Annotated in this window: 41 protein-coding genes, 6 tRNA genes and 3 pseudogenes; 22 read left to right on the forward strand and 28 right to left on the reverse strand. The window is 50.4% G+C overall.

From position 1 onward, the window contains the following. Window positions 1-140 precede the first annotated feature (140 nt). From srlD to srlA, 4 genes are read right to left on the reverse strand one after another with little or no spacing between them, the layout of a single operon-like run. Window positions 141-920 carry a sorbitol-6-phosphate dehydrogenase gene (gene srlD / locus K0778_RS17880; RefSeq protein ID WP_001077358.1) on the reverse strand — a complete coding sequence of 260 codons (780 nt, stop codon included), beginning with the start codon at window positions 918-920 and terminating at the stop codon, window positions 141-143. A gap of 3 nt (window positions 921-923) precedes the next feature. Beyond that, window positions 924-1295 carry a PTS glucitol/sorbitol transporter subunit IIA gene (gene srlB / locus K0778_RS17885; RefSeq protein WP_000216194.1) on the reverse strand — a complete coding sequence of 124 codons (372 nt, stop codon included), beginning with the start codon at window positions 1293-1295 and terminating at the stop codon, window positions 924-926. Window positions 1296-1305: 10 nt separating this feature from the next. Beyond that, window positions 1306-2265, reverse strand: a complete 960-nt coding sequence (gene srlE / locus K0778_RS17890) for a PTS glucitol/sorbitol transporter subunit IIB (protein ID WP_000148878.1) — start codon at window positions 2263-2265, stop codon at window positions 1306-1308. Then, window positions 2262-2825 carry a PTS glucitol/sorbitol transporter subunit IIC gene (gene srlA, locus K0778_RS17895; RefSeq protein WP_000573321.1) on the reverse strand — a complete coding sequence of 188 codons (564 nt, stop codon included), beginning with the start codon at window positions 2823-2825 and terminating at the stop codon, window positions 2262-2264. The genes srlE and srlA overlap by 4 nt, the downstream gene beginning before the upstream one ends. A gap of 255 nt (window positions 2826-3080) precedes the next feature. Between srlA and mltB the strand changes: the two genes are divergently transcribed. The 15 genes from mltB (at window position 3081) to luxS (ending at window position 14439) form a co-directional block, all read left to right on the forward strand. Further along, window positions 3081-4166, forward strand: coding sequence for a lytic murein transglycosylase B (gene mltB / locus K0778_RS17900; RefSeq protein ID WP_063084632.1), 1086 nt, complete (start codon window positions 3081-3083; stop codon window positions 4164-4166). Between the two features lie 144 nt (window positions 4167-4310). Continuing rightward, on the forward strand, window positions 4311-4808 hold the full coding sequence (gene pncC / locus K0778_RS17905) for a nicotinamide-nucleotide amidase (protein WP_000132231.1): 498 nt from the start codon (window positions 4311-4313) through the stop codon (window positions 4806-4808). Window positions 4809-4887: 79 nt separating this feature from the next. Then, window positions 4888-5949 carry a recombinase RecA gene (gene recA / locus K0778_RS17910; RefSeq protein ID WP_000963143.1) on the forward strand — a complete coding sequence of 354 codons (1062 nt, stop codon included), beginning with the start codon at window positions 4888-4890 and terminating at the stop codon, window positions 5947-5949. Between the two features lie 68 nt (window positions 5950-6017). Then, entirely contained in the window at window positions 6018-6518 is a 501-nt protein-coding gene (gene recX / locus K0778_RS17915) for a recombination regulator RecX (RefSeq protein ID WP_000140508.1), read from the forward strand. A 127-nt stretch (window positions 6519-6645) separates the two neighbouring features. Then, window positions 6646-9276: an alanine--tRNA ligase gene (gene alaS, locus K0778_RS17920; RefSeq protein WP_000047184.1), complete on the forward strand. Its 2631-nt coding sequence runs from the start codon at window positions 6646-6648 to the stop codon at window positions 9274-9276. A 234-nt stretch (window positions 9277-9510) separates the two neighbouring features. After that, on the forward strand, window positions 9511-9696 hold the full coding sequence (csrA, locus tag K0778_RS17925; RefSeq protein ID WP_000906486.1) for a carbon storage regulator CsrA: 186 nt from the start codon (window positions 9511-9513) through the stop codon (window positions 9694-9696). A gap of 315 nt (window positions 9697-10011) precedes the next feature. After that, window positions 10012-10104: transfer RNA gene (locus K0778_RS17930), tRNA-Ser, on the forward strand. Between the two features lie 3 nt (window positions 10105-10107). After that, a tRNA-Arg gene (locus K0778_RS17935) sits at window positions 10108-10184 on the forward strand. 198 nt (window positions 10185-10382) lie between these two features. Continuing rightward, window positions 10383-10459 (forward strand) — tRNA-Arg (locus K0778_RS17940). A 62-nt stretch (window positions 10460-10521) separates the two neighbouring features. Further along, a tRNA-Arg gene (locus tag K0778_RS17945) sits at window positions 10522-10598 on the forward strand. Between the two features lie 198 nt (window positions 10599-10796). Next, a tRNA-Arg gene (locus K0778_RS17950) sits at window positions 10797-10873 on the forward strand. Between the two features lie 280 nt (window positions 10874-11153). Continuing rightward, on the forward strand, window positions 11154-11720 hold the full coding sequence (yqaB, locus tag K0778_RS17955) for a fructose-1-phosphate/6-phosphogluconate phosphatase (protein ID WP_000273290.1): 567 nt from the start codon (window positions 11154-11156) through the stop codon (window positions 11718-11720). Next, complete coding sequence (locus K0778_RS17960) at window positions 11717-12145, forward strand: YqaA family protein (protein ID WP_001287454.1); 429 nt, start codon at window positions 11717-11719, stop codon at window positions 12143-12145. The genes yqaB and K0778_RS17960 overlap by 4 nt, the downstream gene beginning before the upstream one ends. Window positions 12146-12217: 72 nt before the next feature. Next, complete coding sequence (gene gshA, locus K0778_RS17965) at window positions 12218-13774, forward strand: glutamate--cysteine ligase (protein WP_000611804.1); 1557 nt, start codon at window positions 12218-12220, stop codon at window positions 13772-13774. Window positions 13775-13923: 149 nt separating this feature from the next. After that, complete coding sequence (luxS, locus tag K0778_RS17970; RefSeq protein ID WP_001130211.1) at window positions 13924-14439, forward strand: S-ribosylhomocysteine lyase; 516 nt, start codon at window positions 13924-13926, stop codon at window positions 14437-14439. A gap of 63 nt (window positions 14440-14502) precedes the next feature. On the opposite strand, the gene emrB is transcribed toward luxS, so the two are convergent. The 14 genes and pseudogenes from emrB to K0778_RS18040 all read right to left on the reverse strand — a co-directional run bounded on the left by emrB (window position 14503) and on the right by K0778_RS18040 (window position 28517). Then, window positions 14503-16041, reverse strand: coding sequence for a multidrug efflux MFS transporter permease subunit EmrB (gene emrB / locus K0778_RS17975; protein WP_063084630.1), 1539 nt, complete (start codon window positions 16039-16041; stop codon window positions 14503-14505). A 16-nt stretch (window positions 16042-16057) separates the two neighbouring features. After that, a complete protein-coding gene (emrA, locus tag K0778_RS17980; RefSeq protein WP_001326681.1) occupies window positions 16058-17230 on the reverse strand; it encodes a multidrug efflux MFS transporter periplasmic adaptor subunit EmrA in 1173 nt (390 codons plus the stop codon). Between the two features lie 126 nt (window positions 17231-17356). Next, the gene (emrR, locus tag K0778_RS17985) at window positions 17357-17887 is read right to left on the reverse strand and encodes a multidrug efflux transporter EmrAB transcriptional repressor EmrR (protein WP_063084629.1); all 531 of its coding nucleotides are present in this window, start codon (window positions 17885-17887) and stop codon (window positions 17357-17359) included. 90 nt (window positions 17888-17977) lie between these two features. Beyond that, window positions 17978-18313 carry an L-valine transporter subunit YgaH gene (gene ygaH / locus K0778_RS17990; RefSeq protein ID WP_000119763.1) on the reverse strand — a complete coding sequence of 112 codons (336 nt, stop codon included), beginning with the start codon at window positions 18311-18313 and terminating at the stop codon, window positions 17978-17980. Further along, window positions 18303-19040: an L-valine exporter subunit YgaZ gene (gene ygaZ / locus K0778_RS17995; RefSeq protein WP_000445651.1), complete on the reverse strand. Its 738-nt coding sequence runs from the start codon at window positions 19038-19040 to the stop codon at window positions 18303-18305. Before ygaZ ends, ygaH begins: the two co-directional genes overlap by 11 nt. A gap of 123 nt (window positions 19041-19163) precedes the next feature. After that, complete coding sequence (locus K0778_RS18000; protein WP_000165680.1) at window positions 19164-20348, reverse strand: MFS transporter; 1185 nt, start codon at window positions 20346-20348, stop codon at window positions 19164-19166. A 191-nt stretch (window positions 20349-20539) separates the two neighbouring features. Then, window positions 20540-21532: a glycine betaine/L-proline ABC transporter substrate-binding protein ProX gene (gene proX / locus K0778_RS18005; protein ID WP_001216525.1), complete on the reverse strand. Its 993-nt coding sequence runs from the start codon at window positions 21530-21532 to the stop codon at window positions 20540-20542. Between the two features lie 57 nt (window positions 21533-21589). Then, on the reverse strand, window positions 21590-22654 hold the full coding sequence (gene proW / locus K0778_RS18010) for a glycine betaine/L-proline ABC transporter permease ProW (RefSeq protein WP_000774988.1): 1065 nt from the start codon (window positions 22652-22654) through the stop codon (window positions 21590-21592). Further along, on the reverse strand, window positions 22647-23849 hold the full coding sequence (proV, locus tag K0778_RS18015; protein ID WP_000985494.1) for a glycine betaine/L-proline ABC transporter ATP-binding protein ProV: 1203 nt from the start codon (window positions 23847-23849) through the stop codon (window positions 22647-22649). Before proV ends, proW begins: the two co-directional genes overlap by 8 nt. A gap of 353 nt (window positions 23850-24202) precedes the next feature. Then, complete coding sequence (nrdF, locus tag K0778_RS18020) at window positions 24203-25162, reverse strand: class 1b ribonucleoside-diphosphate reductase subunit beta (protein ID WP_000777969.1); 960 nt, start codon at window positions 25160-25162, stop codon at window positions 24203-24205. A gap of 9 nt (window positions 25163-25171) precedes the next feature. Continuing rightward, a pseudogene (nrdE, locus tag K0778_RS18025) lies at window positions 25172-27315 on the reverse strand (class 1b ribonucleoside-diphosphate reductase subunit alpha). Further along, the gene (gene nrdI, locus K0778_RS18030) at window positions 27288-27698 is read right to left on the reverse strand and encodes a class Ib ribonucleoside-diphosphate reductase assembly flavoprotein NrdI (RefSeq protein WP_000080947.1); all 411 of its coding nucleotides are present in this window, start codon (window positions 27696-27698) and stop codon (window positions 27288-27290) included. Before nrdI ends, nrdE begins: the two are co-directional and overlap by 28 nt. Continuing rightward, complete coding sequence (nrdH, locus tag K0778_RS18035) at window positions 27695-27940, reverse strand: glutaredoxin-like protein NrdH (RefSeq protein WP_001223227.1); 246 nt, start codon at window positions 27938-27940, stop codon at window positions 27695-27697. The genes nrdI and nrdH overlap by 4 nt, the downstream gene beginning before the upstream one ends. A gap of 247 nt (window positions 27941-28187) precedes the next feature. Next, the gene (locus tag K0778_RS18040; RefSeq protein ID WP_052893725.1) at window positions 28188-28517 is read right to left on the reverse strand and encodes a DUF883 domain-containing protein; all 330 of its coding nucleotides are present in this window, start codon (window positions 28515-28517) and stop codon (window positions 28188-28190) included. A gap of 151 nt (window positions 28518-28668) precedes the next feature. Between K0778_RS18040 and K0778_RS18045 the strand changes: the two genes are divergently transcribed. Continuing rightward, window positions 28669-29013: a DUF2002 family protein gene (locus K0778_RS18045; protein ID WP_000281320.1), complete on the forward strand. Its 345-nt coding sequence runs from the start codon at window positions 28669-28671 to the stop codon at window positions 29011-29013. A 36-nt stretch (window positions 29014-29049) separates the two neighbouring features. Here K0778_RS18045 and alaE read toward each other — a convergent pair whose 3' ends face one another. Then, complete coding sequence (gene alaE, locus K0778_RS18050) at window positions 29050-29499, reverse strand: L-alanine exporter AlaE (protein ID WP_000492656.1); 450 nt, start codon at window positions 29497-29499, stop codon at window positions 29050-29052. A 668-nt stretch (window positions 29500-30167) separates the two neighbouring features. Between alaE and stpA the strand changes: the two genes are divergently transcribed. Further along, window positions 30168-30572 (forward strand): DNA-binding protein StpA, encoded by a 405-nt coding sequence (gene stpA / locus K0778_RS18055; RefSeq protein WP_000115383.1) that lies wholly within the window; start codon window positions 30168-30170, stop codon window positions 30570-30572. 46 nt (window positions 30573-30618) lie between these two features. Here stpA and ygaP read toward each other — a convergent pair whose 3' ends face one another. After that, the gene (gene ygaP / locus K0778_RS18060; RefSeq protein WP_001229442.1) at window positions 30619-31143 is read right to left on the reverse strand and encodes a thiosulfate sulfurtransferase YgaP; all 525 of its coding nucleotides are present in this window, start codon (window positions 31141-31143) and stop codon (window positions 30619-30621) included. A 9-nt stretch (window positions 31144-31152) separates the two neighbouring features. After that, entirely contained in the window at window positions 31153-31452 is a 300-nt protein-coding gene (locus K0778_RS18065) for a helix-turn-helix transcriptional regulator (protein ID WP_000137280.1), read from the reverse strand. Window positions 31453-31634: 182 nt separating this feature from the next. On the opposite strand from K0778_RS18065, the gene K0778_RS18070 reads away from it, so the two are divergent. After that, a complete protein-coding gene (locus K0778_RS18070; RefSeq protein ID WP_000508177.1) occupies window positions 31635-31793 on the forward strand; it encodes a YqaE/Pmp3 family membrane protein in 159 nt (52 codons plus the stop codon). A gap of 83 nt (window positions 31794-31876) precedes the next feature. After that, entirely contained in the window at window positions 31877-32326 is a 450-nt protein-coding gene (kbp, locus tag K0778_RS18075) for a potassium binding protein Kbp (RefSeq protein WP_000522415.1), read from the forward strand. Here kbp and csiR read toward each other — a convergent pair whose 3' ends face one another. The 7 genes and pseudogenes from csiR to K0778_RS18110 form a co-directional block, all read right to left on the reverse strand. Continuing rightward, the gene (gene csiR / locus K0778_RS18080) at window positions 32327-32989 is read right to left on the reverse strand and encodes a DNA-binding transcriptional regulator CsiR (protein ID WP_000156811.1); all 663 of its coding nucleotides are present in this window, start codon (window positions 32987-32989) and stop codon (window positions 32327-32329) included. 20 nt (window positions 32990-33009) lie between these two features. Next, window positions 33010-34410 carry a GABA permease gene (gabP, locus tag K0778_RS18085; protein ID WP_001295173.1) on the reverse strand — a complete coding sequence of 467 codons (1401 nt, stop codon included), beginning with the start codon at window positions 34408-34410 and terminating at the stop codon, window positions 33010-33012. A 237-nt stretch (window positions 34411-34647) separates the two neighbouring features. Then, a complete protein-coding gene (gene gabT, locus K0778_RS18090) occupies window positions 34648-35928 on the reverse strand; it encodes a 4-aminobutyrate--2-oxoglutarate transaminase (protein WP_000097662.1) in 1281 nt (426 codons plus the stop codon). A 13-nt stretch (window positions 35929-35941) separates the two neighbouring features. Next, complete coding sequence (gene gabD, locus K0778_RS18095; RefSeq protein ID WP_063084628.1) at window positions 35942-37390, reverse strand: NADP-dependent succinate-semialdehyde dehydrogenase; 1449 nt, start codon at window positions 37388-37390, stop codon at window positions 35942-35944. A 22-nt stretch (window positions 37391-37412) separates the two neighbouring features. Next, window positions 37413-38681, reverse strand: coding sequence for an L-2-hydroxyglutarate oxidase (gene lhgO / locus K0778_RS18100; protein ID WP_000271951.1), 1269 nt, complete (start codon window positions 38679-38681; stop codon window positions 37413-37415). Window positions 38682-38700: 19 nt separating this feature from the next. Continuing rightward, window positions 38701-39678 (reverse strand): glutarate dioxygenase GlaH, encoded by a 978-nt coding sequence (glaH, locus tag K0778_RS18105; RefSeq protein WP_000993126.1) that lies wholly within the window; start codon window positions 39676-39678, stop codon window positions 38701-38703. A gap of 335 nt (window positions 39679-40013) precedes the next feature. Next, window positions 40014-42266, reverse strand: a pseudogene (locus K0778_RS18110) (alpha amylase C-terminal domain-containing protein). Between the two features lie 559 nt (window positions 42267-42825). On the opposite strand from K0778_RS18110, the gene K0778_RS18115 reads away from it, so the two are divergent. The 3 genes and pseudogenes from K0778_RS18115 to K0778_RS18125 all read left to right on the forward strand — a co-directional run. Further along, window positions 42826-42901 (forward strand) — tRNA-Ile (locus K0778_RS18115). Between the two features lie 750 nt (window positions 42902-43651). Further along, a pseudogene (locus K0778_RS18120) lies at window positions 43652-43936 on the forward strand (DUF5507 domain-containing protein); the annotation flags it as partial. A gap of 55 nt (window positions 43937-43991) precedes the next feature. Beyond that, window positions 43992-44055, forward strand: a 64-nt coding sequence (locus K0778_RS18125; protein WP_001676991.1) for an IS1 family transposase, incomplete at its 3' end; no start/stop codon positions are given.

A 44055-nucleotide genomic window follows, 5' to 3' on the forward strand; every position in this document is an offset into this window, starting at 1 on the left:
GCGGCGTTTACTGGAAAACTCACTGTCGGCAAAAGTCAGTTGCTGGCTCATCCGGTTACTCATTCTGGGTTCAGGTTACAACACGATGATCTCACATCTCGGACTTATTCGCACCTTCCTTAATGGATCTCCGCTGTTGATCAGAACATCACCTGACCGCCGGTGACATTGATCGACTGTCCGGTGCAGTACGACGCCTTAGGACTGGCGTAGAACAGCAGCATATTCAACACATCTTGATAATCGCAGCCGCGTTTGAGCGGTACTTTGTCGATGTAATACTGCTCGACTTGATCCGGTTTGATACCCAGCTTGGTCGCGTATTGTGGCAACAGTGACTGGAACATCGGCGATTTCAGCAGGTTACCGAGCATCAGTGAATGCACCGTAATGCCGTACTCCGCCAGATCCAGCGCCAGTGATTGAGTCAGCCCGACGCCACCAAATTTCGCTGCGCTGTAGCCAGAGTTGTGTTTGCTGCCCACTTTGCCGGATTTCGAGTTGATCTGAATAATGCGCCCCTGAATCCCGTCGCGGATCATCAAACGCGAAAATTCACGCGCACACAGGAAATAACCCACCAGATTCACCTGTAGCGAACGGTCAAAATCGCCGAGCTGGAAGTCGCTGATAAAGGCTGCTTTTGCTATTCCGGCGCTGTAGACCAGCAAATCCACGCGACCAAAGATTTCATCTACCCCACGAGAGAGCGCCAGAACGCTTTGCTCGCTAGTGGCGTCAGCACCAAAACCGTACGCCATACTTTCACCATATTCGGCGTTAATTTCTTGTGCCACATTTGCGGCTTTGTCGCTCTGAATATCGACAACCGCGACGCGATACCCCTCGGCAGCCAGACCGTGGCACAGGAACGCGCCTAAGGTTTGCCCACCACCGATGACAACGGCAACCTGATTCATTTTTTACTCCTTAACAGATTCAAACTTCAAAACCGATCCCGGCGCGATATCGTCGGGGACAGGGCCTGCCACATGGACAGTGCCCGGAAATTCCGCTTCGTTTAAACCATCGAAGCGCAGGGTGACATGACCCAGTTCGCGAAGGTTGTCTTCCGCCACGCTGCCAACAGCGGTCACCGGATAGCGATGCTGCCCGAGTGAAAATTGCAAACCGGGATGGAGTGCACCTTTCAACTCGCCGTGGCAATGAATGAAGCAATACTCTTCGAGGTCCGCAGGCGCGCCTTCACGAAAGGTGATGAGCATCTGGTCACTGAGGGCGTCAATGGCACTCGCGCCGATACGGGTGATGGTGGTCTGATAAATAACGGTCATGTTTCAGCCTCTATTGATAGATAAAACCGGAGACAAACCAGGCGATCAGTACAGTCGGCGCGCCGGTTAAAAAGCGGCTCACCAGTACAGAAGGGACACCGACGCGAACCGTGTCCTGACGGGCTTCCGCCAGCGACAAACCGACCGGGATGAAGTCGCAGGCCGCCTGCGCGTTGATGGCAAACAGTGCCGGTAAAGCCAGATGCGGCGGAATATTGCCGAGACCAATCTGCACGCCAATCAATACGCCGATAACCTGTGCGATAACTGCGCCTGGGCCGAGGAAAGGTGAAAGCAGTGGGAAGGAACAGATGAGCGCCAGCATGACCAGACCCAGTGGATGGCTCGCCAGCGGAGCAAGACCGTGGGCAATCCAGTCACCAAGGCCAGAAGCCATAATGATGCCAATGAGCGCCGAGACGAATGCCATAAACGGCAGAATGGTTTTTAATACAGTGTCGATGGTGTCACGACCAGATTGAAACAGCACCGCAACGGTGGACCCCATGCCCATTCCCACCTTCGCCAGTAAACCATCGCTTTGTTCGGTGATTTTCTTACTGGTGTCATAGTCACGGCCCACGGAAGAGGGTTGTGGTGTCGCATCACCTACTACAGTGATGTTTTCTTCTTTTACGCCAGAGACATAAATATCTTCCACAATGTACTGCGCCAGCGGACCGGACTTGCCCGTCGAGTGGATATTAATGGTGGGAATACGTCGTTTCGGATAGATGCCGCAGCGTAATGTGCCGCCACAGTCGATTACCGCGACACCAATTTCCGCCTCCGCGGGTTCACCTTCTTTAAATCCGTCAATAGCCTGCCAGCCAGTAAGCTGTGCCAGTTTGTCAACAATCGCAGGCCGGGTACCGGCGGTGATATAGACGATTTTTTTTCCCGGCGTGGCTTTCAGCTCAAGCGGGCCGCCCCAGCCACCCGTTCCTTTTTCGATCCGAATATGCGTCATGATGTTGCTCCTGCCAGGTGAACTTTTTGTTCAAGTTGAATGCCCATCTTTTTCTCAAAAATGGCGGTGGTCAGATCGGTCACCCAGCCGCGGAAGAAATTGGTGACCAGACCAACCAGCAGATAACTCACCGCCAGTGGGCCAAGTGGCAGGTTCAGCGTTGTCAGACCGCTGGCAATGCCAAGATAAACAAACAGTTCGCCAGGGTTGATATGGGGGAAGAGGCCATTCATTGAGTGGCAGCTATAAGAGGCCGCCGCGTAGTAGCTGGGTTTGTACTTTTCCGGCATAAAGCGACCCAGGCTTAGGGTCATCGGATTGCAAAAGACAAACGTGCCAATGCACGGTAACAGTAGGTAACGGGAAACAGGGTTACCGGCGCAACGTTGAGCAAAACGTTCAATACGATGCTGACCGATAAAATTAATCAGTGCGTTCATGATAACCAGCAGGCTAATCAACAGCGGAAGAATGCCGGTCACCATCCCGGTAAACACCTCTCCGCCCTTTTGGAACAGCCCGATAAACCACTCTGCACCATGAGTAATGGTTTCTATCATTGTTCTCTCCTTCAGGATTTATTGTTTTATTACCAAACGGCAACCTAATCTAATCAGATTGAAAGATTTAAAAGTGTTATTTTGATCGCAAAATGAAAGATAAATATTTTAATTTGAAAGTTTGAATAAAAGGATAGCGAGGGGAATGAGTTGAGTTATGTAAAGTCCGTATCGGGCAGTGACTACCGCTTCCTTGTGCGGGGCGTGATGCTTTACCATACTTGCCCCTGGTTGAATCTGTTAAATGGACCCCTCATGTTCAAGCGTCGTTATGTAACATTGCTTCCCCTTTTTGTGTTGCTTGCCGCCTGTAGCAGCAAGCCAAAACCTACTGAGACTGATACGACCACCGGAACGCCGTCTGGCGGCTTCCTGCTTGAGCCGCAGCACAATGTGATGCAGATGGGCGGCGATTTCGCTAATAACCCGAATGCCCAGCAGTTCATCGACAAAATGGTGAACAAACACGGTTTCGATCGTCAGCAGTTGCAGGAAATTCTCTCCCAGGCGAAGCGTCTGGATTCGGTACTGCGGCTGATGGATAACCAGGCACCAACCACATCGGTGAAACCGCCATCAGGTCCGAACGGCGCATGGCTCCGTTATCGCAAAAAATTTATTACGCCGGACAACGTGCAGAACGGTGTGGTTTTCTGGAATCAGTATGAAGATGCGTTGAATCGCGCGTGGCAGGTGTATGGAGTACCGCCGGAAATTATCGTCGGGATTATCGGCGTTGAAACCCGCTGGGGGCGCGTGATGGGGAAAACTCGCATCCTCGATGCGCTGGCAACGCTGTCATTTAACTACCCACGCCGCGCGGAGTATTTCTCTGGCGAGCTGGAAACCTTCCTGTTGATGGCGCGCGACGAGCAGGACGATCCGCTCAATCTGAAAGGTTCCTTTGCCGGGGCGATGGGCTACGGACAGTTTATGCCGTCGTCTTACAAACAATATGCGGTAGATTTCAGCGGCGACGGGCATATCAACCTGTGGGATCCGGTTGATGCGATCGGTAGCGTGGCGAACTATTTCAAAGCGCGCGGCTGGGTGAAAGGCGATCAGGTCGCGGTAATGGCAAACGGTCAGGCTCCAGGCTTGCCAAATGGCTTCAAAACTAAGTACAGCATTTCGCAGCTTGCCGCCGCAGGTTTAACGCCACAGCAGCCGCTGGGCAACCATCAACAAGCCAGCCTGCTGCGTCTGGATGTTGGCACCGGCTACCAGTACTGGTACGGTCTGCCGAACTTCTACACCATCACCCGTTACAACCACAGCACCCATTACGCAATGGCGGTCTGGCAGTTAGGACAAGCCGTGGCGCTGGCGCGAGTACAGTAGCTATTTACAAGAGGGGGGCGTGAGCTTCCCTCTGGCTAATCAGCTTTTTTCTGAATCCTCCTCGTAAAATTGCAACGCCAACACCATCTTCCTGACGAAAGTGCTATCTTGTCCGGCATAAATTTTTGACTGACAGAGGTTGTGATGACTGACAGTGAACTGATGCAGTTAAGTGAACAGGTTGGGCAGGCGCTGAAAGCCCGTGGCGCAACCGTAACAACTGCCGAGTCTTGTACCGGTGGTTGGGTAGCGAAAGTGATTACCGATATTGCCGGTAGCTCCGCCTGGTTTGAACGCGGATTTGTCACCTACAGTAACGAAGCCAAAGCGCAGATGATCGGCGTACGCGAAGAGACGCTGGCGCAGCATGGCGCGGTGAGTGAACCCGTCGTGGTGGAAATGGCGATAGGCGCACTGAAAGCGGCTCGTGCTGATTATGCCGTGTCTATTAGTGGTATCGCCGGGCCGGATGGCGGCAGTGAAGAGAAGCCTGTCGGCACCGTCTGGTTTGCTTTTGCCACTGCCCGCGGTGAAGGCATTACCCGGCGGGAATGCTTCAGCGGCGACCGTGATGCGGTGCGTCGTCAGGCTACTGCGTATGCATTGCAGACCTTGTGGCAACAATTTCTACAAAACACTTGATACTGTATGAGCATACAGTATAATTGCTTCAACAGAACATATTGACTATCCGGTATTACCCGGCATGACAGGAGTAAAAATGGCTATCGACGAAAACAAACAGAAAGCGTTGGCGGCAGCACTGGGCCAGATTGAGAAACAATTTGGTAAAGGCTCCATCATGCGCCTGGGTGAAGACCGTTCCATGGATGTGGAAACCATCTCTACCGGTTCGCTTTCACTGGATATCGCGCTTGGGGCAGGTGGTCTGCCGATGGGCCGTATCGTCGAAATCTACGGACCGGAATCTTCCGGTAAAACCACGCTGACGCTGCAGGTGATCGCCGCAGCGCAGCGTGAAGGTAAAACCTGTGCGTTTATCGATGCTGAACACGCGCTGGACCCAATCTACGCACGTAAACTGGGCGTCGATATCGACAACCTGCTGTGCTCCCAGCCGGACACCGGCGAGCAGGCACTGGAAATCTGTGACGCCCTGGCGCGTTCTGGCGCAGTAGACGTTATCGTCGTTGACTCCGTGGCGGCACTGACGCCGAAAGCGGAAATCGAAGGCGAAATCGGCGACTCTCACATGGGCCTTGCGGCACGTATGATGAGCCAGGCGATGCGTAAGCTGGCGGGTAACCTGAAGCAGTCCAACACGCTGCTGATCTTCATCAACCAGATCCGTATGAAAATTGGTGTGATGTTCGGTAACCCGGAAACCACTACCGGTGGTAACGCGCTGAAATTCTACGCCTCTGTTCGTCTCGACATCCGTCGTATCGGCGCGGTGAAAGAGGGCGAAAACGTGGTGGGTAGCGAAACCCGCGTGAAAGTGGTGAAGAACAAAATCGCTGCGCCGTTTAAACAGGCTGAATTCCAGATCCTCTACGGCGAAGGTATCAACTTCTACGGCGAACTGGTTGACCTGGGCGTAAAAGAGAAGCTGATCGAGAAAGCAGGCGCGTGGTACAGCTACAAAGGTGAGAAGATCGGTCAGGGTAAAGCGAATGCGACTGCCTGGCTGAAAGATAACCCGGAAACCGCGAAAGAGATCGAGAAGAAAGTACGTGAGTTGCTGCTGAGCAACCCGAACTCAACGCCGGATTTCTCTGTAGATGATAGCGAAGGCGTAGCAGAAACTAACGAAGATTTTTAATCGTCTTGTTTGATACACAAGGGTCGCATCTGCGGCCCTTTTGCTTTTTTAAGTTGTAAGGATATGCCATGACAGAATCAACATCCCGTCGCCCGGCATATGCTCGCCTGTTGGATCGTGCGGTACGCATTCTGGCGGTGCGCGATCACAGTGAGCAAGAACTGCGACGTAAACTCGCGGCACCGATTATGGGCAAAAATGGCCCAGAAGAGATTGATGCTACGGCAGAAGATTACGAGCGCGTTATTGCCTGGTGCCATGAACATGGCTATCTCGATGACAGCCGATTTGTTGCGCGCTTTATCGCCAGCCGTAGCCGCAAAGGTTATGGACCTGCGCGTATTCGCCAGGAACTGAATCAGAAAGGTATTTCCCGCGAAGCGACAGAAAAAGCGATGCGTGAATGTGACATCGACTGGTGCGCACTGGCGCGCGATCAGGCGACGCGAAAATATGGCGAACCTTTGCCAACTGTCTTTTCAGAAAAAGTTAAGATCCAGCGTTTTCTGCTCTATCGTGGCTATCTGATGGAAGATATCCAGGAGATTTGGCGAAATTTTGCCGACTGAACGCATACGGTATTTTACTTCCCAGTCAAGAAAACTTATCTTATTCCCACTTTTCAGTTACCAGCCCGGCGGTTAAGACACGCTGGAGCTGGTGGCGATATTTCGTTAGCTTGATTTCAGGATAATTATGAGCAAGAGCACCGCTGAGATCCGTCAGGCGTTTCTCGACTTTTTCCATAGTAAGGGACATCAGGTAGTTGCCAGCAGCTCCCTGGTACCCCATAACGACCCAACTTTGTTGTTTACCAACGCCGGGATGAACCAGTTCAAGGATGTGTTCCTTGGGCTCGACAAGCGTAATTATTCCCGCGCTACCACTTCCCAACGCTGCGTGCGTGCGGGTGGTAAACACAACGACCTGGAAAACGTCGGTTACACCGCGCGTCACCATACCTTCTTCGAAATGCTGGGCAACTTCAGCTTCGGCGACTATTTCAAACACGATGCCATTCAGTTTGCATGGGAACTGCTGACCAGCGAAAAATGGTTTGCCCTGCCGAAAGAGCGTCTGTGGGTTACCGTCTATGAAAGCGACGACGAAGCCTACGAAATCTGGGAAAAAGAAGTAGGGATCCCGCGCGAACGTATTATTCGCATCGGCGATAACAAAGGTGCGCCATACGCATCTGACAACTTCTGGCAGATGGGTGACACTGGTCCGTGCGGCCCGTGCACCGAAATCTTCTACGATCACGGCGACCACATTTGGGGGGGCCCTCCGGGAAGCCCGGAAGAAGACGGCGACCGCTACATTGAGATCTGGAACATCGTCTTCATGCAGTTCAACCGCCAGGCCGATGGCACGATGGAACCGCTGCCGAAGCCGTCTGTAGATACCGGTATGGGTCTGGAGCGTATTGCTGCGGTGCTGCAACACGTTAACTCTAACTATGACATCGACCTGTTCCGCACGCTGATCCAGGCGGTAGCGAAAGTCACTGGCGCAACCGATCTGAGCAATAAATCGCTGCGCGTAATCGCTGACCACATTCGTTCTTGTGCGTTCCTGATCGCGGATGGCGTAATGCCGTCCAATGAAAACCGTGGTTATGTACTGCGTCGTATCATTCGTCGCGCAGTGCGTCACGGTAATATGCTCGGCGCGAAAGAAACCTTCTTCTACAAACTGGTTGGTCCGCTGATCGACGTTATGGGCTCTGCGGGTGAAGACCTGAAACGCCAGCAGGCGCAGGTTGAGCAGGTGCTGAAGACTGAAGAAGAGCAGTTTGCTCGTACTCTGGAGCGCGGTCTGGCGTTGCTGGATGAAGAGCTGGCAAAACTTTCTGGTGATACGCTGGATGGTGAAACTGCTTTCCGTCTGTACGACACCTATGGCTTCCCGGTTGACCTGACGGCTGATGTTTGTCGTGAGCGCAACATCAAAGTTGACGAAGCTGGTTTTGAAGCTGCAATGGAAGAGCAGCGTCGTCGCGCGCGCGAAGCCAGCGGCTTTGGTGCCGATTACAACGCAATGATCCGTGTTGACAGTGCATCTGAATTTAAAGGCTATGACCATCTGGAACTGAACGGCAAAGTGACTGCGCTGTTTGTTGATGGTAAAGCGGTTGATGCCATCAATGCAGGCCAGGAAGCTGTGGTCGTGCTGGATCAAACGCCATTCTATGCGGAATCCGGCGGTCAGGTTGGCGATAAAGGCGAACTGAAAGGCGCTAACTTCTCCTTTGCGGTGGAAGATACGCAGAAATACGGCCAGGCGATTGGTCACATCGGTAAACTTGCTGCGGGTTCTCTGAAAGTGGGCGACGCGGTGCAGGCTGATGTTGATGAGGCTCGTCGCGCCCGTATTCGTCTGAATCACTCCGCAACGCACCTGATGCACGCTGCGCTGCGCCAGGTTCTGGGTACTCATGTATCGCAGAAAGGTTCACTGGTTAACGACAAGGTGCTGCGCTTCGACTTCTCACACAACGAAGCGATGAAACCAGAAGAGATTCGTGCGGTCGAAGACCTGGTGAACACACAGATTCGTCGCAATTTGCCGATCGAAACCAACATCATGGATCTCGAAGCGGCGAAAGCGAAAGGTGCGATGGCGCTGTTCGGCGAGAAGTATGATGAGCGCGTACGCGTGCTGAGCATGGGCGATTTCTCTACCGAGTTGTGTGGCGGTACTCACGCCAGCCGCACTGGTGATATTGGTCTGTTCCGCATCATCTCTGAATCGGGTACTGCTGCAGGCGTTCGTCGTATCGAAGCGGTAACCGGAGAAGGTGCTATCGCCACCGTTCATGCAGACAGCGATCGCTTAAGCGAAGTCGCGCATCTGCTGAAAGGCGATAGCAATAATCTGGCTGATAAAGTGCGCTCAGTACTGGAACGTACGCGTCAGCTGGAAAAAGAGTTACAACAGCTTAAAGAACAAGCTGCCGCACAGGAGAGCGCAAATCTTTCCAGTAAGGCAATTGATGTTAATGGTGTTAAGCTGTTGGTTAGCGAGCTTAGCGGTGTTGAGCCGAAAATGTTGCGTACCATGGTTGACGATTTAAAAAATCAGCTGGGGTCGACAATTATCGTGCTGGCAACGGTAGTCGAAGGTAAGGTTTCTCTGATTGCAGGCGTATCTAAGGACGTCACAGATCGTGTGAAAGCAGGGGAACTGATTGGTATGGTCGCTCAGCAGGTGGGCGGCAAGGGTGGTGGACGTCCTGACATGGCGCAAGCCGGTGGTACGGATGCTGCGGCCTTACCTGCAGCGTTAGCCAGTGTGAAAGGCTGGGTCAGCGCGAAATTGCAATAATATAAGCGTCAGGCAATGCCGTGGACTCGCTTCACGGCATTCGCATTAACGCTATCGACAACGATAAAGTCAGGTTGAAGTTGTGTATATCGGCTAAACTTAGGTTTAACAGAATGTAATGCCATGACTGCTTAGATGTAATGTGTTTGTCATTGCTTACTTTTTGGCGTTATATGATGGATAATGCCGGGATACAGAGAGACCCGACTCTTTTAATCTTTCAAGGAGCAAAGAATGCTGATTCTGACTCGTCGAGTTGGTGAGACCCTCATGATTGGGGATGAGGTCACCGTGACAGTTTTAGGGGTAAAGGGCAACCAGGTACGTATTGGCGTAAATGCCCCGAAGGAAGTTTCTGTTCACCGTGAAGAGATCTACCAGCGTATCCAGGCTGAAAAATCCCAGCAGTCCAGTTACTAATCTTTCCGCGTCTCATCTTTATCGGTGAGACGCACCCTCAAAATTTCTCCTTCACTCTATAGTCTTTTCGCTTTACTCCCATTCATTCAACTTAAGTCTCCATTTTTTTGCATTACTACTATCTGTCAGACCTCCATTCTTCTGTTGATAAAACACTCTTTTTGACGTTTTTACAGACTAATTGAACGTGAAGTGTGCAAACGATAAAAGTGTAGGAAAAATTGTTTGACTTATAAGTCTCAGAAAGTAATATGTGCGCCACGCAGCGACGATGAGCGATAAACAAGTTCTTCGAAGCACTCGTAAGAGGCGTGTGGTGAGGTGGCCGAGAGGCTGAAGGCGCTCCCCTGCTAAGGGAGTATGCGGTCAAAAGCTGCATCCGGGGTTCGAATCCCCGCCTCACCGCCATTTGCATCCGTAGCTCAGCTGGATAGAGTACTCGGCTACGAACCGAGCGGTCGGAGGTTCGAATCCTCCCGGATGCACCATATTCTACGTACTTTCAGCGATGAAGGTATGGAAGAGGTGGCGGTAATAACCGCAGGCACCAGGGAGGATAACGTTGCTTTAGCAACGGCCCGAAGGGCGAGCCGCAAGGCGAGTAATCCTCCCGGATGCACCATCTCTTACTTGATACGGCTTTAGTAGCGGTATCAAAAAATCTGCAGTAAAGTAAGTTTCCCGATGCATCCGTAGCTCAGCTGGATAGAGTACTCGGCTACGAACCGAGCGGTCGGAGGTTCGAATCCTCCCGGATGCACCATCTCTTACTTGATATGGCTTTAGTAGCGGTATCAATATCAGCAGTAAAATAAATTTCCCGATGCATCCGTAGCTCAGCTGGATAGAGTACTCGGCTACGAACCGAGCGGTCGGAGGTTCGAATCCTCCCGGATGCACCATATTCTCCGAAATCTTCAGCAATGAAGGTATCGAAGAGGTAGCGGAATTAACCGCAGGCACCAGGGATGATAACGTTGCTTTAGCAACGGCCCGAAGGGCGAGCCGCAAGGCGAGTAATCCTCCCGGATGCACCATCTCTTAATTGATATGGCTTTAGTAGCGGTATCAATATCAGCAGTAGAATAAGTTTTCCCGATGCATCCGTAGCTCAGCTGGATAGAGTACTCGGCTACGAACCGAGCGGTCGGAGGTTCGAATCCTCCCGGATGCACCATATTCTCCGTAACCTTCAGCAATGAAGGTATCGAAGAGATAGCGGTATTAACCGCAGGCACCAGGAAGGATAACGTTGCGCCAGCAACGGCCCGAAGGGCGAACGTCAGTGAGTCATCCTCCCGGATGCACCATCTTCTCCAAAAAATTTCCTTCAAAAATATCTCATTTCTAAATAACTCCTTTATCCATTTCCTGAATTTTCTTCTCCTTCGCCATCAGCGACAAAATCAAGCAATTACGCTAAAGTAGCGTCATATTTTTCGACTTGCGAGAAGACCATGTACGAGCGTTATGCAGGTTTAATTTTTGATATGGATGGCACAATCCTGGATACGGAGCCTACGCACCGTAAAGCGTGGCGCGAAGTATTAGGGCACTACGGTCTTCAGTACGATATTCAGGCGATGATTGCGCTTAATGGATCGCCCACCTGGCGTATTGCTCAGGCAATTATTGAGCTGAATCAGGCCGATCTCGACCCGCATGCGTTAGCGCGTGAAAAAACAGAAGCAGTAAGAAGTATGCTGCTGGATAGCGTCGAACCGCTTCCTCTTGTTGATGTGGTGAAAAGTTGGCATGGTCGTCGCCCAATGGCTGTAGGAACGGGGAGTGAAAGCGCCATCGCTGAGGCATTGCTGGCGCACCTGGGATTACGCCATTATTTTGACGCCGTCGTCGCTGCCGATCACGTCAAACACCATAAACCCGCGCCAGACACATTTTTGTTGTGCGCGCAGCGTATGGGCGTGCAACCGACGCAGTGTGTGGTCTTTGAAGATGCCGATTTCGGTATTCAGGCGGCCCGTGCAGCAGGCATGGACGCCGTGGATGTTCGCTTGCTGTGAGTGAAGCGTTATCGCTTTTCTCGTTGTTTGCCAGTAGTTTTCTCAGCGCTACACTATTACCCGGCAACTCCGAAGTCGTGCTGGTGGCAATGTTGCTTTCCGGGATCAGTCATCCCTGGGTTTTAGTTTTAACAGCAACAATGGGTAATAGCCTTGGAGGGTTAACTAACGTTATCCTTGGGCGTTTCTTTCCATTGCGTAAAACATCGCGCTGGCAAGAGAAAGCTACCGGCTGGCTGAAACGCTATGGTGCAGTCACGCTATTATTAAGCTGGATGCCCGTGGTTGGCGATTTACTGTGTCTGTTAGCGGGATGGATGCGCATCTCGTGGGGACCGGTAATCTTTTTTTTGTGCCTTGGTAAAGCGTTACGCTATGTTGCAGTTGCAGCAGCGACCGTTCAGGGCATGATGTGGTGGCACTAATTGTAGGCCTGCACATATGGTCACCATTACAGTTATGCTAATTAAAACGATTTTGACAGGCGGGAGGTCAATTTGATCCCGGACGTATCACAGGCGCTGGCCTGGCTGGAAAAACATCCTCAGGCGTTAAAGGGGATACAGCGTGGGCTGGAGCGCGAAACTTTGCGTGTTAATGCTGATGGCACACTGGCAACAACAGGTCATCCTGAAGCATTAGGTTCCGCACTGACGCACAAATGGATTACTACCGATTTTGCGGAAGCATTGCTGGAATTCATTACACCAGTGGATGGTGATATTGAACATATGCTGACCTTTATGCGCGATCTGCATCGTTATACGGCGCGCAATATGGGCGATGAGCGGATGTGGCCGTTAAGTATGCCATGCTACATCGCAGAAGGTCAGGACATCGAACTGGCACAGTACGGCACTTCTAACACCGGACGCTTTAAAACGCTGTATCGTGAAGGGCTGAAAAATCGCTACGGCGCGCTGATGCAAACCATTTCCGGCGTGCACTACAATTTCTCTTTGCCAATGGCATTCTGGCAAGCGAAGTGCGGTGATATCTCGGGCGCTGATGCCAAAGAGAAAATTTCTGCGGGCTATTTCCGCGTTATCCGCAATTACTATCGTTTCGGTTGGGTCATTCCTTATCTGTTTGGTGCATCTCCGGCGATTTGTTCTTCTTTCCTGCAAGGAAAACCAACGTCGCTGCCGTTTGAGAAAACCGAGTGCGGTATGTATTACCTGCCGTATGCGACCTCTCTTCGTTTGAGCGATCTCGGCTATACCAATAAATCGCAAAGCAATCTTGGTATTACCTTCAACGATCTTTACGAGTACGTAGCGGGCCTTAAACAGGCAATCAAAACGCCATCGGAAGAGTACGCGAAGATTGGTATTGAGAAAGACGGTAAGAGGCTGCAAATCAACAGCAACGTGTTGCAGATTGAAAACGAACTGTACGCGCCGATTCGTCCAAAACGCGTTACCCGCAGCGGCGAGTCGCCTTCTGATGCGCTGTTACGTGGCGGCATTGAATATATTGAAGTGCGTTCGCTGGACATCAACCCGTTCTCGCCGATTGGTGTAGATGAACAGCAGGTGCGATTCCTCGACCTGTTTATGGTCTGGTGTGCGCTGGCTGATGCACCGGAAATGAGCAGTAGCGAACTTGCCTGTACACGCGTTAACTGGAACCGGGTGATCCTCGAAGGTCGCAAACCGGGTCTGACGCTGGGTATCGGCTGCGAAACCGCACAGTTCCCGTTACCGCAGGTGGGTAAAGATCTGTTCCGCGATCTGAAACGCGTCGCGCAAACGCTGGATAGTATTAACGGCGGCGAAGCGTATCAGAAAGTGTGTGATGAACTGGTTGCCTGCTTCGATAATCCCGATCTGACTTTCTCTGCCCGTATCTTAAGGTCTATGATTGATACTGGTATTGGCGGAACAGGCAAAGCATTTGCAGAAGCCTACCGTAATCTGCTGCGTGAAGAGCCGCTGGAAATTCTGCGCGAAGAGGATTTTGTAGCCGAGCGCGAGGCGTCTGAACGCCGTCAGCAGGAAATGGAAGCCGCTGATACCGAACCGTTTGCGGTGTGGCTGGAAAAACACGCCTGACAGAAAAGAAAAAGGCCACTCGTGAGTGGCCAAAATTTCATCTCTGAATTCAGGGATGATGATAACAAATGCGCGTCTTTCATATACTCAGACTCGCCTGGGAAGAAAGAGTTCAGAAAATTTTTAAAAAAATTACCGGAGGTGGCTAAATGCCGTTGTTAGATAGCTTCACAGTCGATCATACCCGGATGGAAGCGCCTGCAGTTCGGGTGGCGAAAACAATGAACACCCCGCATGGCGACGCAATCACCGTGTTCGATCTGCGCTTCTGCGTGCCGAACAAAGAAGTGATGCCAGAAAGAGGGATCCATACCCTGGAGCACCTGTTTGCTGGTTTTATGCGTAACCATCTTAACGGTAATGGTGTAGAGATTATCGATATCTCGCCAATGGGCTGCCGCACCGGTTTTTATATGAGTCTGATTGGTACGCCAGATGAGCAGCGTGTTGCTGATGCCTGGAAAGCGGCAATGGAAGACGTGCTGAAAGTGCAGGATCAGAATCAGATCCCGGAACTGAACGTCTACCAGTGTGGCACTTACCAGATGCACTCGTTGCAGGAAGCGCAGGATATTGCGCGTAGCATTCTGGAACGTGACGTACGCATCAACAGCAACGAAGAACTGGCACTGCCGAAAGAGAAGTTGCAGGAACTGCACATCTAGTCAGTAAACTATCTTCACAATTAATTGAAAAAAGCCAGTTCAAATGAACTGGCTTAGTTGTACTTAGTGCGCACCGCCTCCGCCGCCACCTGCGCCAAATGGCGGTTTAGCAAACCACACCAGCCCCAGCAGGACGAGGAATATCCCGGCTGACATCCAGAAGATCTCATTGGCGGAAATAATCAGCCCCTGATTGGTGATCTGCTGGGCAATCCAGCCTGATGCCTGCTGTTGCGTCATCCCAAGCCCTTCCAGTTGACTGTACATCGCCTGGGCATTCGGGTTGAACGGGTTTACCGACTCAGTCAACTGCGCATGGTGCATCGACTCGCGGTTGGTCCACATGGTCGTGGTTATCGACGTGCCGATAGACCCCGCCAGCGTTCGCGTAAAGTTAGAGAGGCTCGATGCCGCCGCCAGTCGTTCCGGTGGCAAACCAGACAGCGTAATGGTGGTCAGCGGCATAAAGAAGCAGGCCACCGCAAACCCCTGGATAAACTGCGGCCAGGCCGACGCGCCAAAATCCATACCTGGTTCAAAGGTATAGGCACGCCAGTAGAAGCAGACGGCATACATAATAAAGCTGAAGGTTACCAGCCGCCGCATATCCAGTTTATGCGCGAAGCGGCCGATAATCGGCGACAGGATCACCGGAATAATCCCTACCGGCGCAGAGGCCAAACCTGCCCAGGTCGCCGTGTAACCGTAGACCTCCTGCAACAACTGCGGCAGCAGAACAATAGCGCCGAAGTAGAGCATATACGCGAGGCTGATACACAAGCAGCCGATGGTGAAGTTGCGCGACTTAAACAACGACAGATCGACTATCGGGTTATCGTCGGTCAGCTCCCAGACAATCAGGAAGCAGATAGCCACCACCGCCACCACGGTAAGGATGATAATTTCCTGTGATGAAAACCAGTCCAGCTCTTTACCGCGGTCGAGCATAATCTGCAGGCTGCCGATACCAATAACCAGCAGTGCCAGCCCCACGGCATCAATCCGCCGCCGTTCGGTGCGGGTTTCACGTCCGCGCAGAGTTTGCAGTGTCATCAACACCACCGCCACGCCAATCGGCACGTTGATGAAGAATATCCAGCCCCAGTGGTAATTATCGCTGATATAACCGCCGAGGATCGGGCCGCAAATTGGCGCGACAATCACCGTCATCGACCACAACGCCAGCGCGATCGAGCGTTTGGCTGGCGGGTAGTTATTCAGCAATAGACTTTGCGAAAGCGGGATCAACGGCCCGGCGACAATCCCCTGAATCATGCGGAAGAAGATCAGCATATTCAGGCTGCTGGAGACACCACACGCCCACGACGCAATAGCAAAGGCGATGGTGGACCAAAGGAACAGTTTCACTTCCCCGACGCGCTTTGCCAGCCAGCCGGTAAGCGGGATCGAGATGGCATTCGCCACCCCGAAAGAAGTGATTACCCACGTTCCCTGGCTGAGCGATGAGCCCAGATTCCCGGCGATAGTGGGGATCGCCACGTTAGCAATGGTGGAGTCCAGCACCTGCATGAATGTCGCCAGTGACAGCGCAATCGTCATAATGACCAGTTGCGCGCCTTCCAGCGGTTTTTGCTGTTGCATCACACGCACCTCTGGATTAGCCAGCGTTAGCTTTTACGATATCGTCGATCAGTTTATTGACAGGTGCCAGGCTGATTTCACGCGCGGTGCTTACCGCTACCGGAGTGGAACGTACTTTATTTGCCAGTACCTGACCGTCACGGTTAGTGGTATTGACGCTCACCAGCGTGGACAAACCGATACGCAGCGGATATTGCTCCAGCTGTTTCTGGTCCAGTTCGATACGCACAGGCAGACGCTGAACGACTTTGATCCAGTTACCGGTCGCATTTTGCGCTGGAAGCAGTGAGAACGCGCTACCTGTGCCCATATCCAGACCAACCACTTTACCGGTGTATTTCACATCATCGCCGTAAATATCCGTGGTGATAGTGACCGGCTGACCGATACGCATATTGGCAATCTGCGTCTCTTTAAAGTTGGCATCCACCCACATATTGGTGGCTGGAACGACCGCCATCAGCGGCGTCGTTGGGCTAATTTGCGCCCCAGGCTGTACCGCGCGGCGGGAGACATAACCGGTCATCGGACTGATAATACGAGTACGCTCCAGCGCCAGCCAGGCGTTACGTACTTCGGTGGCAGCCTGTTGCACGGCTGGCTGATCTTCCAGTTTAGTCCCCAGAATCATCGCCTGATTGGCATTGTATTGTTGAATCGCGACGTCCAGTTGCGCCTGGGCACTGGTGACGGCGTCGCGGGCGTGTTGCAGCTCTTCGCGACCAATCAGGTTGGCATTGCCCAGCGGCACACGGCGGTTGTAGTCGCTTTGTGCTTTCGCGAGGGCGATTTTCTGCACCTCAATATTCGCCTGCAACTGCTTGCTGTTAATCATCAGCTGGTGGGTTTGGCGAACGCTGGAAGCCAGTGCAGTTTTGGCTTTTTCAAACGCCTGGCGAGCATCTGTCGGGTCGAGAGTGACCAGCACGTCGCCTTCTTTTACAAAATCGGTGTTATCGGCCCAGACTTTCGTCACGCTGCCAGACACCTGAGACATAATTTGAATTTGATTCCCTGCCACGTATGCGTCATCGGTTTCTTCGAAGTGACGCAGTACCAAAAACCAATAAATCCCTATCGCTACGGCAATAATTATAAAGAGCAAGGTGAGAAGGAGGAGCAGACGCTTACGTTTGCCGCTCTTCTTTACCGGTTGCTGCGGGGTTTGAGTCTCCGCATTTGCGCTCATATTGTTCTCCACGATCTTCTTAACTCATCGGCTGAGCCGACCTGCTTGCCAAAAAGGCCAGCATGTTGCGATGCTGGCCAGTCATTTTTTCTTTTATAAATCTGGATTTTTGAGCGAGATGACGCGTTAGCTCATCGCTTCGAGAACCACACCGTCTTGTTCCATCTGGTCGAGACGGGAGAGCAATTTGCGGGTGATTTGCTCGAGCTGATCTTTTTCTGTTGTGCTGAGCGCGGACCAGAGTTGACGCAGGCAGTTATGCTGCGGTGGTAAAACCTCGCGCAAAAACTCGTGACCTTTTTCCGTTAATTGCAGATGCAGGCAGCGGCGATCGTTATCGCTTTCACGACGTTCGATCCAACCGCGTTTTTCCAGTTCATCGGCAATACGCGTCGCGTTGGTACGGGATGATCCAAGAGCACAACTTAATTCAGAAGGCTGAATACTGTGGTTTTCCTGAGACTCCAGCGTAATCAACGCCATAAACAACGTCTCGTTAATCCCCTGAGCCTTCAGCATTTTATTGCGGTTCTCCAGCAGCTTGCTTTGCATGTGCATGCAAAGACGAGTCAGAAGGATCTCCTGATAAGGAAAATCTTCGTGGCGGCTGGCGCGAAATTTTAGCATTTGTTCAATGGGCGTAAACGAACTATCCATTTGGGTATGACCTCATTAATTTCAGCCGATATAGTAACGACAGTGACAAATAAAGTAAATGTATTGTTTTAGAAAAATGATTCTTGTGGGTTATATAATCGCCATCACTTTCCAGGCGAGCCCATAGGCCAGCGCACTAAGCAGTGTTGGGATGATAATGCTGCGTGTTTTATAGAAACTGGCACCCAGTACCGCGAAGCCGACCAGCGTGGGCACGAAACGGCGTGTATCGTGCATCACTTCTGGTGCGGTAGAGACAACCAGCAGAGCGCATATCGAGGCGATGCCAATGGTGTCGAGCAAAATACCTACCGCGCCACGTTTGGTTGGGCGGGCATTACCCACACGCAGGCGCAGCGGCAAATAGCGGAAGCAATAATTCGCCACGCCAACTAGTAACCCAAGCAGCAGAACCTCATAGCTCATCGGGCGCTCCTTGCCAGAATGCCTGGATTAACGCAGTGAGGCAGCCACAGACAATGCCTGCCAGAATGGCGACGGGAATAGAAAATAGCGTTACGCCTGCAAGGGCACCAACTAACGCTGCGGTAACGCAAAGAGATTGTTTGCGCTGGAAAGAGGCGAGCAGGAAACTCATAAAGAGTGCCGGAAGCATAAAACCTAATGCAGCTTCAACGGCGGGATAACCTTGCAGCAAGCCGCTGCCGGAGAATGCCCCTATTACCGTACCAAATACCCACGATGACCATGAACTGAAGGCAATGCCGATCATCCAGTTCTCGCTCCAGCGGCGATTATTGCGTACCAGTTTTGCGGTTGCGGCGGCAAAAACCTCATCCGTCAGGCCAAACGCCCACAGGGCGGTTTTCGATTTTTGCAGACGCTGAATAATACGGCTACGCAGTGACGGGCCATACAACACATGGCGAACATCCATTGCCATGACGGTCAGTGCAGCAATCCACAAACTACTCCCGGCTGCCAGCATCGCGGTAATGACGAACTGGCTCGCGCCTGCATAAATGATGCAGGAGAAAAAAACGCTTTCGAGAGGAGAGAATCCCAGACGGGTCGCATTCAGACCGAACGCAAAGGCCACCGGAATATAACTAATAACAATCGGTAAACTGTCTTTGCATCCTTCCATGAAGGTCGCCGAACCAGGAGCAGGCTGTGGAGTAGGGCTTTCCATAGAGTGTACGCTTAACGATTGTTAATATTATAAATAGACTGAATGAATATCTTAACCTTATCAGACTGATGGGCTTCTTAACACCCTTATAAGTGTAAAGCCACGAAAACGGTTGCTGATTGCTTAATTTGCGGCTTCCTGACGATGAAAACCTCGCCACCAGACCAGTAAGTTAACCAGGGCAATCGTCGCGCCAGCCAGACAAACGCCAGCCCAACCGCCATGTTGCCAGGCTGAGGCTGAAATTAGCGAACCGGCGGCACCGCCAATAAAGTAGCTAGTCATGTAACCTGCGGTCAGGCGATTGCGCGCATCAGGATGTATCCGATAAATTACCGTCTGGTTAGTGATATGCACGCCCTGCACGGTGAGATCCAGCACCAGGATTCCGATAATCAACGCCAGTACGGAAGTGTGACCAAACCAGATCGCCAGCCATGAAAGTAATAGCAGCAGCAGACCGAAAGTTGTGGTGTGGTGCGATTTGCCCTTATCGGCAAAACCGCCCGCCGGACGAGCGCCCAACGCTCCGGCAGCTCCCGCAAGTCCAAACAGACCAATGACACCATCGCTGTAGTTAAAAGGTGGAGCGGCAAGCAAAAAGGCCATTGAGGTCCAGAGAATGCTGAAATTGGCAAAGGTCAGGCAGCCCAGCAACGCGCGGGTACGCAGAATTTTATCGCTGATAAACATACTGAAAACGGAACCCAACAACTGTGGGTAGTTGAGGTGGGTTTCTGATTTCATTTGTGGCAGACCACGCCATAATGCCAGCGCCATCAGTGCCATTAACACCGAAGCAACCCAAAAGACGGTGCGCCAGCCGCCGAGATTCGCCAGCAATCCGGCAACTGTCCGTGCCAGCAAGATCCCCAACAGCAGACCGCTCATAATAGTGCCAACCACTTTGCCGCGTTTATCCGGTGAAGCCAGCGTCGCTGCCAGCGGAACCAGAATTTGTGCCACGACTGAGAATAAACCGGTTAATGCCGTACCGAGGATCATCATCGCCAGCGACTGACTGCTGGCGGTAATCAACATGCCGCATGCCGCCAGTAAGGTCATCGAGACAATCAGGCGGCGGCGTTCAAACATATCACCGAGGGGAACAAGAAACAGTAGACCTGCGGCATAGCCCAACTGCGCGGCGGTAACAATAAAGCCTGCCGAACTGGCGGAAAGGGAAAAGTTACGCGCGATGGTGTCGAGCAATGGCTGGGCGTAATAGTTACTGGCTACCGCCAGACCGGTGGCGATAGACATCAGCACGATCAGCGCCGGGCTAAGCTCATGATTAGGTTTAGTCATTATTTTTGTTCATCAGGTGATGATTAAGCTGGAAATCAATAATAGCGGATGTTGATGAATATGGGATGAAAGATAGATTGTTGAAATGTGCGATGTGGTTTGTAGGCATGATAAGACGCGCCAGCGTCGCATCAGGCATTGTGCACAGAACGGCGGATGCGGCAAAAACGCCTTATCCGCCCGAATAAAAATTACTTCTGCGCTGCCAGCGCCTCATTCACCCAGCCATCGAACTGCTGCTGGTGGGCTTTGATCCAACCATCAACGTGTCCCTGAATATCGCCTTCTGAGGCTTTGCCGTCATGCATAATGGCGTTCTGGGCGTTAATATCTGCCACTGGCAACTGCATAATGGCAAACAGTTTCGCTGCTGCCGGGTTTTTCTCGGCCCAGGCTTTGTTGGCAACGATATGCATGGTGCTGACCGGGAAGCCATAATTCGCACCATTCGGCAGTTTGGTATCGGCGTTTTTATCGCCCGGCAGTGCGGAGAACGGCACCTGCAACCAGACGACATCTTTGCCCGGCTTCAGTTCGTTACTCACCCAGTACGGCGTCCAGGTGTAATAAAACACCGGTTTGCCCTCTTTGTAGCGACTGATGGTGTCGGCCATCATCGCTGCGTAGTTCCCCTGATTATGCGTCACGGTGTTGGTCAGTTCATACGCGGCAAGCTGGTGGTTGATCGCACCTTCGCAGCCCCAGCCAGGGTTACAACCGGTTAAATCCGCTTTTCCGTCGCCGTTGGTATCGAACAGTTTGGCGATCTTCGGATCTTTCAGTTGTGCGATGTTGGTGATTTTGTACTGGTCGGCGGTTTTCTTATCGATCAGGTAACCCTGTGCCGCGCCGTTAACAAATACCCCTTCACGATAAAATTTCTTATCGCCACCGGCAGCTTCGTACATGTTGTCATGCAGTGGCGTCCAGTTCACGGCGGTGAAGGTTGCATCGCCGGAAGCAAGCGAGGTGTAGCCAACGTTGTAATCTACTTCGCTGGGTTTGTTGACGGTATAACCTAATTTCTCCAGCGCACGACTGACCAGCAGCGTCTGGAAGGTTTCTTCAGTGATGGTGCTCTGAACTGGATTAACAGTAATGCCTTTGCCCGGCAGATCGGCAGCAAAAGTTTGTGTAGAGATAAGCGTGGCAAACGCTGTCGCAAAAAGTACGCTATGTCGCATTGTTATTCCTTTTTTTGGCAGGGTGATAATGCCCGGCGTCACCGGGCAAGTGCAGAGTTACTTAATGAATGGGCGGGTCAGCAGACCAACAGGGCCAGTGGTGTACCAGCGACGGTTGCCGCGACTGCGTGAGTCGCGCCCAACGGCCTGCGTCAGACGATCGAGGATAATGGCGAGGATCACAATCCCGACGCCGCCAACGGTGGCAAGCCCCATATCCAGACGACCGATACCGCGAAGTACCATCTGACCCAACCCGCCGACGGCAATCATCGAGGCGATGACCACCATAGAAAGGGCCAGCATCAGCGTCTGGTTAACGCCCGCCATAATGGTCGGCATCGCCAGCGGTAACTGAACTTTGAACAGCATCTGGCGCGGGCTGGCACCGAATGAGCGCGAGGCTTCAATCAGATCCGCCGGAACCTGGTTAATCCCCAGAATGGTCAGACGGATAATCGGCGGCAGAGCAAAGATGATCGTCACCACCACGCCCGGCACGTTACCGATACCAAATAGCATGACGATTGGCACCAGATAAACAAACGCTGGCGTGGTCTGCATGGCATCAAGCAGTGGACGAATAATTTTCGCCGCTCGCGGACTTCTCGCCAGCCATATCCCCAACGGCAAACCGATGACGATACAGAACAGCAGGGCGGTTAACACCAGCGCCAGAGTCACCATTGCCTGCGACCAGGCACCGATTGCGCCGATGGCAATCAGCGAAACCAGCGTCGCCACACCCATTCCGACCCCGGAAATCTGCCAGGCGATGAGAGCGAAAACGATAATCGCCACCGGTGCGGGCATACCCAGCAGCAATTGCTGGAAACCGTTGAGGATATAATCAACCGGAACGCGCACGCCCTGGAAGACGGGACGGAAATGGGTAACGACCCAGTCGATCCCTTCAGTGACCCAACTGTCGAGCGGGATCAGCGTTTTATGGAACGGATCGAGAATATTAAAATGCTCGACGTTTGGCGCAGGCGTACTGGTCAGCCAGTCAGCACCACCGCCGTCAGTCGGTGCAGTCGTCGGTGTACCCCAGGCGTCTGCGGATTGCGCGGCACTGTCCGCCGCTGGCGTGGTATCCCACGGATTATTTTGATCAGCCATTATTTACCCCCTCACGATCTAAAGCGCGCAGCAGCATTCCTTTCGAAATGATGCCGACATACTGTTGGTCCTCGTCGACCACGGGCACCGCACAGGGTGCCTGTCCGACATGAGAGAGCAACTCGCTAAGAGGCGTTTGTGCATCGACTGCTAACGGCGCATCAATCAGCGCCGCATCAAGACCTTGCTGCTGCGTTAACGCGGTTTTAAGCGAATCGATGGAGACTGCGCCGACAAACTTATTACCGCGTTCGATAACGTAGCCATATTCGCGATCTTCATCCTGCAATAATTTCAGTGCCGAACGTGGGCCGAAGCCAGGGGTTTTACGAATTAAGCCATTCGGTGTCCGGCGGGCAATATCTTTCGCACTGAATACCTGACTAATATCAACGCCACGGAAGAAGGTACGGACATAATCATTCGCCGGATTATTGAGAATTTCATCCGGTGTGCCGACCTGTACCACTTCACCATTTTGCATAATGGCAATTCGGTCGCCAATACGCATGGCTTCATCAAGATCGTGGGAAATAAAGACAATGGTGCGCTGATGTTTCGCCTGTAATTTTACCAGCTCATCCTGCATCTCGGTGCGAATTAATGGATCGAGCGCCGAGAAGGCTTCGTCCATTAATAATATATCCGGATTAATCGCTAACGCGCGGGCTAATCCCACACGTTGACGCATCCCGCCAGAGAGTTCATCCGGGTAGCTGTGGGCATAATTTTCCAGCCCGACCTGACGCAGTGCATCAAGGGCTTTTTCCCGGCGTTCTTCGGCATTAATTCCGGCCAATTCCATACCGAACGCAGTATTGTCCAGCACGGTCATATGCGGCATTAAGGCAAAGGACTGGAAGACCATCGCAATCTTTTTTCTGCGCACCTCACGGAGTTCGGCGTCGGATATTTTGGCAATATCCACACCATCAATCAGCACTTGCCCGCGGGTGGGTTCAATCAGGCGATTGAGAAGGCGTACCATTGTGGATTTACCCGAGCCGGATAATCCCATGATGACAAATATCTCGCCTTCTTCAATGGCCAGACTGGCGTCTTTTACGCCAAGCGATAGCCCAGTTTTTTCCAGAATTTGTTCTTTTGAAAGTCCTTGTTCGATATATTTGAACGCTCGCTGTGGATGCTCGCCAAATATTTTATAAAGATTTTTAATTTCTAATTTAATTGCCATGCAATAGAAAGATTCCTTTATTTGTCTATGTCGATATATTACCCAATGGAAATAGTCACTTTTTTCTACCCTAACATACTGAGAATCTGAGGCAACCCCTGATGGCAAATGTGGCATGAATATTGATGCGAGCAAATCGCCGGAATTTCCCGTGATATAAGGGCTGAGAGCAAATCGAGAAAGTTGATATTTTTTGTCAAAGATAGCGAAAAAACGCCTGAATATTGTGGTTTCAGGCGAATAATGCAACAGAGTATCAGTGTAGATCACCACAAATTATTTGCGTGATAAAAAGCTATTTGGCGGGAATTATTTCCCTGCTGCGGGTAGTGATATTTTTGAAAATAACACCCTCAGAAATTCCAGTCTTCATCTTCTGTTTCAACCGCTTTCCCCATCACATAAGAGGAGCCTGAACCGGAAAAGAAATCGTGATTTTCATCGGCATTCGGCGAAAGCGCGGCGAGGATTGCCGGATTCACTTCCGCCATTTCTGCGGGAAATAACGGTTCGTAGCCCAGATTCATCAAAGCCTTATTGGCGTTGTAACAGAGAAACGCTTTCACATCGTCAGCCCACGGGGTTTCGGCGTACAGCTCATCGGTGTATTGCAACTCGTTGTCGTAGAGTTCCAGCAACAAATCGAAGGCGAAACTCTTCAACTCTTCACGTTGTCCCAGAGATATCTTTTCCATGTTTTTCTGATATTTATAGCCTATGTAGTAACCGTGGACTGCTTCATCGCGGATAATCAGACGGATCAGGTCCGCGGTATTGGTCAGCTTTCCGCGGCTGGAAAAATACATCGGCAGCCAGAAACCGGAATAGAACAAAAAAGATTCAAGAAACACACTGGCGATTTTCTTTTTCAGCGGATCATCACCGCGATAATGTTGCTGAATAATCTGAGCTTTTCGCTGCAACGGTGCGTTTTCTTCACTCCAGGCGTAGGCGGCATCGACATCTTTGGTCTGGCATAGCGTCGAGAAAATCGAACTGTAAGAGCGGGCATGAACCGCTTCCATAAAGCTGATATTCGATAATACCGCTTCTTCATGAGGCGTGAGTGCATCGGGCATCAGAGAAGGCGCGCCGATAACATTTTGCAGCGTGTCGAGCAGCGTCAGGCCAGTAAAAACGCGCATCGTCAGTTGTTGTTCTACGACAGTTAATGTCTGCCAGGCAGGAATATCGTTCGACAGCGGCACCTTTTCTGGTAGCCAGAAATTGCTGGTCAGGCGATTCCACACCTCCAGATCTTTATCGTCAGATATCTTGTTCCAGTTGATGGCGCTGATACGTGAGAGTTTCATAGATATTCCTTAAAGTGCACAGGAGACGCAGCCTTCAATTTCAGTGCCTTCCAGCGCCATCTGACGCAGGCGGATGTAATAGGCGTTTTGATACCCTTGCGCCAGGCGTAAATCTGCGCTTTGTTGATATCGCGAGTGGTGGCGGTATCGGGGAAAAAAAGCGTCAGCGACAGCCCCTGATCGACATGGCGAGTCGCTTCCGCGTAGGTGTCGATGATCTTTTCTGCGCCAATTTCGTAAGCGTCCTGATACAGCGCCAGATTCTCGTTAGTCATAAACGGGGCAGGGTAGTAAACGCGTCCTGTTTTGCCCTCTTTGCGTATCTCTACTTTCGCCACAATCGGATGAATACTCGACGTAGCATGGTTGATATAAGAGATAGAACCGGTTGGCGGCACCGCCTGAAGATTCTGGTTGTATATGCCGTAGCGCATCACGTCGTCGCGCAGCTGCGCCCACATCTCACGGGTAGGTAACGTAATACCGCTACGGGTAAACAGTTCGCCAACTTTCGCCGTTTTCGGCTGCCAGTTCCCTTGCAGATATTGGCTAAAATATTCACCACTGGCATAGCGTGACTGTTTGAACCCGGCGAAGGTTTCACCGCGTTCGCGTGCCAGCAACATCGAGGTACGCAGTGCATGCCAGGTGATGGCATAGAAATAGAGATTGGTGAAATCCAGTGCTTCCGGCGAACCATAAGCGATGCCTTCTCGCGCCAGATAGCCGTGTAAATTCATCTGCCCCAGTCCGATGGCGTGCGAGGCGGCATTTCCGGCTTCGATGGACGGCACGCTGCGGATATGACTCATATCTGATACTGCCGTTAAACCGCGCACGGCAGTCTCTACCGTGCGGGCAAAATCGGGGGAATCCATGGTGTGCGCAATATTCAACGAACCTAAATTGCAGGAAATATCATGGCCTGTGCGGGTATAGTCGAGATTCTCGTCATACTCTGAGGCGCTGTTAACCTGCAAAATTTCTGAGCAGAGATTACTCATATTTATGCGCCCGGCGATAGGGTTAGCACGGTTTACCGTGTCTTCATACATGATGTAGGGATAGCCGGACTCAAACTGGATTTCTGCCAGTCGCTGGAAGAAATCACGGGCGTTGAGGTATTTTTTGCGAATGCGTTCATCGGCAACCAGTTCGTCATAGTGTTGGCTGATGGCCACATCGGCAAACGGCTTGCCATAAACTCGCTCTACGTCATAAGGCGAAAACAGCGCCATCTGCGCATTCTCTTTTGCCAGATGGAAAGTGATATCCGGGATCACCACGCCAAGCGACAGTGTTTTAATGCGGATTTTTTCGTCGGCATTTTCCCGTTTCGTGTCGAGAAAACGCAGAATATCGGGATGATGAGCATGTAAATAGACTGCACCAGCCCCCTGACGAGCGCCGAGTTGGTTGGCATAGGAAAATGCGTCTTCCAGCATTTTCATCACCGGAATTACGCCAGAAGATTGATTTTCAATACGTTTAATTGGCGCGCCCGCTTCTCGCAGATTCGACAGCAAAAATGCTACGCCGCCGCCGCGTTTCGACAGCTGCAGTGCGGAATTTACCGCCCGACCAATCGACTCCATATTGTCTTCAATACGCAGCAAAAAACAGGAAACCAGTTCGCCGCGCTGCTGCTTACCGCAGTTGAGGAATGTTGGCGTGGCTGGCTGAAAGCGTCCTGACAGCATTTCATCGGTCAGTTGCAACGCCAGCGTCTCATCGCCTTGTGCCAGCGTCAGCGCCACCATCGTTACTCGATCGGCAAAATCTTCCAGATAACGTTTACCGTCGAATGTCTTCAACGTATAGCTGGTGTAAAACTTCCATGCCCCGAGGAATGTCTGGAAACGAAAACCGCTGGTGTGTGCGTGGGCAAACAGCGTAATGACAAAGTTGCGAGAGTAGCGATTAAGAACGCTTTCATCATAGTAACCTTCGTTGACCAGCCAGTTCAGGCGCTGCTGCTGGCTACTGAAGGTCACACTGTTCGGACGCACATGCGTCGCAATAAAGGCGTCAACGGCCTGGCGGTCTTTATCGAACTGAATGCGACCTGCGCTATCGTAGAGGTTAAGCATCGCATTCAGCGCGTGGTAATCCATCGTTTCCTGCGTCAGGCATTCTGCGGTTGTCGTTGCCAAAATTCGGTTACTCCTTTACGAACGTTTTCGATATCGCTTTGCGTACCCATGAGTTCAAAACGGTACAGCCACGGCACGCCGCATTTCCGGGCAATCACATCTCCGGCGCGGCCATACGCCTCACCAAAGTTGCGATTACCAGAAGCAATAACGCCGCGAAGCAACGCCCGGTTGTGCTCGTCGTTTAAAAAGCGAATTACCTGTCGTGGCACCGCGCCAGCCGTACCGCCGCCGCCGTAAGAGGGCACGATCAGGATGTAAGGCTCGTCTACCTGAATCCGTTCCCGCTCATTGAGCGGGATGCGCACCGCGGGCAGACCTAAACGTTCGATAAAACGCTGCGTGTTTTCGGAGCTGCTGGAGAAGTAGACGAGCTGGCTCATGCACTGGCCGCGTGTGGCGCTGGATGCAGACGGTTAATCATGTCCGGACGGAAACCAGACCAGCTAAGATCGCCAGCAATCACTACCGGCAACTGACGAAAGCCCTGAGCACGCAACGCTTCTGCCGCTTCAGGAACGCGATCGACATTAATCATTTCAAAATCAAAGCCCCGGTTTTCCATCGCCCGTTTGGTGGCGTGGCACTGAACGCAATCGTTACGAGTGTAAATAGTAATGCGCATGATTCGTATTTCCGTTTAAAATGAAGATACGGCGCGATGATACGCGTCGGGTTGTCTCTCTGTTGATACAGAGATACTAGATGTAGTTGAAAAAAGATTCAACCACACAATATATAGCAAATAGTGGTCGAAATTACCCTGGATATGAGCGTGACGGGGTAGGGGGATTTTTGTGATTCACCAGGCAAAAAGAAACCCCGAAGACAGGCTTCGGGGTCAAAGACGCGTATTTATTATCATTTTTGCACTACGATTTGCGCATGCTTAACAGTGCGCCGATAAAAATACCTACCGCAGCTGCTGTACCCACGCTACACCAGGGTCTTTCACGAACAAAAGAATCCGCGCAGCCAACGGCATCGCGCGCGGCTTGCTGGACGCGAGTACGACCATGCATTCGCGCCTTGGTTTCTTTCAGCAATGCCTGAGCTTTACTGCGTGCGGCTTCAGCTTCCCCTTTGGCGTCGCTGCCCCAGGACTTCAATACAGATTCGAGGCTGTCAGCTAATTGATTGACATCATTCTGGATATCCTGCACGCCATCATCAACGTCGTTGCGGTTCGGTCGGTTAAACATATGATCCCCCATTAGAATTCGATGTAATTTTCAGTGTAGACCATAATTTTCTTAACTGAGGTTCATCGCGGCTTTATGGACTTTTCTGAAAGCGTTGTGAATGCGCAATCAGGTAAGGTAGGCCCGCGGTTGATAATAACGAGGATCAAATATGTATTTACGACCAGACGAGGTGGCGCGCGTACTTGAAAAAGTCGGTTTTACTGTCGATGTGGTAACCCAGAAAGCGTATGGTTACCGCCGTGGGGAAAATTATGTCTATGTTAATCGCGAAGCGCGAATGGGACGTACCGCTCTGGTAATTCATCCAACATTAAAAGAACGCAGTTCGACACTGGCTGAACCCGCTTCCGATATTAAAACTTGCGATCATTACCAGCAATTTCCGCTCTATTTAGCAGGCGAGCGACACGAGCATTACGGTATCCCGCATGGCTTTAGTTCGCGTGTTGCGCTTGAACGTTATTTGAATGGTTTATTTGGCGAAGCCAGTTAAAGACGCGACTGGCGATGCCAGTCGCGAAAAGAAGAGTCAGGCTTTTACCTGCTGGTAACGGCTGACTTTAAACAGTCGGCGGCAATAATCGAGGAAGTAGCCATAAACCGCCCCCATCAACATCGAAACAACGATGTTTGAACTGACCGCCGCCATAATCTGATGCCAGTCTGCGCCCACCACTAACAAGATCGCCACATACACCGGTGACTGGAACGTCACATAAGCCAGGATATCCGCCAGATTTTTTATCCAGCCCGACGGGCTAACTTTGCGTGCCGCGCGCATAAACAGATCACGGTACATACCGTATGGCCATGCAATTAAGATGTTCACCGGAATCGCTACCAATCTGGAATAAAAAGACTGTTCGAAGCTCATTCCGGAGAGGAAAACTTCAATACACATGTTCACGACAGAACAGTAAACAACCATCGCGAACGTATCTGCAACTGCATGACGCAAGCGTGACTGCGGTGAGAACATGCTAATGCTCCTTAATAAAAGCGTAATGGGATGTTAATGGAGATGAAAGCAGTGGATCTCATTGCCATCTGCATTTTCGCATAGCGTATATCGCTGGCTATGACTAATCAATTAGTGAAAAATTTTTATTTAGTCAGTTTTTGTAGATAAAATATTCCGTAACGGCTCGTTTTTTGTACATTGTGGATTTTTACATGCCGATATGATTTATTTTTAATTAAATCAATTAGATATGGCCTTACCTTTAATATCACTAATGAAAGTTTGGGGGTGAGGTAACGCTATAAGCGTAGAGAATTCGGTGTATGTAGTAGCTGGGTCATTTTCAGCATTTTTTATGCCAGACAATGTACATTAACAGCAGAAAGCACCAGTGATGGATGTTTTCTTTTATTCTGTTATATTGCATTTTTATTCACTTTGATTTTGTCAGGCTTGCGGAATTAGCGAGCAGAGAGCGCCGCTCTGTTCACCAATAATCTAAATTACTCATCAAAATGGCTAATATATAATCTTGAAATTATTCTGAGAGTTTCAGAAAATAACAGCTGAAATAATCTCGCGCAGGACTGTAAATAGATTAAATTTTGTGGAAATATAATAAGTGATCGCTTACACTACGCGACGAAATACTTTTTTTGTTTTGGCGTTAAAAGGTTTTCTTTATTATGTCCGTAATGTTACAAAGTTTAAATAACATTCGCACCCTCCGTGCGATGGCTCGCGAATTCTCCATTGACGTTCTTGAAGAAATGCTCGAAAAATTCAGGGTTGTCACTAAAGAAAGACGTGAAGAAGAAGAACAGCAGCAGCGTGAACTGGCAGAGCGCCAGGAAAAAATTAGCACCTGGCTGGAGCTGATGAAAGCTGACGGAATTAACCCGGAAGAGTTATTGGGTAATAGCTCTGCTGCTGCACCACGCGCTGGTAAAAAACGCCAGCCGCGTCCGGCGAAATATAAATTCACCGATGTTAACGGTGAAACTAAAACCTGGACCGGTCAGGGCCGTACACCGAAGCCAATTGCTCAGGCGCTGGCAGAAGGTAAATCTCTCGACGATTTCCTGATCTAATTACTGAGGCCGGATGTCGCTGCTAGGGCGCGTCCGGCGTCGCTTCTCAAGCTCGTTGGTTCCACGGCATCTTATCTAACAACCTTGCCATTCCACAAAAACCGCTGATTCCTGCAAACAGTAACCCGGCACCAACAAAGCCACTTAATAAGAAGAAACCGCTATTTACGGTATAACCCAGTACAACGCCGATTAATATTAAACCACCCGCAGCGATCTGCACCTGGCGCATTAACGGCAAGGGTTGAGATTTATTTACCGCTACTGGCAATCCTGCTTTTTTCCAGCCATCAATCCCATCTTCGAGTAAAAAGATTTCTGCGGGGGCGGCAATCGCTGCTAATTTATCGGCATTATTACTGGTGCGTTTACCTGCCTGGCAGTGGAATATAATTTGCTCGTGACGTAATTTAGCCGGAAGACCTGACTGTTCCAGCACGGATAATGGAGCCAGATCTGCTTCAGGAATATGTTCACGAAGATATTCATCAGCATCACGAATATCGATTAACTTTGCGCCGCGTGCGATTAATTCTTGTGCATCATGCGGCGAAATGGTTGTCAAAGCCATAGTGACTCCTTACGGACAATAGACATTTTTCAGGGTGGCGATAATGGCATTTACCGCCTCATTTTTAATGGAATATAGAATGCGTTGGGCATCCCGTTGGCTGTCGATAAGCCCTTCGTCCCGCATACGAGCGAGATGCTGTGATGTCGCAGAGGCACTCAGTCCGGTAATGCGCGTCAGCTCTCCCGCGCTGGTGCCGGGGGAACCGCTAAGCATGCACAGAATCAGCAATCGTTTAGGGTGGCTCATTGCTTTCAATAAGGCCGCTGCCTGTTCGGCACTGGCCTGTAATTGCGCGAGTTCAGTCATATTTATTTAAGTATTTTCTAAATTAAGTAAACTCTAAACTAAAAATGCAACATATACCAGCCTCAGCAGCGTAAATGAGAGTAAAAGCGTAAGCTGAAACTGGCAGGCTCCGCTAAAATTACTACGCTTAAGAGATAAAATCTCTTTTTAAACAATGAGTAATTTTCTTATAGGGAGTACATATGGGTTTCTGGAGAATCGTCATCACCATCATTCTGCCGCCGCTCGGCGTGCTGCTCGGTAAAGGGTTCGGTTGGGCGTTCATTATTAATATTCTGTTGACACTGCTTGGGTATATCCCCGGTTTGATTCACGCGTTCTGGGTGCAAACCCGCGATTAAACCTGTGCTCATCCCCGCGGCGTTAACGCGCCGCGTTCCTCTGCTACACTTTCTGAGTGTTTCCGTTAACGAATGAGGTAGCTATGGGTCTGTTCAATTTTGTGAAAGATGCCGGAGAAAAACTCTGGGACGCGGTTACAGGTCAGCACGATAAAGACGATCAGGCGAAGAAGGTGCAGGAGCATCTGAACAAAACCGGTATACCGGATGCCGATAAAGTGAATATTCAAATTGCCGACGGCAAAGCGACGGTCACTGGTGACGGCCTGAGTCAGGAGGCGAAGGAGAAAATCCTTGTTGCGGTGGGGAATATTTCCGGTATTGCCAGTGTCGATGATCAGGTGAAAACGGCGACACCAGCCACTGCCAGCCAGTTTTATACCGTTAAGTCTGGCGACACTCTGAGTGCCATTTCCAAACAGGTCTACGGTAACGCTAATCTGTACAATAAAATCTTCGAAGCGAATAAACCGATGCTAAAAAGCCCGGATAAAATTTATCCGGGGCAAGTGTTGCGTATTCCGGAAGAGTAGTTAATTGCCAGCCATCGCCTGCTGGATAATGGGAATTGGCGTCAGTAAATGCTGGCGCATTAACTCACTGGCGCGCGCGGTATCTCGCGCCAGTACCGCCGCAGTCAGGGTCTGGTGCTGATCGTGTTTATCCTCCAGCATTTCCACCGAAAGCACCGTTCGCCGCAGCCAGATAAATCGATAACGCGCCGCCAGATCAAACAACCGTTCACGCATTTGCAGCAAATAGTGAGAACCACAGCCCGCCACAATTGCCGTATGAAACGCCTGATGACGCAGATCCCACTCATCAAGCATTTTCTCGCTGGCGTCACAGGCCTCAAGCTTACTCAGCAGATGCGCTTTTGCGAGAACGTCTGCCTCCCACTCATCGCCACCGCGGGCAATCGCCAGACTCACTAACATCGCTTCCATATTGGCGCGGGCGTCGAAAATATCGAGCAGCTCCTGCTCTGACATAGACGCCACCCGATACCCTTTTTGATTCACCACCGTGACCAGCCGTTCCGCCACCAGTTGCGAAAGAGCTTCCCGTAACGGCCCAACGCCAAGTGCATAACGCGATGTCAGCAAACTCATTCGTAATTTTTCATCCGGTTGAAAATTACCGCGAATAATATCGTTCTTCAGCCAGCGATAGCCATCCAGAGACGTAATGGTCATGGTGTGACTCCTGATCATGATCAGCGCGTATTATGAACGGGTGTTTTTTGCCACAATACCAGCTTTTTCCAGCGAGCCATAATTGGCACGGTACAGATAATCCCTATCGCTAATAAGCCGGTGGAGATCACTTCTAACTGTTGCGCCGGACGGAATAGCATCACTACCAACACAAAGGTAATAAAGCCGATGACTAGCCAGGTGAGCCACGGATAAAGCCACATTCGCAAGCGAATTTCGCTTCCTTCTGCTCGCAGAATTTTGCGCATCCGCAACTGTGAAACGGCGATGACTAAATAAACCAGCAGGGCGATAGCGCCGGAGCTGTCGATCAGAAATTTAAATACCTTCGCAGGCGCGTAATAGTTCACCACCACCGTTAAGAATGCCGCGCCGGTGGAGAGTAACACCGCCACGTACGGGGTTTTACTGCGGTTGATTTTACCCATTACCGCGGGAGCATCACCGCGACGACTTAAGGAGTAGAGCATCCTTGACGCGGTATACAGCGCCGAGTTCAGGCAACTGGTTACGGAAAGTAATATCACGCAGTCCATGATTAATTTCGCATGGGGAATATTGAGCAATTCCAGTACCGAGCGATAAGAACCGACGGCTTTTAGTCCGGGCATATTCCACGGAATTAATGCCACGACGACAAAAATAGAACATAAATAGAAGATAGAAATACGCCAGATAACCGAGTTGGTGGCGCGGACAATATGTTTTTCCGGCGTGTCGGATTCCGCGGCGGCAATGGTGACAATTTCTGCGCCCATAAACGAGAACATGGTGATCAACATCGCGCTTAATACCGCACCGAAACCGTTGGGCATAAAGCCGCCGCTATCCCACAATCTTGAGATCCCGCTCACTTCGGCATACGGGTAAAAACCGCTAATTGCGACTGCACCAAGGAAAATAAAGGCCAGGATAGCGATGACTTTGCACAGCGCCAGCCAGAACTCAAATTCGCCGTAGTTTTTAACGCTTAATAAGTTACTGCCAGTTAAGGCGAGGGTAATGACGAGGGAAAATAACCAGATGGGAATGCCTGGAACCCATGAGTGCAGGATCATGGCGGCGATGTTGGCTTCCAGCGGGATAACCAGTACCCAAAACCACCAGTACAACCAGCCGATGGTATAGCCCGCCCAGCGACCAATGGCTTTATCGGCATAGGTGGAAAACGAACCGGTATCGGGCGTGGCAACCGCCATTTCCGCCAACATCCGCATAATCATAACCACCAGTAGCCCGGCGAACAGATAGGCCAGTAATACCGCCGGGCCCGCTTCGGCGATGGCGACGCTGGAACCGACAAACAGACTTGCGCCGATAACACCGGCAATAGACAACATGGTGACGTGGCGTGACTTCAGCCCGCCGCCTAACTCATGTGGTTGCGATGATTGCCCCATCCTGAATCCTCTCGAAAGTGTGTCACTTGGGAGAGCGCCCCGACATTTCCCGCGCCGGGTCACGCGTATAATTGTTATTGATTCTTTTTGCCGGAGAGCGGCTCCGCCTTACCCGGCCAACATAGATTTCTTCCTGTTCACGTACAGATTGTCGGATGCGGCGTAAACGCCTTATCCGACCTGGATCCCCGTAGGCCGGACAAGACGCGCAGCGTCGCCTCCGGCATAGGAGCGGCGCTACTGCTTCGCCTCATCAAAACACTGGCTGATGATCTCCAGACCCTGACGGATCTGAGCGTCTTCAATGGTGAGCGGTACAAGGATGCGCAGCACGTTGTAATACGGGCCGCAGGAGAGAAGAATCAGGCCTTTATCGCGGGCGCGAGCCACGATCTCGGCGGTGAGTTTGGCGTCCGGCTTGTTGTGATCGCCGTCTTCAAACAGCTCAATGGCGATCATCGCCCCCAGCCCGCGTACGTCGCCGATCTCCGGGTGTTTTTCGGCTATCGCCAGCAATCCGTCTTTCAACTTCTGCCCCAGATCGTTGGCTTTTTGCAGCAGATTTTCCTGCTCAAACACCTTCAACACTTCCAGCGCAGCCACGCAGGCAATCGGGTTACCCGCATAGGTGCCGCCCAGACCGCCTGGAGCGACGGCATCCATTACTTCCGCGCGCCCGGTGACGCCCGCCAGCGGGAAGCCGCCCGCGATCGATTTCGCAAAGGTGGTAAGATCCGGCGCAACGCCCATCTGCTCCATCGCAAACAGCGTGCCGGTACGCCCCGCGCCGCTCTGCACTTCATCGGCAATCAGCATGATCCCGTGCTCGTCACACAGAGCGCGTAAACGCTGCATAAAGGCTGGCGACGAGGCGTAGAAACCGCCTTCGCCCTGAACCGGCTCAATCACGATGGCGGCGATATCTTCCGGCGCGGCATCATTTTTGAAGATCCGGTGGATGCTGGCGATAGCGTCATCCTCGCTTATGCCGTGCAGCGGGCAAGGATAAAGCGCGCGATAAACATGACCCGGCATCAGCCCCATGCCCGCAGAGTACGGATTCACCTTGCCGGTCAGCGCCAGCGTGTAATGCGTGCGCCCGTGATACGCGCCGCTAAAAGCGATGGTGCCGCTACGTTTGGTGGCGGCGCGGGCGATTTTCACCGCGTTTTCCACCGCTTCAGAACCTGTGGTGACCAGCAGCGTTTTCTTGGCAAAATTGCCTGGCACCTTCTGATTCATAATCTCGCACAGCTCCAGATACGGCTCGTAGGCCAGCACCTGGAAGCAGGTGTGCGACAGTTTTTTCAACTGCGCTTCCACCGCAGCCACCACTTTCGGATGCAAGTGCCCGGTATTGAGCACCGCAATCCCGCCCGCGAAATCAAGATACTCACGGCCTTCAACGTCCCACACCCGGCAGTTTTCCGCGCGGTCAGCGAAAATCGGGTGAATTTGCCCAACACCACGGGGAATCGCCTGACTGCGGCGCTGCATTAACTCTTTATTGCTGCTCATTCGCGTTCTCCAGTTAAAGACCGATGCACATATATTTGATTTCTAAGTAATCTTCGATGCCATACTTCGAACCTTCACGACCCAGACCCGAGGCTTTAATGCCGCCGAACGGGGCCACTTCATTGGAAATGATGCCGGTATTGATGCCGACGATGCCGTACTCCAGCGCTTCGCCCACGCGGAAGACGCGGCTTAAATCACGGGCGTAGAAATAGGCGGCAAGGCCAAACTCGGTGTCATTGGCTTGCGCAATCACATCGGCTTCATCTTTAAAACGGAACAGTGGGGCGAGGGGGCCGAACGTCTCTTCTTTCGACACTTTGGCGTTGGCTGGAACGTCCACCAGAATGGTCGGCTGGAAGAAGTTGCCGCCGCGTTCATCCGCTTTACCGCCGCAAACCACACGCGCACCTTTCTCCAGCGCATCGGCAATATGCTCTTCCACTTTTGCTACCGCTTTTTCATCGATCAGCGGCCCGATGGTGACGCCTTTCTCCAGCCCGTCGCCGATGTGCAATTTGCTCACCGCCTGCTGCAATTTTTCGGCAAAGCGGTCATACACGCCGTCCTGCACGTATAAACGGTTGGCGCAGACGCAGGTTTGCCCGGCGTTGCGGAATTTCGAGGACAGCGCACCTTCCACGGCTTTGTCGAGGTCGGCATCGTCAAAGACGATAAACGGCGCGTTGCCGCCCAGCTCCAGCGACACTTTTTTGATGTCTTTCGCGCACTGTTCCATTAACTGGCGGCCAATTTCGGTCGAACCGGTAAACGACAGCTTGCGCACCAGCGGGTTGCTGGTCAGTTCGTTACCCACCGCGCCCGCCGAACCGGTGACCACGTTAAATACCCCAGCCGGAATGCCCGCGCGAATCGCCAGCTCCGCCAGCGCCAGCGCAGAGAACGGCGTCTGACTGGCAGGCTTCAGCACCATGGTGCAGCCTGCCGCCAGCGCCGGACCGGCTTTGCGGGTAATCATCGCCGCCGGGAAGTTCCACGGCGTGATAGCTGCGGTGACGCCAATCGGCTGCTTGATAACAATCAGGCGCTTATCGGCCTGATGACCAGGAATGGTGTCGCCATAAATGCGTTTGCCTTCTTCAGCAAACCACTCAATAAAGGAGGCGGCGTAGCTAATTTCGCCTTTCGCTTCAGCCAGCGGTTTGCCCTGTTCTAGGGTCATCAGGCGCGCTAAATCGTCCTGATGCTCCATCAACAAATTGAACCAGTTGCGCAGAATGTTGGCGCGTTCTTTGGCGGTGAGCGCACGCCAGGCGGGCAGAGCGCGGTTGGCGGCGTCGATAGCGGCGCGGGTTTCATCAGCGCCCATTTTGGGTACGCTACCCAGCTTGTCGCCGTTCGCCGGATTGGTGACGTCGATGGCTTCACCATTGTTGGCGTCCAGCCATTCCCCGTTAATCAACGCCTGCTGGCGGAATAAGTTACTGTCGTTAAGTTTCATCGCTACATCCTGTTTTCAAAGGTTATTGATTAAATGCGGCGTGTAAGGCATCCACACTACGTGCCGCTCGCAGCGTGCGTCCGGGGTTACTCTGGCTTGCCAACAGCGTTTGTACCTTGCTGACAATATGCGCACCAATAGGAATTGCTGATGTCGCTGCCGGGGAGGGCGCATTGCAGGTGTGGATCGTGCGCGGGGTGGTGACAAACAGAAAATCGTCAATCAGCTTGCCGTCCGGCGATACCGCCTGCGCCCGCACACCGGCGGGCCAGGGCTGGAGATCGCTTAACGAAAGCCGGGGACAATACTTTTGCACCAGCCGCAGATAGCCGCTTTTGCACAGCGAGTTTTTCATCTCGCCCAGTCCTGAGCGTAGATGGTTTTGCAGCACCCGGCGAATCCCCGACGAGCCCAAAATCTCCAGCGTGTCGCTAAATGAGAAGTCGCGCTTGCGATAGCCTTCGCGTTTGAAAGCCAGCACCGCGTTTGGCCCGACGGTCACGCTGCCGTCGATCATGCGGGTGAGATGAACGCCCAAAAACGGCATTGCCGGGTCGGGAATGGGGTAAATCAGGTGGTTAACAATCTGGTTATGCTCCGGCGCAAGGCGGAAATACTCGCCACGGAACGGGCAGATGATAAAGCCCGGTTCGAGTCCGAGCATTTTCACCAGCCGGTCAGCCATCAGCCCGGAACAGCTAATCAGCGTTGATGCTTCATATTCGCCGCCCTGACGGGTACGTATCACCACGCCGTTTTTATGCTCATTAAGCCCGCTGACTTCGGCGTTATAGATAATTTCACCGCCTCTGGACTGGAAGATTTTTGCCATCGCCGCCGTCACGTCGCGGTAGCTGACAATGCCGCTGGACGGCACAAAAATGCCGCCGAGCCCGGTGATATTCGGTTCGCGCTCGCGCAGTTCGTCGGCGTTAAGCCATTCGCGCTCGATACCGTTCGCCGCTGTGCGTTCCCATAAGGCGCGCATCCGTTCCATTTCGAGATCGGACGTGGCAACCAGCATCTTGCCGCAGTTGTCGTAGCGAATGCCGTTTTGATCGCAAAAGGCTTTGGTGGCGCGGTTTCCCGCCAGGCAAAACTGCGCCTTCAGGCTGCCGGGCGTGTAATAGACCCCGGCATGGATCACGCCGCTGTTGTGGCCCGTCTGGTGACAGGCCGGGCCGGACTCTTTTTCCAGCAACGCAATGCGGGCGTCCGGATAGACATCAATCAGTTGCATGGCGGTCGACATGCCGATGATGCCGCCGCCAATAATCACAAAATCATACATCCGCTCAATTCCTTTGCGCTTACTGATGCGTCTGGTAGTGGTTAGAGGCGTAAGCGAAATAGCCACGCTGGCGCATCAGTTCACGGCGCAGATCCGGGTGCGGAGTAAAGCGGTCGCGACCGTGCAGCCAGAACAGGTTGTTAATCAACAGGAATTTGCCAACGGGAACGGGCACAGAAAGAATGCCTTTGCTGGTTTCAATGGCGTCGGAAAGCTCGCTCAACCACACGCCTTCTTCGAAGTCTTTCGGCTGGACGAACTGGTCGATATAGCGCATCACCGGGCGACCCTGTTGATCGACGTCGAACACCGGATGAAAAACATCTTTGCTGACGTTTTTACTCGGCGGCGCGGCAAAGCGCATCGGGCGACGCGCCAGCGGGTGGCGGAAATAGTTGTCGAGATGTTCCCAGTCATCGAGATGCAGCAGCAGCGAATTTCCGCCCTGCATGTTTTGCTCGTCGATTTTCATCATCAGCACGTAATCGGTTATCTCTTCGACATACGTGCCGTCGTTGTGTAGCTCCATCACGCGGTGCGGCTGGCGCAGATAGCTGTCTGAGTTATCGACATTTTTCACTACAAAACGCGCGTAATACTGACCGCTCATCGCATCGAAATTGGAACGGCCAATCAGATGCGCCACCGCCGTCGCCAGCTTCACCATCTCATCCGCTTGCTTCACATCATCGACACCCACCGCATTGATCAACAACGCACCTTCAGCGCGGTTTAGCAACGTCTTCAACAGCAATGGTTGCAGCTGGTTCGCACATAGATCGTCAAGAATTTTGGCTACCCGAAAACGCAGAAACGATTTGTACTCCAGCGCCTGCACGGGCCACTCGGCAACCTGCTCAAGAAACTGTTTGGTCGTCTGTTCGGTGAAGGTGAGTTCCAGCAGACGCGGGGATTGCGCCGACGGGGTGAGGGTGAATCCGCTATAGTCCTGGCCTGAATCGACAGCGTTATTTTGTACGGCGGTCAGTGCATTCATCAGAAGCGATCCTCTTATGAGATGTAGGGTGACATGGCGATGCTCATTTCGTAGCCATAATCTAAAAATATCTACATTTCTGAAAAATGCGCACAAAAGCGACATATTGTTTTCTTATTGTGATCAAAAGCAACAAATTAGTAACATTTAACGTAGGGTATTAAGGCAAAGTGAGACAGGAAATGAATAACTAAAGCAACAGGTTAGGGGGAGTTAACATTAGAGAACAGATTATCTGGTCGATAAAAAACAGTAAATGGCTTCACTGCAAAATGACCGTTAGTAAACTAAACATATTATCTGCCCCGTTTTATCGGGGCAGATATAACATTAAATTATAAATAGAGATAGTTCGGCGGTTCTCCTGTTTTCCCTAAAAGAAGAGCGCTACGCCCAGGAATATTGATATTTAGAGTTCCGCCTCTAAGCGTAAATACTTTACCAGGGGGGATAATTTTTCGGGTATTATTAATAATAATGTTAACGCTATTACTCCCCATGTTTTTGTATATTCCAGGTTGCAATTTGTTAGGCCAGGTACCTTCAACTTCTTCGTTTCCTTTATTTATTATAACTAGTCCATCATGAGGAGAGTGATTAATGTTCACAGAATCCCCACGACTAAAGGCCAGAACGTTTTTAGTTGCAGATACACCCTCAAATGCGCTCCATATTCCTGCTTTATCTATATATAATGCGTGGAATTCATTGTAGAGCTGCTGATAGGTAGAGCAACCTTTATTAAGCTACGCCTCACCGCCGACACGCGTGGACCCATCATCATTTTTAATTTCAGTCGTTGATTTTAATACTTGGCCATCCCAGTAAACTAAAGGCCTGCTGAACGGCAGAGCGGCTATATATGCCATTGCTAATTGTTCATCTTGTTGATGGTTAAATAGAAAGTCATTGAAAAGATTACCATTGTTAGGAAAATCGTGGTTAATGTTAATCAATATCCGTCTTTCTGATGGGATACTTGAGATTGTGGAACCCGGTTTTGATGCAAGGGTTTGAAGATCTCCACCAAATGAAAAGGCTTTTATCGTTTTCATGAGCAATGAAAAATCAATGGCGCTTAAATCATCTCTTTCATAAAGCAGTGATGACATTTGTTGTTCATCCAACTGACAAGTTACCAGATATTCCATGTAATTCATAACGGCTTTTTTATGATATTTTGGGTTAAATAAGTTAGTATTGTGTAACCGCTCATTATAATTTTTATGCGGTGGGGTTATTGATCTTTCTATTTGTTCATGTTTTGAGTGTTTTGCCGCATCATAACGTAAACCTCGTACGCCATATTTTCGCATTTCACGAACGTATTGATTTTGCAACATAATAACCTGGTCACTTTTGGGTGTTGTTTTAGGCATTCCATTTAAACGCTTTTCTTTTAATGCATGGAGGTTTTCCCATTCATCCTTAGAGATGTTATCTTTACTTGCTTCGAAGTCTTTTGCAGTGAGATGTATATCTTCTGGATGGATTTGTTTACGTTCTTTTGTTACTGGATCTTTAATGAATGGAATCAAAACCTGACCTTGCTAATAGCCAGGGATACCACCTTCTATATCTTTACTGATCTTCGCTCGTATATCAGCAGAGGGATAATCCAGGTCATTTTTACCACTACCCCCAATTCCCATAAAGTTAAAGGTATAATCAGGAATGATATCGATACCAAATTTTTTAGCATCTTTAACCAATGCAATAAAATCCTGCAAATCTCCCATTGGATTATGGATGGTACAAAGATCTTCGGGTTGATAAGCATGAAACCAGTAACCCTTTTCTTCTTCGGGAGTTTCTGGTCCGTCGGCGCGGAAAGTTGTCACTGGAGGGATTTGTATATACCCATAATGGCAACGTGCAAATTCAGACATATTTTCTCTGATCTGCTGGTAGGTGGCATTAAAAGCATGAAGAATCGCTTCGCCAGGTTTTTTGGGGGTGATGATTTCACATTGTGATTTCTGAACAGCAGTAAGAGATTTACGCTCAAGTGTCTGCCGTAGATGTTCTGGATTGATTAATATTTTAAATGTTTCTTGCTGTCCGGAAGGTGACGTCACGTTAATATTATATACATCGGCTGCCAGCTCATAGTCAGGAATGTTAATAGCATATGCAACATATTTATCTTTTGGGGAAGGTTTGTCAGATATAATGTGGGTGAAATGTTCAGCACGACCATACTGATAAACACCGCTGTTATCACCTCTTTCAATCATTGTATCTCGTTGATAAACCTATGTTTTTCTTTCTCCTATCCTGTCTGGCGCTGTAATGCTACGCTGTGCTGCTTTATTCAACTCTCGGTAAGTTGTATCTGGAGAAAGGGAAATTTTATAATCGTTTTTTAACAGATCATTAATAACTTTTTCTGCGTGAAAAGTTGATATAATTTCTCTGTCTTTTAATCCTTGAGGGTAAACTCCACAAGAATTAATAATATTTGTTATACAGTTTAGATATTCTAATGTATTTAATTTGGAATTTAGATCCCCGTCAGTAATGTTCCATGATAACAATGTGGGGTTGTCGATAGGTAAATTTCTGGGTCCTGGTTTTATAGAAAACATAATAAAGTTCCTCTAATGGTAGAGTAATATGATGTATACGGAAACATAAAAATGTTTAATTGTTGTGAAAGTAATTGCAAACAGATGTCCTACTTTTATCCAATATTTATATGGAAAAGGATAATGCTTAAATCTGTTTTATTAATTATCGATGTGGTCTGGAGAGGCAACTGTCAAAAATCGCTCATACGAAACTAATGATTAGCAGAATAAGATCTATGAAAGAATATATTGCTATACGAAGTTTATTTTTATGGAGTGAAAAGTAACAGATATCATAATGATGCGAAAACTCTTCAGCTAATGTAATAAAGTTATATTATTAGATACAAAATCATTACAAAGTATCATTGAATCGATGATAACTATAGATAGTGCTAATTATTAACATTTGCTTGTTGACTGCGAGTATCGACTTTGCGAATGGAGGCGGTGTCGGGTTTTATGTCGCGTGTAATCACGACCCAAGGTGAATGGGAACGCATAAAAATCTGTTATTTACATCATATGATCATCATGTTTATTGCGTGGTTTATAAGTATTGTTATTGCACACTCAAGGCCCTTTAGCTCAGTGGTTAGAGCAGGCGACTCATAATCGCTTGGTCGCTGGTTCAAGTCCAGCAAGGGCCACCAAATCATTATTTACGTATCAGGAAGAGTTAAGGGTACAAGGGGTACTCGATGGCGGTCTATATTTCATGACTAACGCCATTTCAAGGAAGAAGTGCGGTGGGTGGTTTCGAATGAGGGCTGGTGTTTTGGTACGTGGCACGCCACTGCAATGTATTTATCCATCAGTACTCATTCAAAAGTACCTGGAAAAAATGCCTGCTATGCCAAGCGGGCAAATTGCTTACATGTGGAATTAAGTAATTAACGATAAAGCCAGAGTATTATCATTTATTATACCCCTTCATTTAATCAGGTTAATTACTCAAATCACTGAACTATTCTCTGTTCGCTCACTGATGATAAGTGAGTACCACAACCAATGTATGTAGAACAATGCCGTAGAGTAAGGATGAAATGTCTCTGCCACGCCTTAAACATCTACTACTGACCAGAACACCCGCCGCAGGCAGATGAGTTTTGTGAGCGTTACAGGAGCGTGGCTATGCTCATTAACCAACGCTATTGAGATATAAATTTCTAACACTTGAAAAACGATTTTCACTAATAAATTATAACGGTTTTTTTTATCATACAGCGAAATAACCTTTTGTTTATTAAATTTAACATTCCTGTGCTAATTTAATTAAAAGTTCCATGCGTAGCAAGTGAAGCAGTTAATGTCAGTAATTGTCTCAAATGAGCGTTTTTTTATAGTGACAAACAGTAATAACATTAAAAATAGCCATGTAGACATTAATTGAGGAATAGACAATGTTAGTTAGTAAAAGCAACGGATTTAACGCTAGCGCAGTTTTGGGTAGTGGAAGTTATAATGAAAATAAATCTTCTAAACACATGGAGCTACTAGCTCATAGTATTTTAAAATTAATTTGTAAGGAAGCTGCATCAGAGACGTATCGCGGTGCTCTTGAAACTTTACAAAAAATGATGTCTGAATGTATATATCAAGAAGGCAACGCCTTTGTCATTATGGGAGCTGGAGAACAATTAAAACGTATTAAATATGAAGTTGGTGAAAATAACTTAAAGGTATTCGGTGATGCTGCCAACTTACTGATTTAGTGTATGATGGTGTTTTTGAGGTGCTCCAGTGGCTTCTGTTTCTATCAGCTGTCCCTCCTGTTCAGCTACTGACGGGGTGGTGCGTAACGGCA

The sequence above is a fragment of the Escherichia sp. XD33 genome, from assembly GCF_019375075.1.
Classification (GTDB): domain Bacteria; phylum Pseudomonadota; class Gammaproteobacteria; order Enterobacterales; family Enterobacteriaceae; genus Enterobacter; species Enterobacter flexneri_A.

Coding starts and splice junctions, on each gene's coding strand:
- srlE (WP_000148878.1), bottom strand. CDS start 2,265: ATGACGCATATTCGGATCGAAAAAGGAACGGGTGGCTGGGGCGGCCCG.
- recA (WP_000963143.1), top strand. CDS start 4,888: ATGGCTATCGACGAAAACAAACAGAAAGCGTTGGCGGCAGCACTGGGC.
- K0778_RS18070 (WP_000508177.1), top strand. CDS start 31,635: ATGGGTTTCTGGAGAATCGTCATCACCATCATTCTGCCGCCGCTCGGC.
- proW (WP_000774988.1), bottom strand. CDS start 22,654: ATGGCTGATCAAAATAATCCGTGGGATACCACGCCAGCGGCGGACAGT.
- srlA (WP_000573321.1), bottom strand. CDS start 2,825: ATGATAGAAACCATTACTCATGGTGCAGAGTGGTTTATCGGGCTGTTC.
- gabT (WP_000097662.1), bottom strand. CDS start 35,928: ATGAGCAGCAATAAAGAGTTAATGCAGCGCCGCAGTCAGGCGATTCCC.
- srlB (WP_000216194.1), bottom strand. CDS start 1,295: ATGACCGTTATTTATCAGACCACCATCACCCGTATCGGCGCGAGTGCC.
- nrdH (WP_001223227.1), bottom strand. CDS start 27,940: ATGCGCATTACTATTTACACTCGTAACGATTGCGTTCAGTGCCACGCC.
- gabD (WP_063084628.1), bottom strand. CDS start 37,390: ATGAAACTTAACGACAGTAACTTATTCCGCCAGCAGGCGTTGATTAAC.
- K0778_RS18000 (WP_000165680.1), bottom strand. CDS start 20,348: ATGACTAAACCTAATCATGAGCTTAGCCCGGCGCTGATCGTGCTGATG.
- emrA (WP_001326681.1), bottom strand. CDS start 17,230: ATGAGCGCAAATGCGGAGACTCAAACCCCGCAGCAACCGGTAAAGAAG.
- csiR (WP_000156811.1), bottom strand. CDS start 32,989: ATGACCATTACGTCTCTGGATGGCTATCGCTGGCTGAAGAACGATATT.
- mltB (WP_063084632.1), top strand. CDS start 3,081: ATGTTCAAGCGTCGTTATGTAACATTGCTTCCCCTTTTTGTGTTGCTT.
- pncC (WP_000132231.1), top strand. CDS start 4,311: ATGACTGACAGTGAACTGATGCAGTTAAGTGAACAGGTTGGGCAGGCG.
- yqaB (WP_000273290.1), top strand. CDS start 11,154: ATGTACGAGCGTTATGCAGGTTTAATTTTTGATATGGATGGCACAATC.
- emrR (WP_063084629.1), bottom strand. CDS start 17,887: ATGGATAGTTCGTTTACGCCCATTGAACAAATGCTAAAATTTCGCGCC.
- srlD (WP_001077358.1), bottom strand. CDS start 920: ATGAATCAGGTTGCCGTTGTCATCGGTGGTGGGCAAACCTTAGGCGCG.
- ygaP (WP_001229442.1), bottom strand. CDS start 31,143: ATGGCTTTGACAACCATTTCGCCGCATGATGCACAAGAATTAATCGCA.
- lhgO (WP_000271951.1), bottom strand. CDS start 38,681: ATGTATGATTTTGTGATTATTGGCGGCGGCATCATCGGCATGTCGACC.
- kbp (WP_000522415.1), top strand. CDS start 31,877: ATGGGTCTGTTCAATTTTGTGAAAGATGCCGGAGAAAAACTCTGGGAC.
- stpA (WP_000115383.1), top strand. CDS start 30,168: ATGTCCGTAATGTTACAAAGTTTAAATAACATTCGCACCCTCCGTGCG.
- proX (WP_001216525.1), bottom strand. CDS start 21,532: ATGCGACATAGCGTACTTTTTGCGACAGCGTTTGCCACGCTTATCTCT.
- nrdI (WP_000080947.1), bottom strand. CDS start 27,698: ATGAGCCAGCTCGTCTACTTCTCCAGCAGCTCCGAAAACACGCAGCGT.
- ygaH (WP_000119763.1), bottom strand. CDS start 18,313: ATGAGCTATGAGGTTCTGCTGCTTGGGTTACTAGTTGGCGTGGCGAAT.
- proV (WP_000985494.1), bottom strand. CDS start 23,849: ATGGCAATTAAATTAGAAATTAAAAATCTTTATAAAATATTTGGCGAG.
- ygaZ (WP_000445651.1), bottom strand. CDS start 19,040: ATGGAAAGCCCTACTCCACAGCCTGCTCCTGGTTCGGCGACCTTCATG.
- recX (WP_000140508.1), top strand. CDS start 6,018: ATGACAGAATCAACATCCCGTCGCCCGGCATATGCTCGCCTGTTGGAT.
- K0778_RS18040 (WP_052893725.1), bottom strand. CDS start 28,517: ATGTTTAACCGACCGAACCGCAACGACGTTGATGATGGCGTGCAGGAT.
- alaS (WP_000047184.1), top strand. CDS start 6,646: ATGAGCAAGAGCACCGCTGAGATCCGTCAGGCGTTTCTCGACTTTTTC.
- K0778_RS18065 (WP_000137280.1), bottom strand. CDS start 31,452: ATGACTGAACTCGCGCAATTACAGGCCAGTGCCGAACAGGCAGCGGCC.
- K0778_RS18045 (WP_000281320.1), top strand. CDS start 28,669: ATGTATTTACGACCAGACGAGGTGGCGCGCGTACTTGAAAAAGTCGGT.
- gabP (WP_001295173.1), bottom strand. CDS start 34,410: ATGGGGCAATCATCGCAACCACATGAGTTAGGCGGCGGGCTGAAGTCA.
- emrB (WP_063084630.1), bottom strand. CDS start 16,041: ATGCAACAGCAAAAACCGCTGGAAGGCGCGCAACTGGTCATTATGACG.
- glaH (WP_000993126.1), bottom strand. CDS start 39,678: ATGAATGCACTGACCGCCGTACAAAATAACGCTGTCGATTCAGGCCAG.
- alaE (WP_000492656.1), bottom strand. CDS start 29,499: ATGTTCTCACCGCAGTCACGCTTGCGTCATGCAGTTGCAGATACGTTC.
- nrdF (WP_000777969.1), bottom strand. CDS start 25,162: ATGAAACTCTCACGTATCAGCGCCATCAACTGGAACAAGATATCTGAC.
- luxS (WP_001130211.1), top strand. CDS start 13,924: ATGCCGTTGTTAGATAGCTTCACAGTCGATCATACCCGGATGGAAGCG.
- csrA (WP_000906486.1), top strand. CDS start 9,511: ATGCTGATTCTGACTCGTCGAGTTGGTGAGACCCTCATGATTGGGGAT.